This is a genomic window from Pseudomonas sp. LB3P81, assembly GCF_054897965.1.
The window spans coordinates 5,379,540-5,434,876 of sequence record NZ_JBUBVG010000001.1 but is presented as its reverse complement, the minus strand read 5'-3'; the positions used below and the strand labels follow the sequence as shown (position 1 = coordinate 5,434,876).

General features: G+C 59.3%; 52 protein-coding genes, 4 tRNA genes and 2 pseudogenes (2 of these 58 cut by a window edge). 23 read left to right on the top strand and 35 right to left on the bottom strand.

The features are described 5' to 3' along the window. The 4 genes from ACYZTL_RS25225 to ACYZTL_RS25210 form a co-directional block, all read left to right on the top strand. A protein-coding gene (locus ACYZTL_RS25225) for an isovaleryl-CoA dehydrogenase (RefSeq protein WP_461954014.1) crosses the window boundary here: on the top strand, positions 1–1,007 show its 3' portion. 157 nt of this gene lie to the left of the window's left edge; 1,007 of the gene's 1,164 nt are visible here — the last part of the coding sequence; its start codon lies beyond the left edge, outside the window; its stop codon occupies positions 1,005–1,007. Between the two features lie 13 nt (positions 1,008–1,020). Beyond that, positions 1,021–2,628: a carboxyl transferase domain-containing protein gene (locus ACYZTL_RS25220; protein ID WP_461954013.1), complete on the top strand. Its 1,608-nt coding sequence runs from the start codon at positions 1,021–1,023 to the stop codon at positions 2,626–2,628. A 126-nt stretch (positions 2,629–2,754) separates the two neighbouring features. Then, positions 2,755–3,570 (top strand): gamma-carboxygeranoyl-CoA hydratase, encoded by an 816-nt coding sequence (locus tag ACYZTL_RS25215; protein WP_461954012.1) that lies wholly within the window; start codon positions 2,755–2,757, stop codon positions 3,568–3,570. Next, positions 3,570–5,519 (top strand): acetyl/propionyl/methylcrotonyl-CoA carboxylase subunit alpha, encoded by a 1,950-nt coding sequence (locus ACYZTL_RS25210; RefSeq protein ID WP_461954011.1) that lies wholly within the window; start codon positions 3,570–3,572, stop codon positions 5,517–5,519. The genes ACYZTL_RS25215 and ACYZTL_RS25210 overlap by 1 nt, the downstream gene beginning before the upstream one ends. A 39-nt stretch (positions 5,520–5,558) precedes the next feature. Here the strand turns inward: ACYZTL_RS25210 and ACYZTL_RS25205 are convergent, their stop codons facing one another. Further along, complete coding sequence (locus ACYZTL_RS25205; RefSeq protein ID WP_461954010.1) at positions 5,559–6,206, bottom strand: LexA family protein; 648 nt, start codon at positions 6,204–6,206, stop codon at positions 5,559–5,561. Positions 6,207–6,335: 129 nt separating this feature from the next. On the opposite strand from ACYZTL_RS25205, the gene ACYZTL_RS25200 reads away from it, so the two are divergent. Together ACYZTL_RS25200 and ACYZTL_RS25195 are read left to right on the top strand one after the other, a co-directional pair. Continuing rightward, entirely contained in the window at positions 6,336–6,677 is a 342-nt protein-coding gene (locus ACYZTL_RS25200) for a DUF6124 family protein (RefSeq protein ID WP_461954009.1), read from the top strand. A 487-nt stretch (positions 6,678–7,164) separates the two neighbouring features. Beyond that, positions 7,165–8,316: a M14 family metallopeptidase gene (locus ACYZTL_RS25195; RefSeq protein ID WP_461954008.1), complete on the top strand. Its 1,152-nt coding sequence runs from the start codon at positions 7,165–7,167 to the stop codon at positions 8,314–8,316. 72 nt (positions 8,317–8,388) lie between these two features. On the opposite strand, the gene ACYZTL_RS25190 is transcribed toward ACYZTL_RS25195, so the two are convergent. The 3 genes and pseudogenes from ACYZTL_RS25190 to ACYZTL_RS25180 form a co-directional block, all read right to left on the bottom strand. Then, positions 8,389–9,183, bottom strand: a complete 795-nt coding sequence (locus tag ACYZTL_RS25190; protein ID WP_461950135.1) for an IS3 family transposase — start codon at positions 9,181–9,183, stop codon at positions 8,389–8,391. Between the two features lie 35 nt (positions 9,184–9,218). Further along, positions 9,219–9,515 carry a transposase gene (locus tag ACYZTL_RS25185; RefSeq protein WP_461951414.1) on the bottom strand — a complete coding sequence of 99 codons (297 nt, stop codon included), beginning with the start codon at positions 9,513–9,515 and terminating at the stop codon, positions 9,219–9,221. 121 nt (positions 9,516–9,636) lie between these two features. Beyond that, positions 9,637–9,810, bottom strand: a pseudogene (locus tag ACYZTL_RS25180) (winged helix-turn-helix transcriptional regulator); the annotation flags it as partial. On the opposite strand from ACYZTL_RS25180, the pseudogene ACYZTL_RS25175 reads away from it, so the two are divergent. Continuing rightward, positions 9,800–10,163, top strand: a pseudogene (locus tag ACYZTL_RS25175) (MFS transporter); the annotation flags it as partial. The pseudogenes ACYZTL_RS25180 and ACYZTL_RS25175 overlap by 11 nt on opposite strands. Positions 10,164–10,261: 98 nt before the next feature. On the opposite strand, the gene ACYZTL_RS25170 reads toward ACYZTL_RS25175, so the two are convergent. Together ACYZTL_RS25170 and ACYZTL_RS25165 are read right to left on the bottom strand one after the other, a co-directional pair. Then, on the bottom strand, positions 10,262–10,807 hold the full coding sequence (locus ACYZTL_RS25170; RefSeq protein WP_461954007.1) for a cytochrome b: 546 nt from the start codon (positions 10,805–10,807) through the stop codon (positions 10,262–10,264). After that, a complete protein-coding gene (locus tag ACYZTL_RS25165; protein ID WP_461954006.1) occupies positions 10,804–11,889 on the bottom strand; it encodes a catalase family peroxidase in 1,086 nt (361 codons plus the stop codon). The genes ACYZTL_RS25170 and ACYZTL_RS25165 overlap by 4 nt, the downstream gene beginning before the upstream one ends. A gap of 163 nt (positions 11,890–12,052) precedes the next feature. Between ACYZTL_RS25165 and ACYZTL_RS25160 the strand changes: the two genes are divergently transcribed. The 3 genes from ACYZTL_RS25160 to ACYZTL_RS25150 all read left to right on the top strand — a co-directional run bounded on the left by ACYZTL_RS25160 (position 12,053) and on the right by ACYZTL_RS25150 (position 14,884). After that, the gene (locus tag ACYZTL_RS25160) at positions 12,053–12,559 is read left to right on the top strand and encodes an RNA polymerase sigma factor (RefSeq protein WP_461954005.1); all 507 of its coding nucleotides are present in this window, start codon (positions 12,053–12,055) and stop codon (positions 12,557–12,559) included. After that, a complete protein-coding gene (locus ACYZTL_RS25155) occupies positions 12,556–13,308 on the top strand; it encodes an anti-sigma factor family protein (RefSeq protein WP_461954004.1) in 753 nt (250 codons plus the stop codon). Before ACYZTL_RS25160 ends, ACYZTL_RS25155 begins: the two co-directional genes overlap by 4 nt. Positions 13,309–13,579: 271 nt before the next feature. After that, positions 13,580–14,884 (top strand): protein kinase, encoded by a 1,305-nt coding sequence (locus ACYZTL_RS25150; RefSeq protein WP_461954003.1) that lies wholly within the window; start codon positions 13,580–13,582, stop codon positions 14,882–14,884. A 131-nt stretch (positions 14,885–15,015) separates the two neighbouring features. On the opposite strand, the gene ACYZTL_RS25145 is transcribed toward ACYZTL_RS25150, so the two are convergent. Then, positions 15,016–15,720: a YebC/PmpR family DNA-binding transcriptional regulator gene (locus tag ACYZTL_RS25145; protein ID WP_461954002.1), complete on the bottom strand. Its 705-nt coding sequence runs from the start codon at positions 15,718–15,720 to the stop codon at positions 15,016–15,018. 219 nt (positions 15,721–15,939) lie between these two features. On the opposite strand from ACYZTL_RS25145, the gene ACYZTL_RS25140 reads away from it, so the two are divergent. Then, positions 15,940–17,268, top strand: coding sequence for a type VI secretion system Vgr family protein (locus ACYZTL_RS25140; RefSeq protein ID WP_461954001.1), 1,329 nt, complete (start codon positions 15,940–15,942; stop codon positions 17,266–17,268). A 256-nt stretch (positions 17,269–17,524) separates the two neighbouring features. On the opposite strand, the gene ACYZTL_RS25135 is transcribed toward ACYZTL_RS25140, so the two are convergent. Continuing rightward, entirely contained in the window at positions 17,525–18,385 is an 861-nt protein-coding gene (locus ACYZTL_RS25135) for a LysR substrate-binding domain-containing protein (RefSeq protein WP_461954000.1), read from the bottom strand. Positions 18,386–18,494: 109 nt separating this feature from the next. On the opposite strand from ACYZTL_RS25135, the gene ACYZTL_RS25130 reads away from it, so the two are divergent. From ACYZTL_RS25130 to ACYZTL_RS25120, 3 genes are all read left to right on the top strand, one after another. Next, complete coding sequence (locus ACYZTL_RS25130) at positions 18,495–19,604, top strand: 2-aminoethylphosphonate--pyruvate transaminase (RefSeq protein WP_461953999.1); 1,110 nt, start codon at positions 18,495–18,497, stop codon at positions 19,602–19,604. A gap of 170 nt (positions 19,605–19,774) precedes the next feature. Next, the gene (gene phnX / locus ACYZTL_RS25125) at positions 19,775–20,602 is read left to right on the top strand and encodes a phosphonoacetaldehyde hydrolase (RefSeq protein WP_461953998.1); all 828 of its coding nucleotides are present in this window, start codon (positions 19,775–19,777) and stop codon (positions 20,600–20,602) included. A gap of 196 nt (positions 20,603–20,798) precedes the next feature. Further along, positions 20,799–21,359 carry a cytochrome b gene (locus ACYZTL_RS25120; protein WP_461953997.1) on the top strand — a complete coding sequence of 187 codons (561 nt, stop codon included), beginning with the start codon at positions 20,799–20,801 and terminating at the stop codon, positions 21,357–21,359. Between the two features lie 93 nt (positions 21,360–21,452). On the opposite strand, the gene ACYZTL_RS25115 is transcribed toward ACYZTL_RS25120, so the two are convergent. Both ACYZTL_RS25115 and ACYZTL_RS25110 read right to left on the bottom strand, forming a co-directional pair. Next, entirely contained in the window at positions 21,453–22,388 is a 936-nt protein-coding gene (locus ACYZTL_RS25115; protein ID WP_461953996.1) for a 1-aminocyclopropane-1-carboxylate deaminase/D-cysteine desulfhydrase, read from the bottom strand. Positions 22,389–22,577: 189 nt separating this feature from the next. Continuing rightward, entirely contained in the window at positions 22,578–24,617 is a 2,040-nt protein-coding gene (locus ACYZTL_RS25110) for an oxidoreductase (RefSeq protein ID WP_461953995.1), read from the bottom strand. Between the two features lie 209 nt (positions 24,618–24,826). Between ACYZTL_RS25110 and ACYZTL_RS25105 the strand changes: the two genes are divergently transcribed. Next, on the top strand, positions 24,827–25,957 hold the full coding sequence (locus tag ACYZTL_RS25105; protein WP_461953994.1) for a carbon-nitrogen hydrolase family protein: 1,131 nt from the start codon (positions 24,827–24,829) through the stop codon (positions 25,955–25,957). Between the two features lie 3 nt (positions 25,958–25,960). Further along, complete coding sequence (locus ACYZTL_RS25100; RefSeq protein WP_461953993.1) at positions 25,961–27,001, top strand: AraC family transcriptional regulator; 1,041 nt, start codon at positions 25,961–25,963, stop codon at positions 26,999–27,001. Positions 27,002–27,004: 3 nt separating this feature from the next. Here ACYZTL_RS25100 and ACYZTL_RS25095 read toward each other — a convergent pair whose 3' ends face one another. From ACYZTL_RS25095 to ACYZTL_RS25040, 12 genes are all read right to left on the bottom strand, one after another. Then, positions 27,005–27,151, bottom strand: a complete 147-nt coding sequence (locus ACYZTL_RS25095) for a hypothetical protein (protein WP_461953992.1) — start codon at positions 27,149–27,151, stop codon at positions 27,005–27,007. A 200-nt stretch (positions 27,152–27,351) separates the two neighbouring features. After that, the gene (locus ACYZTL_RS25090; RefSeq protein ID WP_461953991.1) at positions 27,352–28,203 is read right to left on the bottom strand and encodes a DUF2242 domain-containing protein; all 852 of its coding nucleotides are present in this window, start codon (positions 28,201–28,203) and stop codon (positions 27,352–27,354) included. Positions 28,204–28,483: 280 nt separating this feature from the next. Continuing rightward, on the bottom strand, positions 28,484–30,355 hold the full coding sequence (locus tag ACYZTL_RS25085; protein WP_461953990.1) for a SurA N-terminal domain-containing protein: 1,872 nt from the start codon (positions 30,353–30,355) through the stop codon (positions 28,484–28,486). A 233-nt stretch (positions 30,356–30,588) separates the two neighbouring features. Continuing rightward, a complete protein-coding gene (locus ACYZTL_RS25080) occupies positions 30,589–30,861 on the bottom strand; it encodes an HU family DNA-binding protein (protein WP_002552737.1) in 273 nt (90 codons plus the stop codon). A gap of 147 nt (positions 30,862–31,008) precedes the next feature. Next, positions 31,009–33,405 carry an endopeptidase La gene (gene lon, locus ACYZTL_RS25075; protein ID WP_461953989.1) on the bottom strand — a complete coding sequence of 799 codons (2,397 nt, stop codon included), beginning with the start codon at positions 33,403–33,405 and terminating at the stop codon, positions 31,009–31,011. Positions 33,406–33,567: 162 nt separating this feature from the next. Further along, positions 33,568–34,851, bottom strand: a complete 1,284-nt coding sequence (gene clpX / locus ACYZTL_RS25070) for an ATP-dependent Clp protease ATP-binding subunit ClpX (RefSeq protein ID WP_007946893.1) — start codon at positions 34,849–34,851, stop codon at positions 33,568–33,570. Positions 34,852–34,963: 112 nt separating this feature from the next. Beyond that, complete coding sequence (gene clpP / locus ACYZTL_RS25065; protein WP_461953988.1) at positions 34,964–35,599, bottom strand: ATP-dependent Clp endopeptidase proteolytic subunit ClpP; 636 nt, start codon at positions 35,597–35,599, stop codon at positions 34,964–34,966. Between the two features lie 93 nt (positions 35,600–35,692). Then, positions 35,693–37,003, bottom strand: coding sequence for a trigger factor (tig, locus tag ACYZTL_RS25060; RefSeq protein WP_214377369.1), 1,311 nt, complete (start codon positions 37,001–37,003; stop codon positions 35,693–35,695). A gap of 401 nt (positions 37,004–37,404) precedes the next feature. Further along, positions 37,405–37,480 (bottom strand) — tRNA-His (locus ACYZTL_RS25055). Between the two features lie 78 nt (positions 37,481–37,558). Beyond that, positions 37,559–37,643: transfer RNA gene (locus ACYZTL_RS25050), tRNA-Leu, on the bottom strand. A 54-nt stretch (positions 37,644–37,697) separates the two neighbouring features. Further along, a tRNA-His gene (locus tag ACYZTL_RS25045) sits at positions 37,698–37,773 on the bottom strand. A 32-nt stretch (positions 37,774–37,805) separates the two neighbouring features. After that, positions 37,806–37,882: transfer RNA gene (locus ACYZTL_RS25040), tRNA-Arg, on the bottom strand. A 275-nt stretch (positions 37,883–38,157) separates the two neighbouring features. On the opposite strand from ACYZTL_RS25040, the gene folD reads away from it, so the two are divergent. Together folD and pbpG are read left to right on the top strand one after the other, a co-directional pair. Next, on the top strand, positions 38,158–39,012 hold the full coding sequence (gene folD, locus ACYZTL_RS25035) for a bifunctional methylenetetrahydrofolate dehydrogenase/methenyltetrahydrofolate cyclohydrolase FolD (protein WP_461953987.1): 855 nt from the start codon (positions 38,158–38,160) through the stop codon (positions 39,010–39,012). Between the two features lie 239 nt (positions 39,013–39,251). After that, on the top strand, positions 39,252–40,190 hold the full coding sequence (gene pbpG / locus ACYZTL_RS25030; protein ID WP_461953986.1) for a D-alanyl-D-alanine endopeptidase: 939 nt from the start codon (positions 39,252–39,254) through the stop codon (positions 40,188–40,190). A 183-nt stretch (positions 40,191–40,373) separates the two neighbouring features. Here pbpG and ACYZTL_RS25025 read toward each other — a convergent pair whose 3' ends face one another. From ACYZTL_RS25025 to ACYZTL_RS25005, 5 genes are all read right to left on the bottom strand, one after another. Beyond that, positions 40,374–40,589, bottom strand: a complete 216-nt coding sequence (locus ACYZTL_RS25025) for a hypothetical protein (RefSeq protein WP_461953985.1) — start codon at positions 40,587–40,589, stop codon at positions 40,374–40,376. A gap of 21 nt (positions 40,590–40,610) precedes the next feature. Further along, on the bottom strand, positions 40,611–40,835 hold the full coding sequence (locus ACYZTL_RS25020) for a DUF6021 family protein (RefSeq protein ID WP_461954372.1): 225 nt from the start codon (positions 40,833–40,835) through the stop codon (positions 40,611–40,613). Between the two features lie 76 nt (positions 40,836–40,911). Beyond that, positions 40,912–41,571, bottom strand: coding sequence for a peptidase C39 family protein (locus tag ACYZTL_RS25015; RefSeq protein ID WP_461953984.1), 660 nt, complete (start codon positions 41,569–41,571; stop codon positions 40,912–40,914). A gap of 484 nt (positions 41,572–42,055) precedes the next feature. Beyond that, positions 42,056–42,805, bottom strand: coding sequence for a TerC family protein (locus ACYZTL_RS25010; RefSeq protein WP_461953983.1), 750 nt, complete (start codon positions 42,803–42,805; stop codon positions 42,056–42,058). 28 nt (positions 42,806–42,833) lie between these two features. Continuing rightward, positions 42,834–43,076: a hypothetical protein gene (locus ACYZTL_RS25005; RefSeq protein ID WP_461953982.1), complete on the bottom strand. Its 243-nt coding sequence runs from the start codon at positions 43,074–43,076 to the stop codon at positions 42,834–42,836. 284 nt (positions 43,077–43,360) lie between these two features. Between ACYZTL_RS25005 and nhaR the strand changes: the two genes are divergently transcribed. Further along, positions 43,361–44,260, top strand: coding sequence for a transcriptional activator NhaR (nhaR, locus tag ACYZTL_RS25000; protein WP_461953981.1), 900 nt, complete (start codon positions 43,361–43,363; stop codon positions 44,258–44,260). 4 nt (positions 44,261–44,264) lie between these two features. Here the strand turns inward: nhaR and ACYZTL_RS24995 are convergent, their stop codons facing one another. Then, on the bottom strand, positions 44,265–45,419 hold the full coding sequence (locus ACYZTL_RS24995) for an MFS transporter (protein ID WP_461953980.1): 1,155 nt from the start codon (positions 45,417–45,419) through the stop codon (positions 44,265–44,267). A gap of 281 nt (positions 45,420–45,700) precedes the next feature. Here ACYZTL_RS24995 and sstT point away from each other — a divergent pair, with 281 nt between their 5' ends. After that, positions 45,701–46,933 carry a serine/threonine transporter SstT gene (sstT, locus tag ACYZTL_RS24990; RefSeq protein ID WP_461953979.1) on the top strand — a complete coding sequence of 411 codons (1,233 nt, stop codon included), beginning with the start codon at positions 45,701–45,703 and terminating at the stop codon, positions 46,931–46,933. Positions 46,934–47,798: 865 nt separating this feature from the next. Here sstT and ACYZTL_RS24985 read toward each other — a convergent pair. From ACYZTL_RS24985 to ACYZTL_RS24965, 5 genes are read right to left on the bottom strand one after another with little or no spacing between them, the layout of a single operon-like run. After that, complete coding sequence (locus tag ACYZTL_RS24985) at positions 47,799–48,308, bottom strand: DUF1993 domain-containing protein (protein ID WP_461953978.1); 510 nt, start codon at positions 48,306–48,308, stop codon at positions 47,799–47,801. A gap of 40 nt (positions 48,309–48,348) precedes the next feature. Then, the gene (locus ACYZTL_RS24980) at positions 48,349–49,869 is read right to left on the bottom strand and encodes an ArnT family glycosyltransferase (protein ID WP_461953977.1); all 1,521 of its coding nucleotides are present in this window, start codon (positions 49,867–49,869) and stop codon (positions 48,349–48,351) included. Positions 49,870–49,872: 3 nt separating this feature from the next. Beyond that, complete coding sequence (locus ACYZTL_RS24975; protein WP_461953976.1) at positions 49,873–50,151, bottom strand: lipid-A-disaccharide synthase N-terminal domain-containing protein; 279 nt, start codon at positions 50,149–50,151, stop codon at positions 49,873–49,875. Next, on the bottom strand, positions 50,148–50,888 hold the full coding sequence (locus tag ACYZTL_RS24970; protein ID WP_461953975.1) for a glycosyltransferase family 2 protein: 741 nt from the start codon (positions 50,886–50,888) through the stop codon (positions 50,148–50,150). The genes ACYZTL_RS24975 and ACYZTL_RS24970 overlap by 4 nt, the downstream gene beginning before the upstream one ends. A gap of 46 nt (positions 50,889–50,934) precedes the next feature. Next, complete coding sequence (locus tag ACYZTL_RS24965; RefSeq protein WP_461953974.1) at positions 50,935–51,912, bottom strand: NAD-dependent epimerase; 978 nt, start codon at positions 51,910–51,912, stop codon at positions 50,935–50,937. A gap of 282 nt (positions 51,913–52,194) precedes the next feature. Here ACYZTL_RS24965 and ACYZTL_RS24960 point away from each other — a divergent pair, with 282 nt between their 5' ends. Next, complete coding sequence (locus tag ACYZTL_RS24960) at positions 52,195–52,842, top strand: YceH family protein (RefSeq protein ID WP_461953973.1); 648 nt, start codon at positions 52,195–52,197, stop codon at positions 52,840–52,842. 61 nt (positions 52,843–52,903) lie between these two features. Here ACYZTL_RS24960 and ACYZTL_RS24955 read toward each other — a convergent pair whose 3' ends face one another. Next, positions 52,904–53,422, bottom strand: coding sequence for a cupin domain-containing protein (locus tag ACYZTL_RS24955; protein ID WP_461953972.1), 519 nt, complete (start codon positions 53,420–53,422; stop codon positions 52,904–52,906). Between the two features lie 86 nt (positions 53,423–53,508). Further along, on the bottom strand, positions 53,509–54,327 hold the full coding sequence (locus ACYZTL_RS24950) for a shikimate 5-dehydrogenase (RefSeq protein WP_461953971.1): 819 nt from the start codon (positions 54,325–54,327) through the stop codon (positions 53,509–53,511). A gap of 244 nt (positions 54,328–54,571) precedes the next feature. Here ACYZTL_RS24950 and ACYZTL_RS24945 point away from each other — a divergent pair, with 244 nt between their 5' ends. Then, positions 54,572–54,940, top strand: coding sequence for a hypothetical protein (locus ACYZTL_RS24945; RefSeq protein ID WP_461953970.1), 369 nt, complete (start codon positions 54,572–54,574; stop codon positions 54,938–54,940). A gap of 385 nt (positions 54,941–55,325) precedes the next feature. Then, positions 55,326–55,337, top strand: partial view of a hypothetical protein gene (locus ACYZTL_RS24940; RefSeq protein WP_461953969.1) — the beginning only. Its footprint extends 183 nt past the window's final position; only the first 12 of its 195 coding nucleotides appear in the window; its start codon is at positions 55,326–55,328; its stop codon lies beyond the right edge, outside the window.

Genomic DNA, 55,337 nt, shown 5'->3' with positions numbered 1-55,337 from the left:
TGGGCCTGCTCGGCGTTACCGTGCCGGAAGAGTACGGTGGCGCTGGCCTGGGTTACCTGGCTCACGTGGTGGTCATGGAAGAAATCAGCCGTGGCTCGGCGTCGGTCGCCTTGTCCTACGGCGCGCACTCCAACCTCTGCGTCAACCAGATCAACCGCAACGGCAATCACGAACAGAAAAGCAAATACCTGCCCAAGCTGATCAGCGGCGAGCACGTCGGCGCCTTGGCCATGAGCGAACCGAATGCCGGTTCCGACGTGGTGTCGATGAAACTGCGCGCGGACAAACGTGGTGATCACTACGTTCTCAACGGCAGCAAAACCTGGATCACCAACGGCCCCGACGCCAACACCTACGTGATCTACGCCAAGACCGACCTGGAAAAAGGCCCCCACGGCATCACCGCGTTCATCGTCGAACGTGACTGGAAAGGCTTCAGCCGCAGCAACAAGTTCGACAAGCTCGGCATGCGCGGTTCCAACACCTGCGAACTGTTCTTCGATGACGTCGAAGTGCCGGAAGAAAACATCCTCGGCGTGCTCAACGGCGGCGTGAAAGTACTGATGAGCGGCCTCGACTACGAGCGCGTAGTGCTCTCGGGCGGCCCGACCGGGATCATGCAGGCGTGCATGGACCTGATCGTGCCGTACATCCACGACCGCAAGCAGTTCGGCCAGAGCATCGGCGAATTCCAGCTGATCCAGGGTAAGGTCGCCGACATGTACACCCAACTCAACGCCAGCCGCGCCTACCTGTATGCGGTCGCTCAAGCCTGCGAACGCGGCGAGACCACCCGCAAGGACGCCGCCGGCGTGATCCTCTACAGCGCCGAACGCGCCACTCAAATGGCCCTCGACGCGATCCAGATCCTCGGCGGCAACGGCTACATCAACGAATTCCCGGCCGGTCGTTTGCTGCGTGACGCCAAGCTGTACGAAATCGGCGCTGGCACCAGTGAGATCCGTCGCATGCTGATCGGTCGCGAACTGTTCAACGAAACCCGCTAAGACGGAGCTGTCCATGGCTATCCTGCATACCCAGCTCAACCCCCGTTCGGTGGAGTTCGCGACCAACAGCGCGGCGATGCTCAAACAGGTCGACGCCCTGCACACCCTGCTCGCACAAGTGCAGCAAGGTGGCGGCCCGAAGGCGCAAGAACGCCACACCTCGCGAGGCAAATTGCTGCCCCGTGAGCGCATCAATCGCCTGCTCGATCCGGGTTCGCCGTTTCTCGAGATCAGCCAATTGGCGGCTTACGAGGTCTATGGCGAAGACGTGCCGGCTGCTGGCGTGATTGCCGGGATCGGCCGCGTAGAAGGCGTCGAGTGCATGATCGTGGCCAACGATGCCACCGTGAAAGGTGGCTCGTATTACCCGCTGACCGTGAAAAAGCACCTGCGCGCCCAGACCATCGCCCAACAGAACCGCTTGCCATGTATCTACCTGGTGGATTCAGGCGGCGCCAACCTGCCGCGTCAGGATGAAGTGTTCCCGGACCGCGAGCACTTCGGGCGGATCTTCTTCAACCAGGCCAACATGAGCGCCATGGGCATTCCGCAGATCGCCGTGGTCATGGGCTCCTGCACCGCCGGTGGCGCTTACGTACCAGCGATGGCGGACGAAGCGATCATGGTCCGCGAACAGGCCACGATTTTCCTCGCCGGCCCTCCTCTGGTGAAAGCGGCGACCGGTGAAGTGGTCAGCGCTGAAGATCTGGGCGGCGCCGATGTGCACTGCAAGATTTCCGGTGTCGCCGACCACTACGCCGAGAGCGATGAACACGCCTTGGCCATTGCGCGACGCAGCATCGCCAACCTCAACTGGCGCAAACTCGGTGAAGTCCAGCAACGCACGCCCATTGCCCCGCTCTACAACAGCCACGAGTTGTACGGCGTCGTGTCGGCGGACGCCAAGCAACCCTTCGACGTGCGCGAAGTGATTGCGCGACTGGTAGACGGTTCGGTGTTCGACGAATTCAAAGCACTGTTCGGGACCACGCTGGTGTGCGGTTTTGCCTACCTGCACGGTTACCCGATCGCCATCCTCGCCAACAACGGCATCCTCTTCGCCGAGGCCGCGCAGAAAGGCGCGCACTTTATCGAACTGGCCTGCCAGCGCGGCGTTCCTTTGCTGTTCCTGCAAAACATCACCGGTTTCATGGTCGGCCAGAAATATGAGGCCGGCGGCATCGCCAAGCACGGTGCGAAACTGGTGACCGCCGTGGCGTGCGCCAAGGTGCCGAAATTCACCGTGATCATCGGCGGCAGTTTCGGCGCCGGTAACTACGGCATGTGCGGGCGGGCTTACGATCCGCGCTTCCTGTGGATGTGGCCTAACGCACGCATTGGCGTGATGGGCGCCGAGCAAGCGGCGGGCGTTCTCGTGCAGGTCAAACGCGAGCAGGCCGAGCGCAGTGGCCAGGGTTTCAGCGCCGAGCAGGAAGCCGAGATCAAGCAACCGATCCTCGATCAATACGAAGAACAGGGCCACCCTTACTACTCCAGTGCGCGGCTGTGGGATGACGGTGTTATTGACCCGGCGCAGACCCGCGATGTGTTGGCCCTGGCCTTGTCCGCGTCACTGAACGCGCCAATCGAACCGAGCCGCTTCGGCGTGTTCCGGATGTGATCCTGTAGGAGCGAGCTTGCTCGCGATGGACGTTAACGATTACGCGTGTTTTCTGAATAAACGCGTCGCTCTCTAGTCCATCGCGAGCGAGCTCGCTCCTACAAAGTGCCGTGGAGACGGACGAATATGAGCGACTTCAACACCCTCGAGCTGCAGACCGACCCCCGGGGTTTCGCCACCCTATGGCTCAGCCGCGAAGAAAAGAACAACGCCTTCAACGCAGAGATGATCCGCGAACTGATCCTCGCACTGGACAAGGTCTCGAGCGATGCCAGCCTGCGATTCTTGCTGGTGCGCGGACGCGGCAAGCATTTCAGCGCTGGCGCCGATCTGGCGTGGATGCAGCAGTCTGCCGAACTCGACTACCACACCAATCTCGACGACGCCCGGGAACTGGCAGAGTTGATGTACAACCTCGCCAAACTGAAAGTCCCGACCCTGGCCGTGGTGCAAGGCGCGGCTTTCGGCGGCGCGTTGGGCCTGATCAGTTGCTGCGACATGGCCATCGGTGCCGATGACGCGCAATTCTGCCTGTCGGAAGTGCGCATCGGCCTGGCACCGGCGGTGATCAGCCCGTTCGTGGTGCAAGCCATCGGTGAGCGCGCGGCGCGTCGTTATGCCCTGACCGCCGAGCGTTTCGGCGGGCAGCGGGCGCGGGAAATCGGCCTGTTGTCGGAGAGCTACCCGATCAATGAGCTGGAGCAGAAAGTCGACCAGTGGATCGACAACCTGCTGCTCAACAGCCCCGCAGCCATGCGCGCCAGCAAGGACTTGCTGCGTGAAGTCGGCCACGGCGCGCTGACGCCGGCGCTGCGCCGCTACACCGAAAATGCCATCGCGCGAATCCGCGTCAGCCCCGAAGGCCAGGAAGGCCTGCGCGCCTTTCTGCAAAAACGTCCGCCGAGCTGGCAGGCCGAAACCACCCCCAAGGAGCCGCGTTGATGAGCGCACCTGTCATTACTTCTCTGCTGGTGGCCAACCGTGGCGAAATCGCTTGCCGGGTGATGCGCACCGCCAAGGCGCTGGGCCTGACCACCGTCGCCGTGCACAGCGCCACCGACCGTGAAGCCCGACACAGCCGCGAAGCGGATATCCGCGTCGACCTCGGTGGCAGCAAAGCAGCCGACAGCTACCTGCAAATCGACAAACTGATCGCTGCCGCCAAGGCCAGCGGCGCTCAGGCCATTCATCCAGGCTATGGCTTTCTGTCCGAGAACGCCGGATTCGCCCGCGCGATCGAAGCCGCGGGCCTGATCTTCCTCGGCCCGCCCGCCTCGGCTATCGATGCGATGGGCAGCAAGTCCGCCGCCAAGGCCTTGATGGAAACCGCTGGCGTGCCACTGGTGCCCGGTTATCACGGCGAAACTCAAGATGTAGACACCTTCCGCGACGCCTGCGAACGCATCGGCTATCCGGTACTGCTCAAGGCGACAGCGGGCGGCGGCGGCAAAGGCATGAAAGTGGTCGAGGACGTCAGCCAACTGGCCGAAGCCCTGGCCTCGGCCCAGCGTGAGGCGCAATCCTCGTTCGGCGATTCGCGGATGCTGGTCGAGAAATACCTGCTGAAACCGCGTCACGTGGAGATTCAGATCTTCGCCGACCAGCATGGCAACTGCCTGTACCTCAACGAGCGGGATTGCTCGATTCAGCGTCGGCACCAGAAAGTGGTCGAGGAAGCACCGGCGCCAGGCCTGAGTCCGGAACTGCGTCGTGCCATGGGCGAAGCCGCCGTGCGTTCGGCGCAGGCCATCGGTTATGTCGGCGCCGGCACCGTGGAATTCTTGCTGGATGCGCGCGGTGAGTTCTTCTTCATGGAGATGAACACGCGCCTGCAAGTTGAACACCCGGTCACAGAAGCCATTACCGGTCTCGATCTGGTGGCCTGGCAGATTCGCGTGGCACGTGGTGAAGCGCTGCCGATGACCCAGGATCAGGTGCCATTGATCGGGCATGCCATCGAAGTGCGGCTTTATGCCGAAGACCCGGGCAATGATTTCCTGCCAGCCACCGGGCGCCTGGAGTTGTATCGCGAATCCGCCGAAGGTCCGGGACGTCGGGTCGACAGCGGCGTTGAAGAAGGTGACGAGATTTCGCCGTTCTACGACCCGATGCTCGGCAAGCTGATTGCCTGGGGTGAGGATCGTGAGCAAGCGCGTCTGCGGTTGTTGAGCATGCTCGATGAGTTCGCGATTGGTGGGCTCAAGACCAACATCAACTTCCTGCGTCGAATCGTTGGTCATCCGGCATTTGCGGCGGCTGAACTGGATACCGGGTTTATTCCGCGTTATCAGGAACAACTGCTGCCGGCACCTTCGCAGCTCAGCGATGAATTCTGGCAAGCCGCAGCGCAGGCGTTTGCCCAGAGTCAGCCGAGCACAACCCGCGCTGATGACCTGAGTTCGCCTTGGGGTATCGGCAATGGGTTCCGTGCCGGATTGCCGAAAGAAATCACCCTTCACTTAAGCTGCGAAGGCCAGGACCGCGCGCTGACGTTGGGTGATACGTATTCGGCGCACCTCAAGGGCGAGCAATTGCTGACCGAACACAACGGCGTGCGCCGCCAGCATCGGGCAATCCGTCGCGACGGCGTTGTGTATCTGCAATGGGAAGGTGAATTGCGCCGCATCGAGTCCTACGACCCGATCAGCGCCGTCGAAGCCAGTCACAGCCATCACGGCGGGCTGACCGCCCCCATGAACGGCAGCATTGTTCGGGTGCTGGTGGAGGCCGGGCAAACGGTCGAAGCCGGGGCGCAACTGGTGGTGCTGGAAGCGATGAAGATGGAGCACAGCATTCGTGCGCCACACGCCGGGGTGATCAAGGCGCTGTATTGCCAGGAAGGCGAAATGGTCAGCGAAGGCAGTGCGTTGGTCGAGTTGGAAGAAGCCTGAAATGGAGATCGGTCCTACGCCTCGCGAGGACCGATCTGATCAAAACCTGGCCGTTGCCTGAACCACCACGCCAATGATTCGGCAGGCGTCGGTGTAAAGGGCTTTCGGATACGTTGGATTGAGCGGGACCAGGTAACGCTGCCCGCCCTCTTCGATCAGCTTGCGAAACGTCGCCTCGGCGCTGTCCGGCCATTGCGCGATCACCAGTTTTCCGGGCTCCGGCACAATGGCCGGGTCCACCAGGATCATCATGCCCTCGGCGATACTGACGCCACTCGGTGCGGTCATTGCATCGCCCACCACCCTCAACCAGAACGCCGCGCCCTGAGCGTGATAATCGGTCAGTTCGAATCGCGCCTTGTCATACACCGTCGGCTCGCCGTCGCGCACCTCGCAGGACTCTCGCCAGTCGCTGACCGGGTAACGGAAGTACGGGTTGTACTTTTTCACCAGATCCTGGCTTTCGTCCTTCGAAGCGTCGGGCTCCCTAATCACCAGCGCCACTTCGAGAAATTCCATGCCGAGTGCGTGTAACACCCGGTTCATGTCATCGATACCCGGCTGCCGACGTTTGTTCAGCCAATGGCCGATGCCGCCCTGGGACATTCCGAGGCGCTCGGCGAGTATCTCTTGAGTGACGTTGAGTTCACTCATCTTGGCCTTGACCAATTCAATCCATTTATCCATGTGCGGCACGATACGTGGGGGCCTCCGGCCGTCAAAACACAAATTGTAGTATTTAAATCCTCGTCACAAATACAGTTCGTACTAGGATTGGATCACGGATCTGAATCTACCACGGAGCTCGCCATCGCCATGACCATCCCCAGCAACGACCTGCCCGACCTGCAAATCGACACCTCCCTCACCTCGCCAAAAGGCTCGGCCGCCGCGCAGCGGGCACTGGATTATTACTTGAAACCAGCTGTGTCCGAAGAGGAGGAAGAAGAGCGCTTTTTTGAGGTGAACCGCAATGTCAGCAGCGAGGAAGCACTGGTGCGTGCATCAGACCTGCTGCGCTGCGCCGCCGCCACGGCGTCCGAATCGGCGAACAATCTGCACGGGGTCCACCGGGATCTGGCGTTTTCGACGGTGCACATGATCGATATGGCCAAGGCATTGCTGGACCGATCCCTGGACGGGATTCATCACGGATAAGACAGGGAGGGATATTTCCGAGGGCGCGGGAAAGAGTTTTCCAATCGCGCAGATAAAATCATTTGACTTGCAAACGAGAATGATTACTATTGCATGCAGCTGGTCGCGAGATCAGTCGATTGTCCAAGTGACCTTAGGTCGGTCTCCTGGACTATCTCCTCATCAGGCTAATCACGGTTTTTGACCCGGCTTTTTGCCGGGTCTTTTTTTTGCCAGTTACTCTGGCTTGACCTTCAGGCTAATGAAGTCTTTACGTGCTGCAAATTCGATGGCGCGGATAATATCAAAAGAATATCTGTTGGCAAGAGAAGCCCGGCAACACTGGCTCAAACTAACTAAAAATAGCGCTTGAGAATCACTTGTACAGTCTCTAAGCTGCGTCGGCGTCAAGGAGGACGCCCCCCGCTATACCTCGTAATTTCCCCCGGTTTTTCCCTTCCCAGCGTGTAAAGTAGCAGCCATAAAAAATCATATTCAGGAATCGACTATGAGCGTGGCTAAATCCTCTTTCGACATCAATGCAAATTTCGACAGCGGCAACATTCAAGTACTGGACATCAGCAATCCGTTGCAAGCGCTGTTGGCCATCAAGCCAGACACCCGCAGCCAGCATTTCCAGTGGTTTCACTTCAAGGCCAGCGGCTTGCACGTCGGTCAGGAGCACTGGTTTCGTCTGAGCAATGCCAGCAAATCCTCGTACAACAAGGCCTGGGACGGTTATCAGGCGGTGGCGTCCTACGATCACGTCAACTGGTTCCGGGTGCCGACCATCTTCGAAGGCGACTGCCTGCGTTTCAGCCTCGAAGCCACCGCCACCCACGCCTGGTTTGCCTACTTCGAACCCTACAGCCGTGGCCGCCATGACTGGTTGATCGAGCAAGCGCTGACCAAGGCCGGCACCGAACTGCTGGCCACCGGCAAGAGTGTTGAAGGCCGTGACATTCAACTGCTACGCAAAGGCACGGGCGCCGAAGGCCAACGCAAGGTCTGGATGATTGCCCAGCAACACCCCGGCGAACACATGGCCGAATGGTTCATGGAGGGCGTGATCGAACGTCTGGAAAGACATGACGATCCGGTCCTGAACAAACTGCTGGCCAGCGCCGATTTGTACCTGGTGCCGAACATGAACCCGGATGGCGCCTTCCACGGTCACCTGCGCACCAACGCCATGGGCCAGGACCTCAATCGCGCCTGGCAGAGCGCCAGCCAGGAAGTCAGTCCGGAAGTCCTGTTCGTTCAGCAGCAGATGGAAAAATATGGTGTCGACCTGTTCCTCGACATCCATGGCGATGAAGAAATCCCTTACGTGTTCACCGCCGGTTGCGAAGGCAACCCTGGCTACACACCGCGGATCGAAAAACTCGAAGAACACTTCCGCAGCCATCTGAAACACCTGACCAAGGATTTCCAGACCAAGCACGGCTACACCCGCGACGAGCCGGGCAAAGCCAACATGTCCCTGGCGTGCAACAGCGTCGGTGAGAAATTCGACTGTCTGTCGTTGACCCTGGAAATGCCGTTCAAGGACAACAATGATGCGCCGAATACGATCACCGGTTGGTCGGGAAAACGTTCGAAGCAGTTGGCCACGGATGTGCTGACGACCGTCGCGGACATGGTCGATACCTTGCGCTAATCGAAATCAGGATCAAAAGATCGCAGGCTGCGGTGTAGTGGTTCAGTTTTTTTGCACCACTCCGTAGGAGCATTAAGCCGCCTGCTGCTCAAACAGCGCAGGCGGCAAGTTGTTCGAGGCTGAGTGGCAACGGCGATGGTTGTAGTGCGAGATGAAATCCATCACATCCTTCTCCGCTTCGAAATGATTCTGGTATCCGTTTTCCGGCATCCAATCGTGCTTCAACGTCCTGAAGTAGCGCTCGACTACTGCGTTATCCCAGCAGTTACCTCGACGACTCATGCTCTGAACGATCCGGTTTTCTGCCAAGCACTCAACAAAGCGATCGGCGGTGTATTGGCAGCCCTGATCAGAGTGAAATAGCAGTTCAGGCATCGGACGGCGTAGTGCTACCGCAAGCTTCAGTGCCTTCATAGACAGCTCGGCATCCGCTGTTCGTGAGCAAGCCCATCCCACAATCCTGCGCGAAAACAGGTCCATCACCACTGCCAGGTACAGCCAGCCATGTCCCACTCTGATGTAGGTGATATCACCTGCCCAAAGCGTGTCTGACCGGGCTGGATTGAAACGACGATCAAGTATGTTCGGTGCAACGACAGCTGGCTTCGTGGCCCGGCGATAGTGCGCATAACGTGGCCTGCGCCGCTGTAGGTCAAAGGTCTTGATCAAGGTACGCATTCGATAACGCCCTATAAAAACTCCCTCTTTCCTCAACTCCTTGGATAGCCCGCGAGTACCCAATGCTTCTCGATGCTGCTTATGCAACGCACGAAGTTTACTCCCCAGATCTCCCAAAACTGGTCGCTGCCGCACGGCTTTACGTTTCACGTAATAGCTGCTGCGGGCCAAGCCGAACAAGACACACATACGCCGAATCGACATTGCCCCTCTGATGCCATCAATCACTTGGTTCGACCGAACAGAACCTTTAGATGAGAGGGCAATTGCTTTTTTAGCACTTGGTTCTCGGCTTCAAGTAGCGCCAGTTTCGCCTGGAGCGACTCAATCAGCTCCTGATCCTGTAGGCGAGGAGCTTGCACAATTCCTTCCTGCTCCCGGCGCCAGCGTGAAACCCAGCGGCGTAACGCTGTTGGCCCCACACCTGTAGCCTCACAGGCTTTAGGTATGGAGTAATTCATCTCCACAACCAAGCGAATGGCTTCCGCTTTTTCCTCAGAGGTAACAACCCGATATCCCATGATGCTTCCTTAAATCGACGCTCCTACATCATGGTCCAAAAACGTTCGACCACCACACGCCAGCTCCTACAGAATCGCATTTCCCCTGTAGGAGCTGGCGTAGCCTGCGATCTTTTGACGTTTATTCGGCCGCGACCCGCACGCAATCTTCCGGCCCCAACAAACGCCCATCCTCAGCGCGCAACTCCAATGCCCGCACCGGTCGACCGTTATCTCGGTCAACCACCCGCGAGTGCGCCTCCCCGTCCTCATAAAAGAACGCCTCACCCCACTGCCGCAAACCAGGTGCTGCCGGTGCATTGGCGGCTGCACGCGCCGGGCATCTGGCCGATCGCGGTTGGGGTCAATGGACCAGCGGGTTGTCACTGTTACTGATGCTGGTTTTCTGGCAGCCTGATCTACAGCGTGCGCCCCGAAGCCCAAAGCCGCCTTACCGCGGGTTACATGCTGTTCTATTCGATTGGCAGCGCGTTGGGTTCGATTGGTTCGACGGCGATGTATGCGTGGGGCGGGTGGCTTGGCGTTTGCCTGCTGGGCGCAGGCATCAACGCCGTGGCATTGGTCTATTGGTGGCGGACGCTGACCTTCAAAACACCGGAACCCTGTGGCGAGGGAGCTAGCTCCCGCTCGGCTGCGCAGCAGTCGTAAATCCATTCACTGCGGTTCTCGGCGAACCGCATTTTGGGGCCGCTTCGCAGCCCAGCGGGAGCTAGCTCCCTCGCCACAATGGTTTACCAACCTTCAAATCACCCGCGATCCTTACCCCGCAACATGCTGTCCAGCACGTCATCACGCCGCACCCAACCGTGAAACAACGCCGCCGCCAGATGCAGCAACACGGTCAGAAACAGCAGATACGCCAGATACCCGTGCGCCTTGCGCAGGAACGCAAACACCTGCGCATTCGCCGGCAGGATCGACGGCAATTGCACCGAACTGCTGAGCATCACCGGGTCGCCCGCCGCCGAAATCATCGCCCACCCGAGCAGCGGCAGGATAAACATCAAGGCGTACAGCAAAACATGCGAAGCCTTGGCCGCCAGCGCCTGCCAACCGGGCAAGTCCGCCGGGAGCGGTGGTTGTCGGGTTGAGAAGCGCACACCGAGGCGCACGATCACCAGCAGCAGAATCGCAATGCCCAGCGGTTTGTGCAGATGGATCAGCCATTCATGACGCTCCGAGACGGAAGCAACCATCCCCGCGCCGATAAACAGCATGGCAATGATCATCAACGCCATCAGCCAGTGCAGCAGTCGCGCCAGCGGTGCGAAGTGGTTCGGTTGGGCGCTCATTGTTGAGCCTCCTGTTTAGCAGCAGGCAATTGGCTGACTTCACTGGTGCGGCGCAAGTAGGAACTGGCGTAACCGGCTGAACGAGCAGCCAGCAACGGATCGTCGGACCCTTCGATACCGGCGGGCAGCACCAGCGGGTCGTAGTTGATGTCCCGGCATTCGCCATTGAGTTGTGGCTGGGTGCTTTCGAGCACCAGCGTGCCGGCGTTCACCACTTTGCGACCGTCGGGCCAGGCCTTGCTGGCGTCATTGACCGGATCACCGGGGTTGGCCAGCGTGATGTTCAACTGCCAGCGCAAAGGACCTGCGGAAATACGCTGAACCAGATCTTTCTCAAGGAAATCGCCACCCTCCGGCGCTGTGGCGCCTGCCGCATCCTGCGCCACCGGCACCATGCTCCAGCGCACCGCTTGCTTTTGCCCGGCAGCGTTGACCAGGTAAAACGCATTGACGCTGTTGTAGGTTTCCGTCACGTAACTGGCGGACGGCTTGGCGGTTTTGATCCAGGCCAGGAACGGCGCGGCTTCCGGGTGCGAACCGAAGAACGCCGGCACCGCTGCCGGATTCGGTTTGCCGGTGGCCGGGTCTGGCGACTGGGCCTGCTGCAATTGGTAGAACGCCTCGGGCGTGCCCACCGGGAACACCGGCATGCTGTTCATGCCGGTACGCCACTGTTGGCCGTTGGCCTGGGTGAAGCGCAGCGCCAGGCTGCGGATCGGTACGGCGCTGTCCGGCGCGTAAGGATTGCCGGCCGGCAATGCGAAGCGCCCGACCACCGGGGTCCGCGCCTGATTGAACACCTGAGCGCTGGAATAGCTGCGTGCTTCGCCACTGCTTTCGAAGTGCCCGATCACGCACACGCCTTTGGAGTGATTACGCCGAAACCCCGGGTGCACGCCGTTGTTGGTTTCCAGCACATTGATCAGCTTTTTCGGGGTCAGACGCTGTGGGTCAAAGGTGCCGTTGACGTAGGCAAATGCCCCGGCCACGACAGCGACCACCACGGCAATGCCGGCCAGGCGCAACGTCAGGCTCGCAGCGCTCAAGGGTGGCCGGGTGGGCGGTGATGAGCGATCTACCATGAAAGACTCCAGGGCCATCGGCCACAAGTGAGAAGGATCAAGCAGACGAACCGCGCGAACGTTTATTCCATCGCATGGTATTTATTTTTTCAGGCGTGGAATAAGTTCGAATGGCGCGCGTCTTCCTGAACACTCACACAGCGTAGTGATTAGTCAGAACTTCATGAACGATATCGACGAACAACTGAGTGAAATCATTCCCGGATTGCGCCGGTTTGCCGTGTCGTTGACGCGTAACCCCAGCAACGCCGACGATCTGGTGCAGTCGTGTCTTGAGCGGGCGCTGTCGAGTTGGAGCAAAAAACGCCCCGAAGGCGATCTGCGTGCCTGGCTGTTTTCGATTCTTTATCGGCAATTTCTCGACGCTCACCGGCGCTCCCGGCGTTATGCGCGGATGCTCGAATTCTTTACCGGACGTGACGACACCCAACCGTCGGTGGAACGCACCGTGATCGCCCATTCGACCTTGCAAGCCTTCGATCAGCTCAGCACCGAACAGCGCGCATTGTTGCTCTGGGTATCGGTCGAAGGCCTGAGTTACAAGGAGGTTGCCGAAATCCTCGACGTCCCCACCGGCACCGTGATGTCGCGCCTGTCCCGCGCCCGCCAGGCCTTGCGCCAACTCAGCGACGGCGAAATCACCCGCCCTTCTCTGCGGAGACTCAAATGATCAGCATGCCTCCGAGCGAGCGTGACCTGCACGCTTATGTGGACCACCAACTCAACGAAGACGACCGACATCTGGTGGAGACTTTTCTGGCCGGCAACGTGGAAATGTCTGCACAGGTCCGCGCCTGGCAGCAGGACGCCCAGCAACTGCGCGCAGCCCTCAGCGGCGCGTTGCAGCAACCGGCCAACCCGAACCTCGACCCGGCGCTGATTCGCCAGCGCCTCAAGCGACAATCGCGTCGCCGTCTGGCCAGCGCTGCCGTGTTGCTGATCGCCGTGAGTATCGGCGGGTTCAGCGGCTGGCAGGCGCGGGAGATGACTTTCATCAGCGCCCAGCTACCGATGACGGATGCCATGCAGGCGTATCGACTGTTTGCCCAGCAAGGCATGCTGCCGGCCGATTACAAAGTCAGCGACGATGGCGATATGCAGGGCTGGCTCGACCGTTATTTCACCCAGGCCCATCGCTTGCCGGACCTTTCCGGCGCAGGGTTCAAACCGGTCAGCGGGCGCTTGCTCAGCACCGAACAGGGGCCGGCGGCGATGGTGGTTTATGAGGACCGGAGCGGGCATAAAGTCAGCTTCTACGTGCGCCCGCCGGGTCCGAAAAACTTCCTGCTGCCCAGGGGCAGTCGAAATGACGGTGAATTGCAGGCCGAGTATTGGTCGGGGGGTGGTTACAACTACGCGATGGTCAGCCCGAGCGATACACCGGCGGCGCAGATGCTCAAGCAAACCGCGCAATTCTGACCACACCACTAATCCCCCTGTGGGAGCGGCGGTGCGACGATCCTACTTGCTCGCGAAGGCGGTGGGTCAGTCGACATCGATGTGGCTGGAACACCGCTTTCGCGAGCAAGCCCGCTCCCACATGAGACCGCGTTCGTCCAGGCGACTCGGTCAACTGTGGGAGCGGGCTTGCTCGCGAAGAGGCCCTGACAGTCACCCCATCTTTACCGCTATCATGGCGCCCTTTTTCAGGCCCCCGCGCCCTACCCCTCGATCAATAGCGAATCTGATCATGGATACCCTTGCCCAACTGCGCGCCGGCCTGCTGGCTGGCACCACTCGCCTTGACCTGACCGCCGACCTGACGGAGTTCCCCCGGGAAATCCTCGACCTCGCGGACTCGCTCGAGGTGCTCAACCTCGGTGGCAACGCCTTGAGCAGCCTGCCGGACGACTTTCACCGCCTGACCCGTTTGCGCGTGTTGTTCTGCGACCGCAATCACTTCAGCGAACTGCCCGCCTGCCTTGGCCAGTGCGCCGCGCTGACCATGGTCGGGTTCAAGTCCAACCGCATCGAAACAGTATCGGGTGCCGCGCTGCCACCGCTGTTGCGCTGGCTGATCCTGACCGACAACCGCATCAGCGAATTGCCGACCGAGCTGGGTGAACGCCCGCACCTGCAAAAACTGATGCTGGCCGGTAACCGGCTGCAGCGCTTGCCGGAAAGCCTGAGCAATTGCCATCGACTCGAGCTGACCCGCATCGCCGCCAACCAGTTGACCGAATTGCCGGAATGGCTGCTAACCCTGCCGAGCCTGACCTGGCTGGCCTACGCCGGTAATCCGTTGGAAACAGAAGCCGATGCGGCCGCCCTCGATGCCACGCCGACTATTCCCTGGTCGCAGCTGAGCCTGGAGAAACAGTTGGGCGAAGGCGCTTCCGGGATCATTCATCAAGCGTTGTGGAAGCAGACAACGCCGGTCGCGGTCAAACTCTACAAGGGCGAAATGACCAGCGATGGCTCGCCGCTGCACGAAATGAACGCCTGCATTACCGCCGGCCTTCACCCTAACCTGATCCGGGTCGAAGGACGGATCGTCGAGCACCCGCACGCGCAGGCCGGGCTGGTCATGGAACTGATCGAACCGAGTTATCGCAACCTCGCCGGGTTGCCGAGCCTGGCGTCCTGCAGCCGAGATGTCTACGCCAGCCACACCCGGTTCAGCGCCGGCGTGGCCTTGCGGATCGCCTGCGGCATCGCGTCGGTGGCCGAACATTTGCACCACCAGGGCATCACCCACGGCGACCTCTATGGCCACAATATTCTGTGGAACGAGGACGGTGATTGCCTGTTGGGGGACTTTGGCGCAGCGTCTTTCCACTCGACGGAGGACAGCTTTGAAAGCCGTGCATTGCAACGGATCGAGGTGCGCGCGTTTGGCGTTTTAATGGGGGAATTGCTGGAGCGGATCGACTCGGGGTTGAGCGATGAAGGGCGTGAGCGGCTGGAGGATTTGCAGCAGCGTTGCTGCCAGCCGGACGTGCTGGCGCGGCCGGGGTTCAGCGAAATAGTTCGGGAGCTGGCTGCGCTCAACTGAAGGCAATACACAACCTGTGGCGAGGGAGCTTGCTCCCGCTGGACGGCGAAGCCGTCCCAAAAGCGGCGGCTGCTGCGCAACCGAGCGGGAGCAAGCTCCCTCGCCACAAGTCAGATCTCAAACAATCCGGCTTAACCCGCCAACCCGACAAACATGTCCTGCACATCATCGTGGTTATCGAGGCCTTCCAGGAACGCTTCGACTTCAGCCATCTGCTCGTCGCTCAGGCCGCTGACCGGGTTCTTCGGCTTGTAACCCAGCTTCGCCGACAACACGGTGAAACCCTGCTCAGGCAAGGCTTTCTGTACCGAATCCAGGTCGCTCGCTTCGGTGATGAACAAGGTTGCGCCTTCATCGGCAGGCTCGAAATCCTGCGCACCGGCTTCGATGGCGGCCATTTCCGGATCGGCATCCGGGCTGTCCGGGGACGCCTCGATCATGCCCACATGGTCAAAGTCCCAGGCCACGGAGCCGGACGCACCCAATTGCCCCTTACGGAACGCGACGCGGATTTCCGCGACGGTGCGGTTGATGTTGTCAGTCACGCATTCAACGATCAGCGGCACCTGGTGCGGCGCGAACCCTTCATAGGTCACGCGATGGTATTGCACAGTTTCGCCGAGCTGGCCGGAGCCTTTCTTGATCGCACGTTCCAGGGTTTCGCGGGGCATCGAAGCCTTTTTCGCCTGTTCGACCACCAGACGCAGATGTGCGTTGGTGGCGGTATCGGCACCGTTGCGCGCAGCGATGGTGATTTCCTTCACCAGTTTGCCGAAGATCTTGCCCTTGGCATTGGCTGCCGCTTCTTTGTGTTTAACCTTCCACTGTGCGCCCATTACTCACTCTCTTATCTGTGGCGCCGAGACATCTATTGGCCGACGCTTTGCGCAAGTTTATACGGCCTAAAGTTGGCAATCGACCAAAAAATCCATCCTGTCGAATCGACATCTTCACCACGAGTTGTAGGCCGATTCTGAAACATTGTTTTGCGGTGACCATAATGAGTCACGTTTTCGTACCCTCTGCGCCCGTACTCCCTGGCAGAAGCGCGTTCGATGCATAACGACAAGGAAAGTCCCTTCACCCTGACACTGCTGAACGGCAATTTGAGTTTGCAGGTGTTGCAGTTCAATGGCCTTGAAGCCCTCAACCAGCCTTACCGATTCGACATCGAAGTGATCGGCCTGGCGCCGGCCATGAGCCTGGATCGCCTGCTGCAACAACCGGTGTTCTTCAGCCTGACGGAGGGCCGGGGCATTCACGGCATCGTCCACTGCGCCACCCGCGAACATCTCGACCTGCACCGGGTCGGCTACAGGCTGGCGCTGGTGCCCTGGCTGCAAAACCTCGACCGACAGCGTTCCCGCCGGGTGTTTCATCAACTCGATGTGCCCGCCATCCTGCGCCAGCTGCTCGAAGAAAACGGGCTGCCTGAAGACAGCTACCGCTTTGAGCTGCCAAACGGGCGCTATCCCGCCAGGCCGTTCTGCATCCAGTTTGATGAGACGGACCTGGCCTTCCTGCAACGGCTCTGCGAAGAAGAAGGCATTCACTATCACTTCGAACATCAGCGCGACGGCCATGTGCTGGTGCTGGCGGACGACAGCCTGAGTTTCCCTCAAGAACCGCTGCTCATGCCTTTTCACGGCGATGCACCTCCTGCCGTAAACGTGCCGGTGATCAGTGAATTATTCCAGCGCCACACCTCGCCCCCACTCACCGTGCTCCGTGCCCCGCAACCGCTCGAGCGCGACCAGCTCAGCCGTCGAACACTGGAGCGCCTGCGCTGCCGGCATGGGCAGATGCAGGGTCGAAGCAACCAGAGCGCATTGCGCAGCGGACGAATCGTACAAGTGTCGGAACATCCGCTGCCGAACTTCAACGATCAATGGCTGCTGACCGAGATCCGGCATCAGGGCCGGCAGCCGTCGATTCTTGAGCGGAACGCGACCGACAGGGTCCGGCGTTACAGCAATCAGTTCACTGCCATTCCATGGTCAACGGTGTTCCGGCCCGCGCTCACACAGGCCAGACCCAACATTCCGGGTTTTCAGACGGCCCGGGTACTGGGCCCTGTCGGCCAGTCTGCGGAGCCGGATGATCAAGGACGGATAAAAGTCAGGTTATGGCCGACTCCGGAAACCGAAGACGATGAGACCACCGGTTTCTGGCTGCCCGTGGTCCTCGCCACGCCGGATGGCCGTATTGATCCGTCGAGGCTGCCTGTCGCCGGAACTGAAGTGCTCATCAGTTTTCTCGACAGTGATCCGGACCGCCCCGTGTTGTACGCCACCGCGAAAAAACCGCCAGCGCCTCGACCGCCCCTGCAACCTCAGGGCGATGACCGTCTGCTGTTTGACTGGCTGGTGAACCGCAAGGTCTGATCAGCCCTTGTCAGCCTTACCGGCCGCCGCCGCGAATTTCGCCAGGCGCGAGCAGAGTTCGCAGCGGGTGGTGGCGACACTTCTGGAGAGGGTTCGCGAGAGTCTGTCTTAAACCTGTGGCGAGGGAGCTTGCTCCCGCTCGGCTGCGCAGCAGTCGTAAACCCAAGCGATGCGATCTTACTGAAAGACCAAGATGCCTGATATTGGGGCCGCTTCGCGCCCCAACGGGAGCAAGCTCCCTCGCCACAGATCCACATCAGACCGGCGCCAAATCGAAAAACGCCTGAATCAAACGCAAATCCCGCCGCCGCTCCACGCACCCGATCATGTGCCGATTCACCAACCCTTCACCCATAATCGGCACCGCCGCCACCCGCGGGTCATGACTGACTTCCACTGAAGAAACCACGCCAACCCCCAAATCCGCCGCAACGGCTTCGGTCACCGCCTCACGACTGTCCAGTTCCAGCAATACCCTCGGGTTGACCTTCGCCTGGGCGCAAGCCTCATCGAACGTGCGCCGGGTGATCGAACTCGGTTCGCGCAACACCATGATCACCTGATCCAGCTCCTTGAGCTGCACGCCTTTCGATTTTTGCGCCCACGGATGCCCCTCGGGCACCAGCGCGCAAATCCGTGACTCGCTCAACGCCTGCAAATGCAAACCCTTGCGCGGCTCGACCTCGGTCAGCACCGCCACGTCAGCATGTTCCGACAACAGCGCCGCGAGGGTTTCCTGGGCATTGCCCAGGCGCAGGTTCACGGTGATCCCCGGATAACGCGCCCGCAGGCTTGCCAACATCGGCATGACCATGTGCGGTCCATCCGCCGCCACTTCCAGACGGCCGGTGAGCAACTGCCGATTGGCCTCGAGCATCACCTGCGCTTCTTCCGCCAGACCAAACATCGCCCGGGTGATCGCCGCGAGTTTGGTGCCCTCTTCCGTCAGCTCGACCCGACGGGCGGAGCGTCGCAACAGGGTGATCTGGTAGTGCTCTTCCAACGCCTTGATGTGCCCGGTGACCGCCGGCTGGCTGATGAACAGCCGCGCGGCGGCGCGAGTGAAGCTGCCCTCGCGGGCCACCGCATCGAACGCGCGGAGCTGGAACAGGTTCATGAATAACCTTCACTGATGGTTTGCATAACAACAAACAATTTGATTGATAGCACGGCAAATTGCAATTTATGCCCCGTAGCTTCATCCCATCGATTGCGAGGACACGAGAATGAGTACTGCCGAACCCATCCTGCTCACCCCCGGCCCGTTGACCACTTCGGCCCGCACCCGCCAGGCGATGATGGTTGACTGGGGTTCATGGGATGACCGCTTCAACCAACTGACCGCCAGCCTCTGCGAGCAATTGCTGACAATCATCAACGGCGGCGACAGCCACCACTGCGTGCCTCTGCAAGGCAGCGGCACCTTCGCGGTCGAAGCGGCGCTTGGCACCTTGGTGCCGCGTGACGGCAAAGTCCTGGTGCTGATCAACGGCGCCTACGGCAAACGCCTGGCGAAAATCTGCGAAGTGCTGGGCCGCTCCTTCAGCACGTTTGAAACGGCGGAAGACGAACCGACCACCGCCGCCGACGTCGACCGCATGCTGCGGGCCGACGCCAGCATCACTCACGTCGCGCTGATTCACTGCGAAACCAGCACCGGCATCCTCAACCCGCTGCCGGAAATCGCCCAGGTCGTTGCGCAACACGGCAAACGCCTGATCATCGACGCCATGAGTTCTTTCGGTGCACTGCCGGTGGATGCGCAACAGGTGCCGTTCGACGCGCTGATCGCTGCCTCGGGCAAATGCCTGGAAGGCGTACCGGGGATGGGTTTCGTCTTCGCTCGCAAAGAATCGCTGGCGAATGCCGCCGGCAACTCGCACTCGCTGGCGATGGACCTTTTCGACCAGCACACCTACATGGCCAAGACTGGCCAGTGGCGCTTCACCCCGCCGACCCACGTGGTCGCGGCACTGCACGAAGCCCTGCTGCAATACAACGAAGAAGGCGGCTTGCCGGCCCGGCATCAGCGCTACGCCGACAACTGCAAAGTGTTGCTCGATGACATGGCCAAACTGGGTTTGCGCAGCTTCCTGCCCACCGCGATTCAGGCGCCGATCATCGTCACCTTCCACGCGCCGAAAGACCCGCGCTACCAGTTCAAGGAATTCTACGAACGCGTCAAGGCCAAGGGTTTCATCCTCTACCCCGGCAAATTGACCCAGGTCGAAACCTTCCGCGTCGGCTGCATCGGCCACGTCAACCAGGCCGAGATGCACGCGGCCGTGGCGGCGGTGGCTGAAGTGCTGCGCGAGATGGAAGTACTAGAGATCTAAACCCCACCGCATTCCCCCTGTGGGAGCGGGCTTGCTCGCGAATGCTGACTGACATTCAACATTGATGTCGACTGACACACCGCCTTCGCGAGCAAGTCGAATCGTCGCACCGCCGCTCCCACAAAGAGCCGCCTTCCGACATAGCCAGTTAGTACAGGATTCCAATCACCATGAACTACGCAAACCCAACCAAACTCCAAGCCGCCATCCTCGACTGGGCCGGCACCGTGGTCGACTTCGGCTCGTTCGCCCCCACGCAGATTTTTGTCGAAGCCTTCGCCGAATTCGACGTCCAGGTGTCCATCGAAGAAGCCCGTGGCCCGATGGGCATGGGCAAGTGGGATCACATCCGCACCCTGTGCGATCAGCCGGCAGTCGCCGAACGTTATCGCAAGGCGTTCGGCCGCACGCCGACCGACGATGACGTGACCGCCATCTACAAACGCTTCATGCCACTGCAGATCGAGAAAATCGCCGAACACTCGGCGCTGATTCCGGGGGCGCTGGACACCATTGCCAACTTGCGTGCCCAAGGCATCAAGATCGGCTCCTGCTCCGGCTACCCGAAACAGGTCATGGACAAAGTCGTCGAACTGGCCGCCAGCAACGGTTACGTCGCCGATCACGTGGTCGCCACCGACGAAGTGCCCAACGGCCGTCCATGGCCAGCCCAGGCGTTGGCCAACGTCATCGCCCTGGGCATCGACGATGTTGCTGCTTGCGTGAAGATCGACGACACCGTGCCGGGCATTCTCGAAGGTCGTCGTGCCGGCATGTGGACCGTCGCGCTGATCTGCTCGGGCAATGCGCTGGGCCTGGACTACGAAGGTTATCGCGCCCTCGGCAGCGACCAACTGGCCAGCGAGCGCAAGCGTATTCACGCAATGTTCGAAGGTTCGCGCCCGCACTATATGATCGACACCATTACCGATTTGCCGGAAGTGATCGCCGACATCAACAAGCGTCTGGCCAAGGGTGAGATGCCGCAAACCAATTGATCCACCGCCTATCCCTGTAGGAGCGAGCTTGCTCGCGATGGAGTACCAGTCGACACGCGTGTGGTTGACACACCATCGCGAGCAAGCTCGCTCCTACAGAGAAAAGCGGTGCGGCAAATCCGGCGAAACAGGCTTACAGTTAAAGCACACCGTCGACCAAGAACGGTGGCCTGACCCGACCCGTGAGGAACGCCGTATGCCCTGGAAGAATTCCGATTCACGCTACAGCACCGTGTCGATCACGCTGCACTGGTTGATGCTGGTCCTGTTGGCGCTGGTGTACGCCTGCATCGAATTTCGCGGGATCTTTCCAAAAGGCAGTGGCGGCCGGACGCTGATCACCGAATCGCACTTCATGCTGGGGCTGACGGTATTCGTGCTGGTCTGGCTCAGATTATTCGCCCGCAGCCTCGGCCCGGCACCGCAGATCTTCCCCGCCTCCCCGCACTGGCAAACCACGCTCGCCAGGTTGATGCACTGGGCGCTGTACATTTTCATGATCGCGATGCCGATCCTCGGTTGGCTGGTCACCAGCGCCAAGGGTCATCAGGTGATGTTCTATGGCTTTGATTTGCCGCTGCTGGTGTCGGAGGACAAGGCGCTGGCCAGGCAAATCGAAGGCTGGCATGTGCTCGGCGGCACTATCGGTTACTGGCTGATCGGGCTGCACGCCGTGGCGGGGATCTATCATCACTATGTGGTAGGTGATAACACCTTGTTGCGGATGATGCCCAAGCAAGTTAGCCGTAATACCTGAAGTCAACAAAACCTTTGTAGGAGCGAGCTTGCTCGCGATGGTGTGTCAGTCGACGCCTTTGTAACTGAACTACCATCGCGAGCAAGCTCGCTCCTACATGGGTACAAGGCGCGACAAAACCCCGCGGCGGCCCTGCAAGCCGCCGGTGTGGATGAAGATCAGGCGCGTGCCCTTCTCGAATCTGCCGGCTTCAATGTACTGCTTGAGCGCCAGCAGCGCTTTGCCGGTGTACAACGGCTCGAGAGGAATGCGGCTGGCCTGTTCGGTTTGCTCGATGAATTCCAGCAGCAATGGATCGACTTTGGCGAAGCCGCCACGACTGGCGTCGAACAGTTCATAGACCGGACCCTGCAAGCCCGCCTCCTGCACAATCGTTTCGACCTGCCGCGCCACACCATGGTCGTCGGGCACCGCCAACGCGCCGTAAACCGGATGATCCCCCGCTTCGGCCAGCACCAGGCCGGCCAGGGTCGTGCCGGTTCCGCAGGCCAGCCACCAACCGTCGTAACCGCTCCAGGACAGACCGTTCAGTTGCTCATTGACCATTGTTTTCAACTGCATGCAGCCCTTTGCGCCCGGCAAACCGCCGCCACCTTCAGGCACCGGAAGCAGATCGGGATGCTGCGCCTGCCAGGGTTCCCAAAAATCCGCTTCGTGCCGCGCGCGATAACCGCCATAACCCAGCCAGTGCAACTGCATGCCGAAGGCCTGCAAGTCGTTCACTGTCGGCGTGTCTTGCGGATGACCGCGCAGCAAACCCACCGTTTTGAACCCGAAGCGTTTGCCAGCAGCGGCCAGTGCGTGGAGATGATTGGAGTGAGCACCGCCCAGGCTGATGATGCCTTCGGCACCGGCGAGGTTGGCGGCTTTGAGGTGTTCGATGAGCTTGAACCACTTGTTGCCGCTGATTAGCGGGTCAATTTGGTCGAGGCGCAGGATGGCGACTTCGATGCCGGATCGGGTTAGCCAATCAAGATGAAGGGGATCGAGGGGGGCTTGGGGTAGCCAGTCGTTGGGCGGGAGAAGCATTCATGCCGGCTCTGGGTGAAGAACCGGCATCTTAACAGCCAATTTGTGGCGAGGGAGCTTGCTCCCGCTCGGCTGCGAAGCAGCCGCAGATCAGCAATGGTGATTAACCTGACACAACACCATCGCTGATAGAAGGAGTCCTTCGGCCTCCAGCGGGAGCAAGCTCCCTCGCCACAGGGATTGTGGTGATTACAGCTCCGCAGCCAACCGCGATCCCTGATTGATCGCCCGCTTCGCATCCAGCTCCGCCGCCACGTCCGCGCCGCCAATCAGATGCACGTTCTGCCCGGCCGCGACCAACCCGTCCTGCAATTCACGCAACGGATCCTGCCCGGCGCAAATCACGATGTTGTCCACCGCCAGCACTTGCGGCTCGCCGGTTTCACCAATGCGGATGTGCAGGCCTTCGTCATCGATCTTCAGGTATTCAACGCTGTTGAGCATCTGCACCTGCTTGTTCTTCAAACCGGTGCGGTGAATCCAGCCGGTGGTCTTGCCCAGGCCGTCGCCGACCTTGGATGTCTTGCGTTGCAGCAGGAACACTTCACGGGCCGGAGCATGCAGTTCGGCCTTAATGCCCGCCACACCGCCGCGCGCCTCCAGATGCGTGTCGATGCCCCACTCTTTCCAGAAGGCTTCGCGGTCGAGGCTGGTGGCCACGCCCTGGTGCACCAGAAACTCCGACACGTCAAAACCGATACCGCCCGCGCCGATGACCGCGACACGTTTGCCCACCGGTTTGCGTTGCAGAATCACGTCGAGGTAGCTCAGCACCTTGGCGTTCTCGACGCCCGGAATCGCCGGCGTGCGAGGCGCAATGCCCGTGGCGAGGATGATTTCGTCGAAACCGCCTTCCACCAGTTTCGCCACGTCGACGCGGGTGTTCAGGCACAGCTCGACGTTGGTGGTTTGCAGTTTGCGGTTGAAGTAACGCAGGGTTTCAAAGAACTCTTCCTTGCCCGGAACGCGCTTGGCGATGTTGAACTGACCGCCGATTTCGCTGGCCGAATCGAACAGCGTTACCTGATGTCCACGCTCGGCGGCCACGGTGGCGGCCGACAGACCCGCAGGGCCGGCACCGACGACAGCGACTTTCTTGATCTGCTGCACCGGCAGGTAATTGAGTTCGGTCTCATGACAGGCCCGCGGGTTCACCAGGCACGTGGTCAACTTGCCGCCAAACGTGTGATCGAGGCAAGCCTGGTTGCAACCGATGCAGGTGTTGATTTCATCGGCACGGCCAGCAGCGGCCTTGTTGACGAAGTCCGGGTCGGCGAGGAAAGGCCGCGCCATCGACACCATGTCGGCATCGCCTTCGGCCAGAATCTGCTCGGCGACTTCCGGGGTGTTGATGCGGTTGGTGGTGATCAGCGGAATGCTCACCGAACCGCGCAGCTTGGCGGTGACTTTGCTGAACGCGCCACGCGGCACCTTGGTGGCGATGGTCGGAATCCGCGCTTCGTGCCAGCCGATACCGGTGTTGATGATCGTCGCACCGGCCTGCTCGATGGCCTTGGCCAGCGTCACGATTTCTTCCCAGGTGCTGCCGCCCTCCACCAGGTCGAGCATCGACAGGCGGAAGATAATGATGAAGTTCGGGCCTACGGCTTCGCGTACGCGGCGGACAATTTCCACCGGCAGGCGCATGCGGTTTTCATAGCTGCCGCCCCAGCGGTCGGTGCGCTGGTTGGTGTGGGCCGCGAGGAACTGGTTAATGAAATAGCCCTCGGAGCCCATGATCTCGACGCCGTCGTACTCGGCTTTTTGCGCCAGGACCGAGCAGGTGACGAAATCGCTGATCTGCTTCTCGATGCCTTCCTCGTCCAGCTCCTTGGGCTTGAACGGGTTGATCGGCGCCTGAATGGCACTCGGTGCAACCTGTTTCGGGCTGTAGGCATAACGACCGGCATGAAGAATCTGCATGCAGATCTTGCCGCCCGCCTCGTGCACCGCACGGGTCACGATCTGGTGCTTGAGCGCTTCTTCCTCGGTGGTCAGCTTGGCCGCGCCGGAATACACGCCGCCTTCGTCGTTCGGACCGATACCGCCAGTGACCATCAGGCCAACGCCGCCACGGGCACGCTCGGCGAAGTAGGCAGCCATGCGCTCGAAACCGCCGGGTTTCTCCTCGAGACCGGTGTGCATCGACCCCATCAGGGTGCGGTTGCGCAGCGTGGTAAAACCCAGGTCCAGCGGGGCCAACAAGTGCGGGTAATGAGCGGCGGTCATCGGTAACTCCACAACGAGCGATCACGGAAAAGTGTGGGCGCTCTTTGGCGCCCCTCTGTCATGTGTAACAGACTATGAGCACTGCCCCAGCCGCTCAATGACCGAAACTGACAACTTATTGATCCAAATGCGCAGCAGCCCTTGGCAAGCGCCGGCATGGGCCCTACCCTAGTCGGCGAACCCTGCACACGGCCGTTGACTGTTTCCACATGCGCAAACTTCTGTACCTGACCTTCTCCATGGCATTAGTTGCCGCCCTGACGACCTACGCCATGTGGGCCGCGGATCGTCCGGTGGGCCATTACCTGTCGGACCTGCGTATCGATCTCGTCATCGATCAAGGCACGCCTGCCGATCGCGGCAACCTGCTGGGCATCCAGCCGGAACTGTTTCCCACCGACTATCAAAGCGCTGAACGCCTGCACCGCAAACTCGCGGCCTATCTGCAGAAAGCCCAGGAACAGGGCCTGTTGAATGAAAAAACCATCGTCGTGCTGCCCGAACACGTCGGCACCTGGTTGATGGTCAGTGGTGAAAAGGACGAGCTGTACCAGGCCGACACCATCAAGGAAGCCATGAACTGGCTGGCGGTGAGCAATCCCTTGCAGTTCGTCCGCGCCCTGATCAGCGCCAAGGGCGACAACCGCCTGGACGATGCGCACCTGCGCATGAAAGCCAAAGGCATGGCCAAGGATTACCAGGCGCTGTTCGGTGGTCTGGCGAAAGAATTTCACGTGACGCTGGTGGCGGGCTCCATCGTGCTGCCCGAACCGAGCATCATCGACGGCACCCTGAAAATAGGTCGTGGGGCGCTGTACAACAGCAGCGTGGTGTTCGGTCGCGACGGTATGCCGATTGGCCAGCCCCAGCGTCAGATGCATCCGATCTTCGCCGAACATGATGTGATCGAGGCCAATGGCGAACACACGCTCAACGTCGTCGATACCCCGGCCGGTCGCTTGGGCGTGCTGATCGGCAGCGACAGCTGGTACCCGGACAACTACCGCAAACTCGACGATCAGGGTGCTCAGCTGGTCGCGGTCCCGGCGTTCGTCAGCGGTCGCGGTACGTGGGACAAGCCATGGCGCGGTTACAAAGGTTTGTCGACGCCCGGCTCCGTCAGCCTCAAGGCCGGCGAGCTCAGCGAAGGCCAGGCCTGGCATCGCCTGACACTGACCGCTCAACCGCCCAGCAGCCAGGCCATCGCCGGCATGAGTGTGTTCCTGCGCGGCCAGTTCTGGGACCAGGGCAGCGCCGGGCAAAGTTTTCTCAGCAGCAACGGGCAGCATTTCGCCGGCGGCAATGTCCGCGGCGCTCGCTTGCTGAACCTGTGGTTGTAAGCCATGAAACCGTTGCCGGTGCGTCTGGGTGATCTGTCGGTGGGCTTTGTTCACAGCCTGGCCGATGCGGTGCGCAGCCACGGCCTGGACCCTCAGCCCCTGCTCGATCAATATGGCCTCGACCCTGCTCGCCTGAACGAAGCCTGCGCCCGGCTCTCGATCCCGCGCTACATGCGCCTGGGCCACGGCGCGATTCAACTGACCGACAACCCGGCGCTGGGTTTGCGCATGGGCCAGCTCAGCCGTCTGAGCCAGGCCGGTCTGGCCGGGGTCACCGCCGCGCAGGCGCCAACGGTACGGGAAGCGGCGCGCTGCCTGATTCGCTTCGAAGCCTTGTACGGTTCCAACTACCGCGGTCAATCGAGCTTCCACGAAGACGCGCAAGGCGCCTGGCTGCGGTTCTATTCCATCAGCCCTTACAACGCCTACAACCGCTTCGTGGTGGATTCGATCATTGCCGGATGGTTGCAGCAATTGTCCAGCATCAGCCCTGTTCCCTTGAGCGCCGAACGCATCGAAATCGAGTTCGACGAACCGGCTTACCGTGACGCTTATGCCGTACTGGGCGATTGCCCGATCCAGTTTGGCGCCGAACAGAACCAGCTGCGCCTGAGTCTGGCCAGCCTCGCTCAGCGCAACCCGGTGCACTGCCCCAGTACCTGGCGACACTTGCTGCAACTGTGTGAACGGGAACTGGAACAACTGACACGCACCCGCAGCCTGCGTGAACGCATCACTCAGTTGCTGGGGCCGTTGCTCAATGGTGGCCGGGAGCCCGACCTGGAAGAAGTGGCGGCACGCCTGAAGCTGCCAACCTGGACCTTGCGCCGCAAACTCGCCGAGGAAGGCACGCAATTTCGCGCAATTCTCAACGACACCCGTCGCGATCTGGCCATGACCTACATTCGCGATACCGAACTGGCGTTCGGTGAAATCGCCTACCTGCTGGGTTTTGCCTCAGCCGAAGCGTTCCAACGCGCCTTCAAACGCTGGAGCGGTCAGACACCCGGCGAATTTCGCCGCAGTCACCGCCAATCAGCCTGACGCTTACAGCTCGGTAGCGTCTTCGGCGGGTTCCAGCGGGTCCAGTTCAAACGCCTGAAACTCGAGCAGTTCTTCTTGATAATCATCCATTTTGAATCCCCCATCGCTCATTGAGAAAAAGCTTGAATAAATGACCTGCGCCTTGAGCATAAAGTGCCCGAGTGAAAGAAAAATGACGCAGGCACAACGCTTCGCCGCTACTCAATAAAACGTAGCAGGTGGTCAGGAATTTATCACAGGATTTTTTCGATACAAGCTGTAGGAATACGGCCTGGGTTGACACGGGTCAATCTTGAAAGCTGTTCCGGGATCGATGGGCCGTCAACCGATCCCGGAACGCCACTGACCGATTAGTGGCTGGTGACAGGCATGGCGGAAATCGGTTCGCTCGGTGGCGGCAAATCCGACTGCGGCGGTGGCGTGACGTTTTCCGTCGACGGCGCCGATTCGGCGTTTTCGGTCGGAGTCACCGGTGCTGGCTCAGGGGGTGGTGCAACCGGTTCCGAGGCCGGTGCCGGTGCCGGTGCCGGTGCCGGTACAGGCTCCGCTGCCGGGGCTGGCACAGGTTCGGCGGCAGGTGCCGGCTCCGGCGCCAATGCAGCCGGTGCGGCCTTGGTCTCAGGCACGCCGAGGTCGGTTTTCGGCTTCTCGACGATGTGCGCGGCTTTTTTCGCTTCTGGCGGCAAGAACAATTCGACCAACGTGAAGAAGCGCTCGTAGAACTTCGCCGAAGATACGGTCTCGCTGGCCACCTTGACCATCGAGTCATCGGACGAACCGATCGGCATCGATACCGAACCCAGCACGCCCACGCCAAGGCTGGCGGAATTGTTGGTCTTCTTCAGCGCATAGCGATCCTGCAGTGCGTTGGCAAACATGGTGGCGTGGTGCCCTTCGCTGCCATCATCGGCACAGACCACACTGAAACTGATCTCCATGTGGGTGTCGCCCGTCTGCTGGAAGCTCTTGTGACCACTGATCAGTTTCGGATCGCTGCTGGTAATGATATAGCCCTGACTGAGCAGCGCCCGACGAGCGGCTTCGCAGGTTTGCGCATCGGTCACCGGATAGTTGCGCGAAAACGTTCCGGAGTCGTCGAAGTTCTCATGCTCATAGATGGGGGCTTTCTTCGACGAGCAACCAGCCGCGACGGCCAGCGCCAACGCCAGCCCGACAACCCGCACGGGAAATGATTTAAACATTGAACATCCTGAGAAAAACGGTCCGGGACGTATTGTGCAACAGATCGATGCTTAGCGTCGCACCGATTAGTGTCTTGAAACAGTTACAAGTGTAATGACTGCCATTTACAGGGAAAAGTCCCACCCGAGGAAAGATCAAAAGATCGCAGCCTGCGGCAGCTCCTACAGAGGTACCCGATCCTTGTAGGAGCTGCCGCAGGCTGCGATCTTTTGATTCTGCCCACAAAAAACCCCGGCCTTTCGGCCGGGGTTTTTATGTCGCGGGAAACTCAGTCAGGCATCAGAAACGCTTGATGTCGGCTTCGGCTTCCAGCTGCTTGCGGTACGCTGCAAAGTCTTGCTGGCCAATGCGCGAGGCGAGGAAGCGACGGTATTGAACCTTCTCTTCTTCGGTCGGTGCAGCGGCTTCGTTGACGCCGTTCAGACGCACGATCACCAGGCTACCATCGGCCAGGGTCACGCTGCTGAAGGTCGGCTTGCCTTTCGCAGCCGGTTTCGGCATGCGGAACAGCGCCTGCAGCACAGTAGGATCAATCCCTTCCTGAGCGCGAGTCGCTGCAGCGGTGACTTTCCAGTTCTGACCGTCAATCGCCTTGTCCAGTGGCGTCTTGCCTTCGCGCAGGCTGGCGATCAGCTCGTCAGCCTTGGTCTTGGCCGCAGCACTGGCGTGCTCCTTGGCCAACTGACCGCGGATGGCGGCAGACACGCTTTCCAGCGGCAACTGCGCAGGCTTCAGATGCTCCTTGGCGCGCAGCACGATCACGGTTTCCGGATCGAGCTCGATGGCGGTGCTGTTGGCACCCTCATCCAGCACTTCAGGACTGAACGCGGCAGTCAGCACGGCACGGTTGGCTGCAACACCCTCGCCACCTTCGCGGCCGAACGGCTTGGAGGTGTGAACGGTCAGTTTCAGGTCCTGCGCCGGCTGGGCCAGATCGGAAGCTTCGAACGACGAGTCTTCCAACTGCTTGGTCGCCTCGACGAAACGCTGTTCGACCTGCTGGGCTTTCAGCTCTTTGGTCAGCTTGTCTTTCAGGCTGGCCAGGGTTGGGACTTCCGGCGCTTCAACACCCAACAGCTTGATCAGGTGGAAGCCGAAGTCAGTGCGAACAGGTGCCGAAACCTGATCCTTGTTCAAGGCATACAACGCTGTTTCGAACGCTGGATCGTAAACGCCAGGACCTGCGTAGCCGAGGTCACCGCCGTTGTTCGCCGAACCCGGGTCCTGGGAGAACTCCTTGGCCAGGGCCTCGAACTTCTCGCCTTTGGACAGACGGGCCTGAACTTCTTCGATTTTGGCTTTGGCTTGCGCCTCGGTCACCTTGTCGTTCACTTCGATCAGAATGTGCGCCGCCCGGCGTTGCTCGGACAGGTTCGCGATTTCTTTCTGATACGCCGCTTGCAGGTCTTCGTCCTTGACGGCGACCTGGTCAAAGAAGGAAGACTTCTTCAACTCGAGGTAATCAATGATTACCTGATCCTGCGTCATGAATTCCTTGGCGTGTTCGTCGTAGTAGGCTTTGACCTCATCGTCGGTCAGCTTCACAGCCGCCGGGTCAGCCTTGACATTCAGGGTAGCGAGATCGCGGGTCTGTTTTTCCAGACGGGCGAAGGCCAGAACCTGTGCGTCAGTGACGAAACCACTGCCTGCCAGGCCAGCGCGCAGCTGACCGATCAGCATTTCCTGAGCCAGCATCTGGCGGAATTGCATGCGGCTGTAGCCGAGTTGACGAATCACCTGATCGAAGCGCTCGGAGCTGAACTTGCCGTCCACCTGAAATTCAGGAGTTTGCAGGATCACCTGATCCAAAGCCGCTTCGGAAAAAGCGAATTTCGAGTTTTCCGCGCCTTGCAGCAGCAGCTTGCGATCGATCAGGCCTTTGAGGGCCGATTCGCGCAGCATTTTTTCGTCGAGCAAGGAGGCATCGAAATCCTTGCCCAGCTGTTGCATGAGCTGACGGCGTTGCATATCAACCGCCTGGCTCAGCTCGTTCTGGCTGATTTCTTCGCCGTTGACCTTGGCCGCATCATTACGATGGGTAGTGGCCTGAAAAATGGCGTCGAAACCGGTCAAAGCCATCAGTGCAACGATGACCCCGATAATCGTCTTGGCAATCCAGCCTTGTGAATTGTCCCTGATATTCTGCAGCATGCGTCCCCCAGAAACGGTTGAACTTCAAAATTAGGCAACCGTGGAGCGTGGGTAGAATCCGGATAGAAGAAAGGCGCATCCGAGGATGCGCCTTCTCGTAACTGGCGGAGCGGACCAAGGGTTCGAACTCGCGACCCTCGGCGTCTCGGACCGGCGATTTGCCGACTGGACTACCGCTCCGCTGCCAGGTCAGGCATGACCCCGACCCGGATAGGCAAAAACCTGAATCGAACTTAGTTGACAGCTTCTTTCAGTGCTTTACCGGCTTTGAAACCTGGTTTTTTGGCTGCTGCGATTTCCAGCGTCTTACCGGTCTGTGGGTTACGACCAATGCGAGCTGGACGATCGGTCACGGAGAAAGTACCGAAACCAACCAGAACAACAGAGTCGCCAGCCTTGAGAGCGCCAGTGACGGATTCGATTACAGCGTCCAGCGCACGGCCAGCAGCAGCTTTCGGGATATCAGCGGATGCAGCGATAGCATCAATCAGTTCCGACTTGTTCACTCTAAGTCCCCTTATATCTATTTGAGTATGATTCTAAGTTTTTTGGTGAAAGCAAAAACGAGTGCTGAATGGCCTACAGACACTTAAGAGCCGCTTTATAACAAGGGCTCTAAAAAGCTGTCAACAAGCCACCCAGGCAAATGCGTACTAATGCGTGCTAATTCTTTCCTTAGAGTCAGACTCGCGTTTTTCATCCTTTGCAACTATCTCGGGAGCTACATCGGGCAAGGGCTCCGGCGCGTATTGCAGCGCAATTTGCAGGACCTCGTCAATCCATTTAACTGGTTTAATCTGCAGATCCTGCTTGATATTGTCCGGAATTTCCTTCAGATCGCGTACGTTCTCTTCAGGAATGATCACAGTCTTAATTCCGCCGCGGTGAGCCGCGAGCAGCTTTTCTTTCAGACCACCAATCGCCAGTACCTGACCACGTAGGGTAATTTCGCCGGTCATGGCGACATCCGCGCGCACCGGGATCCCGGTCAATGCCGACACCAGGGCCGTGCACATGCCTACACCCGCACTCGGGCCATCCTTCGGAGTCGCCCCTTCCGGCATGTGGATGTGCGTGTCGCGCTTCTCGTGGAAGTCCAGGGGAATCCCCAGGCTCTTCGCACGGCTGCGGACAACGGTCAAGGCTGCGGTAATGGATTCGACCATCACATCACCCAGAGAACCGGTCTTGATCAGCTGACCTTTACCCGGCACGACAGCGGCCTCGATAGTCAGCAATTCGCCGCCGACCTGAGTCCAGGCCAGACCAGTCACCTGACCAATCTGATCCTGCGATTCAGCCAGGCCGTAGCGGAATTTGCGCACGCCCAGGAAATGCTCAAGCGTGTCGGCAGTGACCTTCACCGAGAAGCGTTTTTCCAATGCATGCTCTTTGACCGCCTTGCGGCAAACCTTGGCAATCTGGCGCTCCAGCCCACGTACACCGGCTTCGCGGGTGTAGTAGCGGATGATGTCGCGGATCGCTTCAGCGTCAAATTCCAGCTCGCCTTTCTTCAAGCCGTTGGCGGTAATCTGCTTCGGCGAAAGGTATTTGACGGCAATGTTGATCTTCTCGTCTTCGGTGTAGCCCGGCAGACGAATCACTTCCATCCGGTCGAGCAGCGCCGGCGGAATATTCATGGAGTTCGAGGTGCAAAGGAACATCACATCGGACAGGTCGTAGTCGACTTCCAGATAGTGATCGTTGAAGTTGTGGTTCTGCTCCGGATCGAGCACTTCCAGCAACGCCGACGCCGGATCGCCACGCATGTCGCTGCCCATTTTATCGATTTCATCGAGCAGGAACAGCGGGTTGCGGACACCCACTTTTGTCATCTTTTGAATCAATCTTCCTGGCATCGAACCGATATAAGTCCGGCGATGACCACGAATTTCCGCTTCATCACGCACACCGCCGAGGGCCATGCGTACGAACTTGCGGTTGGTAGCGTGAGCAATCGACTCCGCCAGCGAGGTTTTGCCCACACCAGGAGGACCGACCAGGCACAACACCGGACCACGAATCTTCTTCACGCGCTTTTGCACGGCGAGGTATTCGAGAATCCGCTCTTTGACTTCTTCCAGACCGTAGTGGTCTGCGTCGAGGATGTCTTCTGCACGGGCCAGGTCCAGACGCACTTTGCTCTGAGCCTTCCACGGCACCTGAACCAGCCAGTCGATGTACGAACGCACCACGGTGGCTTCCGCGGACATTGGCGACATTTGTTTCAGCTTGTTCAGTTCGCCCTGGGCCTTGGCCAAGGCATCTTTCGGCAGGCCAGCGGCATCGATGCGCTTTTTCAGCTCTTCGATTTCGTTGTGACCTTCGTCGCTGTCGCCGAGCTCTTTCTGAATGGCCTTCATCTGCTCATTCAGGTAGTACTCGCGCTGGCTGCGCTCCATTTGTTTTTTGACACGACCGCGAATGCGTTTTTCGACTTGCAGCAGATCGATCTCGGCATCCAGCAACGCCAGGACGTGTTCGACCCGGGCCGACAAATCGATGATTTCGAGGATTTCCTGCTTCTGCTCGATCTTCAGCGCCATGTGCGCGGCCATGGTATCGACCAGGCGGCCTGGCTCGTCGATGCTGTTGAGCGACGACAGGACTTCAGCGGGGACTTTCTTGCCCAACTGCACATATTGTTCGAACTGAGCCAGCAGACTGCGGACAAACACTTCCGACTCGCGCTCGGGCGCGTCGACTTCGTCAATCAATGAGACTTCGGCACGGCAATGGCCGTCCACTTCGCTGAAGCGCTCCACGGCGCCCCGCTGCTCACCTTCGACCAGAACCTTGACCGTGCCATCCGGCAGCTTCAGCAGCTGGAGAACGGTAGCGATTGTACCTACGCGATAGAGTGCATCTTCACCGGGATCGTCGTCAGCAGGGTTTCTCTGAGCCAGCAGAAGAATCTGCTTGTCGCCCGTCATCGCGGCCTCGAGGGCTTCGATAGATTTCTCGCGCCCCACGAACAGCGGGATAACCATGTGCGGATAAACCACAACATCACGCAATGGCAGGAGAGGCAATTCGATGGTTGTCTTCATGATTTCGCCTCTACGGCGGCCATAAGGCCGTAAACAGATGGAAGTAAGCTTGAAACCAAGATGGGGGCTGCTTTCAAAAAAAACAAGCGCAAAGAGGGCGTTAAAAACGGTTTAAAAGAAAAGGGGCCCGAAGGCCCCTTCTTTATTCCAGCTGCGTGACGCTTAAGCGTCTGGCGCAGCCTTGGCAGCCGGCTCACTGTTTTCGTAGATATACAGTGGCTTGGACTTGCCTTCTATAACACTTTCATCGATCACTACTTTACTCACCTCGGACTGCGAGGGGATTTCATACATAGTGTCGAGCAATACACCTTCGAGAATCGAACGCAGTCCACGGGCACCGGTCTTGCGTTCCAGGGCACGTTTTGCGACCGATTTCAGCGCGTCAGCCCGGAATTCCAGGTCCACGCCTTCCATCTCGAACAGCTTGGCATACTGTTTGGTCAGAGCATTTTTCGGCTCGGTGAGGATCTGCATCAATGCAGCTTCATCAAGCTCGTCCAGCGTGGCAAGGACCGGCAGACGACCGACGAATTCCGGGATCAGACCGAACTTGACCAGATCGTCAGGCTCGACTTCACGCAGGGATTCACCGACTTTCTTGCCTTCTTCCTTGCTGCGCACTTCTGCGTTGAAACCGATGCCGCCCTTGGTGGAACGGTTTTGAATAACCTTTTCCAGACCGGAGAACGCACCGCCGCAGATGAACAGGATGTTACGGGTGTCAACTTGAAGGAATTCCTGCTGCGGATGCTTGCGACCACCTTGAGGCGGAACGGAAGCGACCGTGCCTTCGATCAACTTGAGCAGGGCCTGCTGCACGCCTTCACCGGAAACGTCCCGGGTAATCGACGGGTTGTCAGACTTGCGCGAGATCTTGTCGATCTCATCGATATAGACAATGCCCATCTGGGCTTTTTCTACGTCGTAATCGCACTTCTGCAGCAGCTTCTGAATGATGTTCTCAACATCTTCACCCACGTAACCCGCCTCGGTGAGGGTGGTTGCGTCGGCGATGGTGAACGGAACGTTCAGCAAACGGGCCAGTGTTTCGGCAAGCAGGGTTTTACCCGAGCCTGTCGGGCCGATCAGCAAGATGTTGCTTTTGCCGAGTTCGACGTCGTCATTCTTTTTGTCACGCTGGTTCAGACGCTTGTAGTGGTTGTACACCGCTACGGCCAGAACCTTTTTCGCACGTTCCTGACCAATCACGTACTGATCAAGGATGCCGCTGATTTCTTTAGGCGAAGGCAATTTATGCGCGCTGCTTTCGGCCTGGGCTTCCTGCACCTCCTCACGGATGATGTCATTGCACAGGTCGACGCACTCGTCGCAGATAAAGACCGAGGGGCCGGCAATCAATTTGCGCACTTCATGCTGGCTTTTGCCACAGAAGGAGCAATAGAGCAGCTTGCCGTTGTCCTCGCCGTTGCGGGTGTCAGTCATTCGTTCGATCCAAATCCGATAGGCTTGCAACACAAGATGAAGGCTATTGCGGGCTTTTTCAAGCCCGCAGGTGATCAGACCAGCCGACCAACCTTATTTTGAGCTGCTTATTTTAAGCGGGGCGCTGGGTGATCACTTCATCAATCAACCCGTATTCACGCGCGGCTTCTGCACTCATGAAATTATCGCGGTTGGTATCACGCTCGATCTCTTCAAGAGTGTGCCCGCTATGCATGGCCATCAGCGTGTTGAGACGCTCACGAATGAAGAGGATTTCCTTGGCATGGATTTCGATATCCGACGCCTGCCCCTGGAAACCGCCCAGTGGCTGGTGAATCATCACGCGTGAGTTCGGCAGGCAGTAACGCTTGCCAGGGGCACCGGCTGTCAGCAGGAATGCGCCCATGCTGCACGCCTGACCGATACAGGTGGTCGACACGTTTGGCTTGATGAACTGCATGGTGTCGTAGATCGACATGCCCGCCGTCACCGAACCGCCTGGGGAGTTGATATAGAGATGGATGTCCTTGTCCGGGTTTTCCGCTTCAAGGAACAGCAGTTGCGCACAAATCAGGTTGGCCATGTAGTCCTCTACCGGGCCAACCAGAAAGATCACTCGCTCCTTGAGAAGACGCGAGTAGATGTCGTAGGCGCGCTCGCCACGAGCGGACTGCTCGACAACCATCGGGACCAGGCCGCCTGCGGCCTGGATATCAGAGTTCTGCTGAATATACGAATTTCGGAACATGCTCTGCAGTCACTCCCAAATAGTTATGTCTTGAATACGCATAAGCCAGCACGAAGGCTGGCTTATGGTGTGTACTTCTTACCGCAAAAACGATCAGTCGGCTTGTGGAGCTTCTACCGGCTTGACTGCTTCTTCGTAAGAGACCGATTTGTCGGTCACGCTAGCTTTCTGCAGAACAGTATCCACAACTTGTTCTTCCAGCACAACCGAACGGACTTCGTTCAGTTGCTGGTCGTTCTTGTAGTACCAAGACACAACCTGCTCAGGCTCTTGGTAAGCCGAAGCCATTTCCTGAATCATTTCGCGAACGCGGGCTTCGTCAGGCTTGAGGTCGAATTGCTTGACCACTTCTGCCACGATCAGACCCAGAACAACACGGCGCTTGGCTTGTTCTTCGAACAGCTCGGCCGGCAGTTGGTCAGGCTTGATGTTGCCGCCGAACTGTTGAACAGCCTGCACGCGCAGACGGTCAACTTCGTTGGACAGCAGAGCCTTTGGCACTTCGATCGGGTTGGTGGCCAGCAGACCGTCCATGACCTGATTCTTGACCTTGGATTTGATCGCCTGACGCAGTTCACGCTCCATGTTCTTGCGAACTTCGGCGCGGAAGCCTTCCAGACCGGTTTCCTTGATGCCGAATTGAGCGAAGAACTCTTCGTTCAGCTCTGGCAGTTTTGGCTCGGAAACAGTGTTCACGGTCACGGTGAACTCAGCGGTTTTGCCCGCCAGGTCGAGGTTCTGATAGTCCTCTGGGAACGTCAGGTTCAGAACGCGTTCTTCGCCGGCTTTAGCGCCAACCAGACCGTCTTCGAAACCAGGGATCATGCGGCCGGAACCCAGAACCAGCTGAGTACCCTTGGCGGAACCGCCAGCGAACACTTCACCGTCGACCTTGCCGACGAAATCGATGTTCAGTTGGTCGTCGTTCTGGGCAGCGCGATCGGCCACTTCGAAACGGGTGTTCTGCTTGCGCAGGACGTCCAGCATTTTGTCCAGGTCAGCGTCAGCCACGTCAGCGCTCAGGCGCTCTACAGTGATGCCTTCGAAACCGGCAACGGTGAACTCAGGGAACACTTCGAAAATCGCGACGTATTCCAGGTCTTTGCCAGCTTCCAGGGATTTCGGCTCGATCGAAGGAGCGCCAGCCGGGTTCAGCTTCTGCTCAACTACTGCTTCGTAGAAAGAGGATTGGATGACGTCGCCGACAGCTTCCTGACGTGCATCAGCACCAAAACGGCGCTTGATTTCGCTCATCGGCACTTTGCCTGGACGGAAACCAGCGATCTTGGCCTTTTGGGCTGTCTGCTGCAGACGCTTGTTGACCTGAGTCTCGATGCGCTCAGCCGGCACGGTGATGCTCATGCGGCGCTCAAGAGCAGAAGTATTTTCAACAGAAACTTGCATGGATATTCCTCGTTGCACAGACGTTGGCCGGCCGTTTCCGACCCCAGAATCAAGGGCATGCATTCTAGTAGGTCAAACTCAAGAAGTCACCCTACTGAAAACGGGTAAAAACGCAGCAGGCAATTTATAGGGGTGAATGCACGATTGCGTCTCGCCCCGGTGGCAAATACAACCAATCACGCCAAGGCTCTGCGCCAACCCTTCTATATATAGAAGAGGTTGCCAATCATCTCCCTGACAGCCGACCTTGCACGCAAGGCCGGCGGGCAGCGCGGCATCATCGAGAAGCATAAATACGACGAAACGCCCTGCCCCTGCGACCCAGAACCTGCAGCCGCCGACACTCAAAACACTGAAACAAAAAAGGCGCCAGACTGTTAAATCTGGCGCCTTTCGGAATATGGGGTGGACGATGGGGATCGAACCCACGACAACGGGAGTCACAATCCCGTGCTCTACCAACTGAGCTACGCCCACCATATTGCGTTACAAAGAAGCCAAACAACTTCTTTGTTGAACCCCAACCAGGCCAACCGGCATGAGTGAAGCTTTATTTGGTGCGGATGAAGAGACTCGAACTCTTACGCCTCGCGGCGCTGGAACCTAAATCCAGTGTGTCTACCAATTCCACCACATCCGCGTGAAGCCGTTAAAGCAAAGGCGCCAGACTGTTAATCTGGCGCCTTTCGAAATATGGGGTGGACGATGGGGATCGAACCCACGACAACGGGAGTCACAATCCCGTGCTCTACCAACTGAGCTACGCCCACCATATCGCGCTACTTGTGCCTAAGCTGCCTAATGGCGCACCCGGCAGGACTCGAACCTGCGACCATCCGCTTAGAAGGCGGATGCTCTATCCAGCTGAGCTACGGGCGCCTTATTAATCTGTACTCTTGGAGGACTACAAACTAAGTGCTTTCCAGCGTTGCAGAACCGTAATTCCGCGCAACCTTCTTAACCAGTGCTAGGCTGTGCCCGACAAGTGCGACGAATAGTATAGAGCCCCCCGGGGGTCGTCAAATCCTTTTTATAAAAAATTCATTTAATTAAAGGAGTTAGGGGAATTTGCAGACCAAGCGCCTTTGCCCTCACCTCATGACATGCGAGAATGCGTTCTCTTTTTTTCCCCTCTCGATGGTTAATCACGCGCAATGACTGCACAACTAATCGACGGCAAATCGATCGCCGCCAGCCTGCGCCAGCAGATCGCCAAACGAGTGACCGAGCGTCGCGAGCAAGGCCTGCGCACGCCGGGCCTCGCGGTGATTCTGGTCGGCAGCGATCCTGCCTCTCAGGTTTATGTCTCGCACAAGCGTAAAGACTGTGAAGAGGTCGGCTTCATTTCCCAAGCCTACGACCTGCCTTCCGAAACTACTCAGGAAGCGCTGACCGATCTGATCGATCGCCTGAACGACGACCCGGCAATCGACGGCGTTCTGCTTCAGTTGCCTTTGCCTGAACACCTGGATGCGTCCATGTTGCTGGAGCGCATCCGTCCGGACAAAGACGTCGACGGCTTCCATCCTTATAACGTCGGCCGCCTGGCCCAGCGTATTCCGCTGCTGCGCCCTTGCACGCCCAAAGGGATCATGACGCTGCTGGAAAGCACCGGTGCCGATCTTTACGGGATGGACGCAGTGGTCATCGGCGCCTCCAACATTGTTGGCCGTCCGATGGCGATGGAGTTGCTGCTGGCCGGCTGCACCGTGACCGTCACCCACCGCTTCACCAAGGATCTGGCAGGCCACGTCGGTCGCGCCGACCTGGTGGTGGTCGCCGCCGGCAAGCCGGGTCTGGTCAAGGGTGAGTGGATCAAGGAAGGCGCGATCGTGATCGACGTCGGCATCAATCGTCAGGAAGACGGCAAACTGGTCGGTGACGTGATCTACGAAACCGCCCTGACCCGCGCCGGCTGGATCACGCCGGTGCCGGGTGGCGTGGGCCCGATGACCCGCGCCTGCCTGCTGGAAAACACGCTGTACGCGGCGGAAACGCTGCACAGCTGAGTTCACGCTTGAACATAAGCGACGAACAAAAGAACCCCGCCACTGGCGGGGTTCTTTTTTTCCGGAGAAATAACACGACCACTCGCCGGAATCCTGCTGTTTTGTAGGGGCTTTCAAGGACTTTCATCTGTTGATTGAACAACTATCGACAGTTCTTCAGCCATACTCCTAGAATGCGTCGGTTTTCAAGAAACAGCCCGTTACATAACGGCTAATCCACACCTCATGAGTCTGCCAGCGTGAAAATCCGTCTTTCCATCCTGAGCCTATTTTTTGCATTTACAGGGACGTTCATCACGCCAACGGTCAATGCTGCCGACACCACTGCGGCACCACGTGACACCACCCAACTGAAGATCGCCTCCGGCAGCGCATTGCTGATGGATCTGCAGACCAACAAAGTCATCTACGCCAGCAACCCGGACGTGGTTGTGCCGATCGCCTCTGTCAGCAAACTGATGACGGCGCTGGTCGTGGTTGAAGCGAAGCAGAACATGGACGAGTACATCTCCATCAACATCAGCGATACACCGGAAATGAAAGGTGTGTTTTCCCGGGTCAAACTCAACAGCGAAATGCCACGCCGGGAAATGCTGCTGATTGCGCTGATGTCGTCGGAAAACCGTGCCGCCGCTAGCCTGGCCCACCACTATCCGGGCGGTTACGTCGCCTTTATTGCGGCCATGAACGCCAAGGCGAAGGCGCTCGGCATGACCAGCACCCACTATGTCGAACCGACTGGCCTTTCGCCGCGCAACGTGTCGACTGCACGCGACCTGAGCAAATTGCTGATCGCCGCGCACAAGTACCCGATTTTGACCGAGCTGAGCACCACCAAGGAAAAAACCGTCTCGTTCCGCAAACCCAATTACAGCCTGGCGTTCCGCAACACCGACCATTTGGTCCGCAAGCCGAACTGGAACATCACGCTGACGAAAACCGGTTTCACCAACGAGGCCGGCCATTGCCTCGTGCTGGTGACCAGCATGGGCAATCGCCCGGTGGCGCTGGTGATTCTCGACGCCTTCGGCAAGTACACGCACTTCGCCGATGCCAGCCGTATTCGCAACTGGGTCGAGACCGGCAAGGGCACCAACGTTCCGTCCGAAGCCCTGCAATACAAATCGGAAAAGAACCTCAAGCACCGTCAAAGCGGTGTGGTTGAAGCCTCGAAGTAACGTGTGGCGAGCGAGCTTGCTCCGGGCGGCGTTCCGACGCTGGGTTGCGTAGCGGCCCCAAAAATCTGACAACCATTGCCGATTTTTGTGAGTGCTACGCACTCAAGCGGGAGCAAGCTCCCTCGCCACAGGTTTCCCTGATTCAAGACTCTCTTAACTGAACAGCATTCCGATCAGTCAGTGTCAATCATTCGGCAGCGGCATCTGGTCATCATCCGGAATGCCATCGCCGGCACTCGGATCTTTCCTGCCTTGCGGATGCCCGGTCGGCACCACCGCAGGCCTGGCCAAAGGGTCGCGCATCGGGCTGTCCGGATCCATCACCGGATCAATGTCGTCTTCGGGGGTAGTTGGAACACTGTCCGGACGCTTGTCGTCAAAACTCGAATCGGTAGACATACACACCTCTCACACTGAACGTCAGGGTTTCAGATTTGCCAGCGGATCGTAAGGCTTCGCGGGGGCCTTGTTATCCTCGCCCGGCTTTACGTCTTTGGGCGCCTTGGCAGGTCCGATCGGGTCGACCTGAGGATCGGCGAGGTCCGGCGAATCGGGGTCAAAACCCAACTCGTCGCCTGATGAATGTTCAGACGAGTGCGGGCCGGAAGGAGTGGTGGAATGTGCCGTGGGCGCCTCCTTGGTCAGGCCCGGAGAAATCCGGGCGCTTATCCCTTAGAGGCCAATCGCGCGAGACCGTGCGATGCAGATGACGAACGGAAACCTACTGAGCGCCCAGCGCCTTCTTCGCACGGGCCGCCGCTTGTTCCTGGCCGGCCTGAGCCAGATCGCTCGCCGCTTTCAACCAGCGTTGCTGATCGACATTGGCCGGAATCTGGTTCGGCTTCTGGATCAACACCGCCCAACCGCCGGCGTCCTTGAATGCCGACTCAAACGAGCTGAAGCTCATCAACTCGCGACGATTCATCCCGGCGCGCAGCAACACCGTCTGCTTCTGACGGTTGTACCCGGCGAGAATGGCGTAACGCGGTTCCGCCCAGAATGCCGAGCCTTCGGTGAAGCGCACCATCACCGGATAACCGGCGGCGACCTGGGTCAGCAGTGCAGGCAGATTGCTGTCGAGGGGATAAACGACCATGCCGTACTCGCGAGCCAGGTTCTGCATGTTCTGCTGCAATTGCGCTTCGGCGCCAGGCACGTGCAAGGGTTTTTCGAGCAAACCCGGGGTAATCACGACGCCCTGTTGCGACAGCATGCTCGCCAGGATCTGCGGCCCGCTTTGATAGTCTTGGCCTCGGTAGAATGTGCCGCTGAGTTCTACCCGCTCCGGCAGACGCTTGACCTCCGGCGCAACGCTTCCCGCGCAGCCGGCCAGACCCGCAACGCAACCGGCAATCAGTGCTGCCATTCGAATTCGAGACATTACCCGCACCCTCATCACTCGCTTGTTCAGACGCCGTCATTGTGCTCCCGGCTTGGCCGTCGATCATAGGACGCCACGCGGCATCGGTATAGCCTTAACCGGCAGTTGATTGCTTTCGATAGAGCGAACTCGTTGGTGTCAGACGACCTTTGGTCAATTGCCTGAAACATGGCAGCGACTAGACTGTCACTTGCAGAGTGTGTGTGCCCGCAGCAGGGCAAAGAGGAGGCACTGATGAGCCTGACAATGACCATAGTGATGTTGATTTCCGGCTGGCTGGCCGTGGCCGCCGCCATGTTGTGGGGCGTCCTGCGGATTGCGCGCCGGCACCACCACCCTGCCCGGCTCATTCGGGAAACGAAGACCGATAAACCGGCGCCACGCCACGCCACGCCACGGCACATTGACCGGCTCATTCAAACACCCGAACAAAAAAGGCCGCCTGGGCTCTTTCGAGCGCAGGCGGCCTTTTGTTTAACGCAGGTTACGCTTCAGCGGCCATGCGCTTCTGCTTCGCCCGCCGGGACATCATGTTCAAGCCCTCGATCGTGGCCGAGAACGCCATCGCCGCGTAGACGTAGCCTTTCGGTACGTGGGCGCCAAAACCTTCGGCGATCAGCGTCATGCCGATCATGATCAGGAAGCCCAGCGCCAGCATCACCACTGTCGGGTTGTCGTTGATGAACTTCGCCAACGGGTCAGCCGCGAGCAACATCACCAGCACCGACACCACCACCGCGATGATCATGATCGGCAAATGCTCGGTCATGCCGACAGCGGTAATGATGCTGTCGATGGAGAACACCATGTCCAGCATCAGGATCTGCCCGATCGCAGCGGCAAAGCCCAGGGTCACGGTCGAGGTCGCAGACTTCGGATCTTCCGGCGCCGGGTCCATGCTGTGATGGATCTCGGTGGTCGCCTTCCACAACAGGAACAGGCCGCCGGCGATCAGGATCATGTCTTTCCAGGAGAACGCGTGGCCGAGGATCTCGATCACTGGCTCAGTCAGCTGGACGATGAACGCGATGGTGCTCAACAGTGCCAGTCGCAGGATCAGCGCCATGCCGATACCGATGCGCCGCGCTTTCTGCCGATGCTGCTCGGGCAGTTTGTTGGTCAGGATCGAGATGAAGATCAGGTTGTCGATGCCCAGCACGATTTCCATCACCACCAGCGTGGCCAGGGCAACCCAGGCGGTGGGGCTTGCAGCAAGTTCTAAAAGGTATTCCATGGGTCAGTCCTGACTCGTTTAAGACGGTTTAGATTTCCTGGGACGAAGATTCGGTTTTCTCTTTGTCTTCACCCGATGATTCTTTCTTGCTGATCAACCCGCCGGTGGCATCGCTGATCGCTTGCTCGGCAGCTTTGTGGGTATCGTCGATCGCTTGTTTGGCGGTTTCGGCAGCCTTGCCCATCAGTTGCTGAGCGCTTTTTTCGGCCTGTTCGCAACCGGCCAATACCAGTAAAGACGCGATCAGCAGTGCCGTGGTTTTAAGCTTCATGATGCTTTCCTCGATAGAACAGAACGGGGCGAAACGATGGCCCGTTGATAGCGAGGCATTCTAGGGAGACGAACACTTCAGGAAAATTCGTATTTTCAGCGGTTATACTTCGGTTTTAACGAACTACCGTCTGAAAATCATGCGTGCGCTTGTAGGCGCTTGTAGGAGCTGTCGAGTGAAACGAGGCTGCGATCTTTTGATCTTTTAAAAACAACATCAAAAGATCGCAGCCTCGTTTCACTCGACAGCTCCTACAGAAGATACGAATCGGGGATATCCAATCAATGCTCAACTATCGACAACTGCACTACTTCTGGGTGGTGGCCAAGACCGGCAGCATCGTGCGCGCTTGCGAGCAACTGAACCTGACGCCGCAGACCATCAGCGGGCAGATATCCCTGCTCGAACACACCTACGGTATCGAGTTGTTTCGCCGGGTCGGCCGACAGTTGGAACTCACCGAAGCCGGGCGTCAGGCCCTGCCCTACGCCGAACAGATGTTTCAGCTCGGCGGTGAACTGGAGTTGATGTTGCGGGCGCAACCCAATGAGCAGCAGATTCTGTTTCGGGTCGGTGTGGCCGACGTGGTGCCCAAATCCATCGTCTATCGACTGATTGCGCCGACGATGGAGTTGAGCGAGCCGCTGCGTATCACCTGTCGCGAAGACAAACTGGAACGCTTGCTCGCCGACCTGGCAATTCAACGCCTCGATCTGGTGATCTCCGACAGCCCGATGCCGTCGCACCTGGACATCAAGGGCTACAGCCAGAAACTCGGGGAATGCGGGATCAGCTTCTTCGCCACCGCTGAACTGGCGGCGCAGTACGGTCAGGATTTCCCGCGCAGCCTGCACGGCGCGCCGTTGCTGATTCCGGGGCCGGAAACCGTGGTGCGCAGCCGCTTGCAACGCTGGTTCGCCGAACAGCAGATCCAGCCTCGCATCGTCGGCGAGTTCGATGACAGCGCCCTGATGCAGGCGTTTGGTCAATCCGGCAGCGGAATTTTCATCGGCCCGAGCGTGATTGCCGAGGAAGTGAAACGCCAGTACGGCGTGGAGTTGATCGGCCAGACCGACGCGGTGACCGAGTCGTTCTACGCCATTTCGGTGGAACGCAAGGTCAAGCACCCCGGCATCGTTGCGATTACCGAAGGTGCCCGACGCGAACTGTTCACCGCGATGTAAGGCGTCAGGCGCAGATTTCGCGTGGCTTGAAGGTCATCAGCGCGATCGCCAACAGGATCGAGGCCAGGATAAACGCGGCCGCCGCGAAACCAAGACCTTGCAGGCCGACACCGTCGATGACCCGGCCGCCGATCATGGCGCCCAGGCCGATCCCGAGGTTGGCCCCGGCAATGTTCAGCGACGCCGCGAACGCCGGCGCTTCGGGCGCAGCCTTCATCAAACGCACATGGCTGACCAGAAACAGCGCCGCCTGCGTCACGCCCCAGATGCCCATCGCCGCCGCAAGGCCGAGAGGTGAATGAATATTCGGCACCAACGCCACCAGGCCAGCAATCATGAACGCGCAGAACATCATTGAGGCGATCAGCGGATGACGATCCACCGCGCGCCCGCCCAACGAGTTGCCGATCAGGCCCACCGCGCCAAAACCCATCAGGCACCAGCCGACCACCGTGCCGTTGAAACCGGCCAGCCGTTCAAGGATGTCGGCCAGATAGGTGTAAGCGGTAAACATCCCGCTGAACACCAGAATCGACAGCAGCACATGCCCAATCATCAGCGGGCTGCGCAGGATCTTGAACTGCGAACGGAAACTCACCTGATGCTGGTGCAGGTTGGTTTTCGGCAGGTAGATAAACAGCAACAACGCCTTGGCAAACGCGATCACCGCCAGAATGCCGAAGGCACTGCGCCAACCGAATGCATCGGAAATCAGCGTGCCGACCGGGATGCCGAACACCGTGGCGCAGACAATGCCGAAACCGATCTTGGCGATGGCGCGTCCGGCGTAATCCGGTCCGACGATGTCCACCGCCGTCTCACTCGCCAAGGCCCAGTACACCGGCAGCCCGAGCGCGGGAATCAACCGCGCAACGGCCATCACCCAGATGTTCGGCGCAAATGCCGCGAGGGTGTTGGCCAGACCAAACATAATCAACACCGAGATGAACAGCTTGCGCCGTTCGAACCGGGCGAAATACGCAGTCAGGAATGGCCCGAAGGCGGCGACGGTGAAGGCGAACAAGGTCACCAGTAAACCCGCCTGGGGGATGCTGACGTCCAGATCCCGGGCGATCGCCGGCAACAGGCCGACGATGATGAATTCCGTGGTCAGCACCGTGAAACCGGCGGCGGACAACAGAAGGATGGGCAACAGCATGCAGAACTCCAGAAAACGACGACACCAGCGATAGCCCGAAGGCCCACTGGCAGAGATGAAAATGAGGATGCGCAATCTTAACAGAGTGTTTCCAAACGCGGTTGCACGAACCTGCCAATCGCGTTTAACAGGCGGGCGGCAGATCCTCACAGGTCTGAAGGATGAAGACGACGCTGTGATAAAGTCCGCGCCCTGCGATTCGTACACCCTGTTCATCCGCCCTTTAATGGCCGCGATGTCGCGACACCCCCCGCACCTAATAAAATCAGAGATGCCGTTTTATGACCGCTTCATCCCCTTCGCTATTGCAACGCTTGAAACGCTTGAGCCTGGTTACGCAAATCATCATCGGACTGATCGCCGGGATTGCCCTGGCGCTGTTGGCGCCTGAGGTGGCGAAGTCCACCGCGTTCATCGGCAAAGTGTTCGTCTCGGCGCTGAAAGCCGTCGCGCCGATTCTGGTGTTCGTGCTGGTCATGGCGTCGATCGCCAACCACAAACACGGCCAGGAAACCCACATCCAGCCGATTCTGTTTCTGTACCTGCTCGGCACGTTTGCCGCCGCAGTGGTCGCGGTCGTGGCCAGCATGATGTTCCCGTCAAGTCTGGTGCTGTCCACCCACGACGTCGCGGTGACGGCGCCGGGCGGTATCAGTGAAGTGCTGCAAAGTCTGCTGCTGAGCGTGGTGGACAACCCGGTCAGCGCGCTGATGAACGCCAATTTCATCGGCATTCTGGCGTGGGCCATCGGCATGGGCGTCGCCATTCGCCATGCCGGCGATACCACGCGCGAGGTGCTCGGCGACGTGTCCAACGGCGTGACCCTGATCGTGCGCCTGGTGATCCGTTTTGCGCCGCTGGGGATTTTCGGTCTGGTGGCATCGACCCTCGCCACCTCCGGTTTCGGTGCCTTGATCGGCTACGCGCATCTGCTGGTGGTGTTGCTGGGCTGCATGCTGTTTGTGGCGCTGGTGATGAACCCGGTGATCGTGTTCTGGAAGCTGCGTCGCAACCCGTATCCACTGGTGATCATGTGCTTGCGTGAAAGCGGCATCACAGCGTTCTTTACCCGCAGCTCGGCGGCGAACATTCCGGTCAACCTGGAATTGAGCAAGCGTCTGGGTTTGCATGAAGACACCTACTCGGTCTCGATTCCGCTGGGTGCGACCATCAACATGGCAGGTGCCGCGATCACCATCACCGTGCTGACCCTGGCGGCCGTGCATACGCTGGGTATCGCCGTAGACATTCCGACCGCCATCCTGTTGAGCGTCGTCGCGGCGATCTGCGCGTGTGGCGCTTCGGGTGTGGCGGGCGGGTCGTTGTTGCTGATTCCGCTGGCGTGCAGTCTGTTTGGGATTCCGAGCGAAATCGCGATGCAGGTGGTGGCGGTTGGTTTCATTATTGGTGTGTTGCAGGATTCGGCGGAGACTGCGCTGAATTCTTCGACTGATGTGCTGTTTACGGCGGCGGCTTGTTTGGGTGAGGACGAGAAGGCTCAGCGTATGGCGTGACTGGTGGTTGTTTGGGTTTGGGGCATATCCGTTTCTGCGGTAACGGCGGCTATTGGTTCCGCCCTTATGGCGGGTCACTTGGAAAAGCGCCAAGTAACCAAGCGCTTTTGCCCCTTTCGTTCGGTGCCTCGCTGAGGCTCGCCATGCCCTCGCTCCGGTCCTGCTCCGTGGGCCCGCCGCCATCGGCCATCCATGGCCAGGGGCGGCTAACCCGGCATCCATGCCGGGTTGCCCACTACGCAGAACCTCCACTCGGCCTCTCGACGGGGCGAGTACCGCAAAAGCCAGATCAAAAACTGAAGGCGAGCTAACGCTCGGCCTGACGAGTGGTGAAAAGCGAAAGCGTACGCGGATCTCCTGTAGGAGCGAGCCTGCTCGCGAAAATCGCTTGTACACCGCGTTCACTCAGACAGCACGCGTCATCGTTAACGTCCATCGCGAGCAGGCTCGCTCCCACAGGAGGTACGTGCTCGCTCTGGCTCTGGCTGTTGATCTTGCTTTGGCTTTTGATTTTGATCTGCCCCGTCGGAAGGCCGAGCGCAGGTTCTGTGCAGTGGGCAACCCGGCATGGATGCCGGGTTAGCCGCGCACGGCCAGGGATGGCCGATCGCGGCGGGCCCACGGAGCAGGACCGGAGCGAGGCACCGCACGTCAGGGGCGAAAGCGTTTGGTTACTTTGCGCTTTTCAAAGTAACCCGCCGTCAGGGCGGAACCCTAAGCCGCCGTTACCGAAGCAACGGATATGTACACCATCAAAAACCCAGCCGCCGGACACACAGCTTTCGCGCGCTGGCCCGCTCCCATAAGGACAATAAAAAGCCCGCCAAGGCGCAAACCTTGGCGGGCTTTTTTGTACCCGGGCGGTTTAGAACGCGCCCATGTAATCGCGCTTGCCCACTTCCACACCGTTGTGACGCAGCAGTGCGTAAGCGGTGGTGACGTGGAAGAAGAACTGCGGCAGGCCGTAGCTCAGCAAGTAAGCCTGGCCGCTGAAGCGCTTCTCTTTCGGCGTGCCCTGACGGGTGATGATCTCGATGCCTTCCTTGCCGTTGATCTGCTCAGGCTTGATCTCGCCGATGTAAGCCAGAACCTTGGTCAGCAGCGCTTGCAACTCGGCGAAGGTGGTTTCAGTGTCGTCGTACTTCGGCAGTTCAACCTCGGCCAGACGCGAAGAAACACCCTTGGCGAAATCCACGGCGATCTGCACCTGACGCACCAGCGGGAACATGTCCGGGTACAGGCGGGCTTGCAGGAAAGCATTCGGATCGATGTTCTTGGCAGTGGCGTGGGCTTCGGCCTTGTTCAGAACGTCGCTCAGGGCGGTGAGCATTTGTTTGAAAACCGGAACGGAAGCGTCATACAGGGAAATGGTCATGGCAGTCTCGTGTGGTAACAGGAGTGAAACGTGGGGTCGATTATAGCGATGCACGGTCCCAGGTGAAGCGATAGATATGGGCCGGCGGTCCGGGGTGACATTGGCCGTTATCGGCATCGGCACCGACGATCGACCACTGCGCCCGCGAGGTTTCGCCCAGCTCCCGGGCGGCCTGAGGATTGAAACACTGGCCGAGCTGTTCATCCGGCACCAACGCGTACGCCTGCGGATGTTCGCGCAACCACTGCGCCGCCTGTTCGACCGTTGAACCGGCCATTCCAAAATGCACGATCGGTTGCCTTGCGAACAACCAATGGCCTTCGCGCCAATTGACCAACACCAGATCCGCGCCCTGAGTCATCGCCGCCGCCTGCGCCATCAACGCCTCGTGGGGATTGGCACCGTCCTTGACCGGTTCGATGAAACCGCGGGCGAACCACAGCGCAAACCAGGTCACGGCCACCCCCTGAAAGATCCGCCAGCCGAGCAGACGCCGACGGAACCAGCGCTTGAACAGCCACGGCATCAGCGGCGCGGCGACCAGCACCAGCCCCGGCAACGCCGGATAGATGTACAACTTGCGCTTGCCACTGCTCAGGCAGAAGAAAAGCACGACCAGCACCACCCACCCCAGCAGAACCAGCACTCGACCGTCGCGCTTGCGCAATTGCCTGCGCCAGGCGGGAATCAGCCACGGCAAGGCGAGCACCAACGGCAGCCAATACTGCGGAATGACGCTGACGAAGAAATACCAGAACGGCTCGCGGTGGTCCCAGGCGGCCGCATAGCGCCCCGCCGTCTGGCGCAGCAGGATTTCCCTCGCATAAGCAATTTCGTCAGCGCTGCCATTGAGCACGATGGACAGCGCCAAGGGCAGCAGCCAGATAGCCACGGCGCCCAGCACCACCACAAAACCCATCAACCATTTGCGCGCCTCGCCCGGCATCGCCACCACACCGGGCCAGCCTTTGCGCACCGCGTAGGCATACGGAATCAGCATCAACGCCGGCACGAAGCCGACCCCTTTGGTGATCACGCCGATCCCCATGGCGGCGCATCCGGCGTAAAACCAGCGCCAGGCAGGTCCGAGCAGCAGGTGTCGGGCCAGGCCATACAGGCCCAGCGAGGTGAACAGAATCAGAAAACTGTCGATCTGGCCGGTCCGCAGAATGCTGTAGGTCTGATACGTCGCTAGGTACAACAGCGCCGCCGTTCGACCGGCACGCCGGTTCCAGAGTCGGCGGCCCAGGTCGTAGAGCATGGCCGTGACCGAAGTGGCAGACAGCAGACCCGGAATATAGAGGGCAATGGCGGGCATCCCGGTGATCCAGGTGAAAAACGCCACGGTCCACATGAAGATCGGTGGTTTATCGCCGTAAATCTCCGCAGCGCGGTGAGGAATCAGCCACGAACCGTTGTGCAGCATCTCCAGCGCCACGCCGAGGAATCGCTCCTCGTCCACATTCTGCGGCTGGCGCAGCCCGAGCCCCGCGCCGACCAACAACAGAGCAAGCAACATCAGCCCCAGGCATTCGACGCTGGGTGACAGGGTTCGGCGCATGGGTCAGTCCTTCAAGGTTTTGCTGCGGGCAATCAATTGCAGGTTGCGCAAATAAACGATGGAGCCGAACGCCTGACCGGCGATGAACACCGGGTCCTCTCGGTAAATCGCGTAGGCGAACAACAGCGCGCTGCCGATGATGCTCAGGTACCAGAAGCTCACCGGAATCACGCTGCGTTTTTTGTATTCGCTGTACAGCCACTGCAGGACAAAGCGGCCGGTGAAGGCGATCTGGCCACTGAAACCGACCACCAGCCACAAGGTTTCGCGGGACAGGTTCATCCTTCGATCTCCTGCGCGTGGGTGCTCAGACGCGTGCGCCGGATCAGCCACCAGACGCCGATCAGGTCGAGAACGCCCACCAGCGCACGGTCGATGTTGCCGTACTTGGAGACCCCGGCCGTGCGCGATCGATGGTTGACCGGATGGGTAATCATGCGGCCGTTATGGCGCTGGATCAGCGCAGGAATGAAGCGGTGCATGTGGTCGAAGTACGGCAAACGCAGAAACGCGGCGCGCTGGATCAGTTTCAGCCCGCAACCGGTGTCCGGCGTCTGGTCCTTGAGCATGCGGCTGCGCAGTCCGTTGGCAAACCGCGAGGCCCAGCGCTTGCTCGCGGTGTCACGGCGATTCACCCGATGCCCGGCCACCAAATGCAAGTCGGCGCCTGCGCGCTCATTGCGCACCAGCGCCAGCATGCCGGGGATGTCCGCGGGGTCGTTTTGACCGTCGCCATCGAGGGTGGCCAGCCATCGGCCTCGGGCGGCAAGCGCGGCATGGTAAAGCGACGTGCTCTGCCCCAGCGAGCGGTCATGCCGCAGGATGCGCAGGGTGTTCAGGCCGCTGTGTCGAGTCTGTCGCAATTCCTGCAAGGTGGCGTCGGTGCTGCCGTCATCCACGACGATGACTTCATACGCTTCATCCGCCAGTGCGACGCGGATTTCTTCCAGCAGCGAAGTGAGATTGCTCGCTTCGTTCTTTGCCGGAATCAGCACGGATACAAATAGGTCTTGGCTCATAGAGGCCCCTGTTTCCCTGGATTTTTTATGATCGAGGGCCAATGTTTCAAATCTGATAAAAGTGGCGATACCACTTCACGAATTGCGCAACGCCGGTCTCGAGTGTCACTTGCGGACGAAAATCGACCCACTGCGCCAATGCCGACACGTCCGCCCAGGTCTTGAGCACATCGCCCGCCTGCATCGGCATCAAGTTGCGCCGGGCTTGCCGGTCCAGGACCGACTCCAGGCAATCGACGAAATCCAGCAACGCCACCGGCGTGCCGCGCCCGATATTGAAAATCCGGTTGACGCCCTCGCCAGCGACATCCGGCAACGGCGGACGTGGACGCAGGCGCGCGATGCTTTCGACGATGTCGTCGATGTAGGTGAAATCCCGCGACATCAGGCCCTGGTTGTAGAGGTCGATCGGTTTGTCGTTGAGGATCGCTTCGGTGAACTTGAACAGCGCCATGTCAGGGCGGCCCCAAGGTCCGTACACGGTAAAAAACCGCAGACCGCTGGCCTTGATTCCATACAGATGGCAGTAGCTGTGGGCCATCAGCTCATTGGCACGCTTGCTCGCGGCGTACAGCGAAACCGGATGATCCACGGCGTCTTCGACGCTGAACGGCATTTTGCTGTTGGTGCCGTACACAGAGCTGCTCGAGGCATAAATCAGATGCTCGGGGCGATGGTGTCGGCAGGCTTCCAGCACATTCAGGAACCCTGTCAGGTTCGATTGCGCGTACACGTCCGGATTGTCCAGCGAGTAGCGAACGCCGGCCTGGGCCGCCAGGTGGATCACCTCGGTAAAGCGGTGTTCCTTGAACAACTCGATCAGAGCAGGTTTGTCGACGATATCCAGTGTCTGGAAATGAAAGCCCGACAAGGCACGCAGCTCATTGAGCCGAGCGTGTTTGAGTTCCACGCTGTAGTAGTCGTTGAGATTGTCGATGCCGACCACTTCAAGACCTTGCTCACACAGGCGCTTGACCGTGTGAAAACCGATGAAACCGGCGGCGCCGGTGACCAGCACGGTCATGGCAGGTGCGCGCCGATCAGCGCATTATTGCGGGTCGTACCCAACGTCAGCGTCATGCCTTGCTCCAGGTTGCAGTCAGTAAGGCCAGTGACGTCGTCGATATGCTTATGCCACGGCCCTGCATACGGTGCCCGCCAGAATGTAAAAATTGCGTTATGGATTGATGTAGCTTTTATGACCATTGCCGGGTCGGTGCGACGAATTCAGTTGCCATTGGCGCACGCCAATCTAAAGTGCATGCCAGCAGGAGAAGAATATGAACCGGGGTAAGGACGCAGCATCATGAGCACTGAGCAAGAAACGACCTTCGACGAGCCGCGCCTGAACAGCACGGAAACCCGCATTCTCGGTTCGTTGATCGAGAAACAGGCCACCAGCCCGGAAACCTACCCGCTGACCCTCAACGCCCTAGTGATTGCCTGCAACCAGAAAACCAGCCGCGAACCGGTGATGAACCTCACTCAGGGCCAGGTCGGCCAGAGCCTGCGTGCCCTCGAAGGGCGCGGGTTTGCCAAACTGGTAATGGGCAGCCGCGCCGACCGCTGGGAGCACAAGGTCGACAAGGCACTGGAACTGGTGCCGGCGCAGGTGATTCTGACGGGACTTCTGTTTCTGCGCGGCCCGCAGACAATCAACGAACTGCTGACCCGCAGCGGCCGCATGCATGAGTTCGAAGATGCCGAGCAGGTTGTACATCAACTGGAGCGCTTGATTGCTCGCGGTCTGGCGTTGCTGATTCCACGTCAGGCGGGGCAGCGGGAAGACCGCTATATGCATGCGCTGGGTGATCCGGCGGATATCGAAGCGATTCTCGCGGCGCGGCAGAATCCGGTTGAACGTGGTGCCGGCAGCGGTGTGTCAGTAGAACGCATCGAAGAGCTCGAAGCGCGAATCGCCGCGCTGGAAGAGCGATTGGCTCGCCTCGAATAACCTGACACCAAAGACTCAAATGTGGGAACGTCGCCCGGCCCTTCCCACATTAGATCTGTGTCTACTCGCCGTCCCAGTAATCCACACAGTCGGCCTGTCTGGCGATGGCGACGAATCCCGAGGCATTGCCCTCGGCATCGACTTTGAAATCATCCATCACCGCGTATTTGCCAGAATCCGGGTACTCGCAAATCTCCGGCGATTGCTGGGTGCTGACCGCCAGATAGCGCAATTCACCGCTGCTGGTGTTGATGATCTGGTGCGCCGCTTCCGGACCGCCCGGCGGGCAGGCGATCACGTCACCCGCCCGAATGGGAAAACGCTCGGCCCCGAGACGGATCTCCCCTTCCCCCGCGACCACGTAAAACATTTCCTCGTTGACCCGATGGCTGTGAAACGGACTGCCACGCATGCCCGGTTCCAGCACGTACAAGCGATAACCGAGCTTTTGCGCACCCAGTTGCTGACCGACACGGGCCATCCGCTGTTGATAGCGGCCGGCCGTTTCACCGGTCGGCGCCAGGGCTTCGGGCAGCGGTTCGAGTTCGACCTGATTCAGGTTGAGGATGGCGGGGTGCATGGGAAACCTCGGGCACGGTGTTGTTATTGGTGGGCAAGTCTTTGCTCGCGAAGGGGCCGGCACAGCCAACCAAAATTTAAGGACAGTCAGCTACGCGCAAACTCCACCGCTTTCTGAAACTGCTCCTCCGTCGGACGCACCCCGGTGTACAACACAAACTGCTCCAGCGCCTGGATCGCAATCACTTCCAGCCCGGTGATCACTCGCTTGCCTTCGGCACGACCGCGCACGATCAGCGGCGTTTCCGAGGGGATCGCCACCACATCGAAGACAGTCTGCGCAGCAGCAATGACATCGGCGTCAAAGGCCAGTTGATCGGCCTCAGGCCCGCCGGTCATACCGATCGGCGTAACGTTGATCAGCATTTGCGGGCGCCGGGTGCCCAGCTCGGCTTGCCACTCATAGCCCAGGGATTCCGCCAGGGCACGCCCGGCGCGCTCGTTACGGGCCACGATCAAGCCGTTTTTGTAACCGCCATCGCGCAAGGCGCTGGCCACCGCCTTGGCCATGCCGCCGCTGCCGCGCAGGGCAAAGGTCGAGTCCTTGGGCACCTGGTGGGTTTCCAGTAATTGAGCGATGGCGATGTAGTCGGTGTTGTAAGCCTTTAAGTGACCATCGGTGTTGACGATGGTGTTGATCGATTGAATGGCGGCGGCGGACGCGTCCAACTCATCGACCAGCGCAATGCAGGCTTCCTTGAACGGCATCGACACGCCACAGCCGCGAATGCCCAGGGCGCGAATACCCGCGACCGCGCCGGTCAGGTCCTGGCTGCGGAATGCCTTGTAGTAGAAATTAAGGTCCAGCTGTTCGTACAGGTGATTGTGAAATCGCAGGCCAAAGTTCCCCGGACGCCCCGACAGGGACATGCACAGTTGAGTGTCTTTGTTGGGGTTCATCTGCATGTAAATCTCCTTCGACAGCACTTTCAGATGGACGGGATTAGCCAGGCCATCGCGATCTGATCGATCATAAGGGTGTGCCTGCTATGGCAGCGCACGAGGGTAAGGAAGCGGGTACAGACCTTACACAAAATTTACCCAACGGCCGTGCTGATTTTCAAAAAAACGCTGTCTTAGAGGTATCCCCGCGACAATCCTTGGGTCTATTGCAGACGCAAGCGCCGGGGTGAAGAACCGAGGAATGATCATGATCCGTAAAATCCCCACAGTTGCCTTGCTGATCGGTGCTCTTGCTATCGCAGGGCAGGCAGAGGCTGGCGGCGGTCACGGTTGGCAAGGTCCAGCGGTATTTGGCGCGATCGTTGGCTCGGCCATCGTCGGTTCGGCCATCATCAACAGCAACCGGCCCGTCTATGTCCAGCAACCGGTTTACTACCAGCCGCAACCGGTGTACGTGCAGCAACCGCCACCGGTTTACTACCAGCCGGCCCCGGTCTACGTGCAACAACCGGTCTATTACGCCCCGCCACCGGTCTACTACGGTCCACCCCGCGGCTATTACGGCCCGCCACGCGGTTATTATTATGGCCATCCCCACGGTTACGGCCGCTGGTAACAGGCTCTCAAGGCCCCGTTTTTGTAGGGTAATGCTGTTCACTTAAGAGAGTCTTGAATCAGAGAAACCTGTGGCGAGGGAGCTTGCTCCCGCTTGAGTGCGTAGCACTCACAAAAATCGGCATTGGTTGTCAGATTTTTGGGGCCGCTACGCAGCCCAACGCGAGCAAGCTCGCTCGCCACAAAGGTATTGCCCGTTCGTCGGTGAAGGTCTGAATAAATCTCGCCAAGGTCGCTATCGGGACAGTCCCGCCGGTTCAAGTGGGCAAGATTGATTCAAACGCCCTTCCCCCGCGCTGGGGGAAACGGTCATGTTTATGTCATGACAGGTCCGCAAGCCTGGATCTGTCCGTCAACAACAGGTTGATAACAACAAGGACGACCTGATGCCCACGCAA

What these genes read in the sequence shown, in the direction of transcription:
- ACYZTL_RS25220 (WP_461954013.1), top strand. Translation starts at nt 1,021, where the DNA reads ATGGCTATCCTGCATACCCAGCTCAACCCCCGTTCGGTGGAGTTCGCG.
- ACYZTL_RS25215 (WP_461954012.1), top strand. Translation starts at nt 2,755, where the DNA reads ATGAGCGACTTCAACACCCTCGAGCTGCAGACCGACCCCCGGGGTTTC.
- ACYZTL_RS25210 (WP_461954011.1), top strand. Translation starts at nt 3,570, where the DNA reads ATGAGCGCACCTGTCATTACTTCTCTGCTGGTGGCCAACCGTGGCGAA.
- ACYZTL_RS25205 (WP_461954010.1), bottom strand. Translation starts at nt 6,206, where the DNA reads ATGGATAAATGGATTGAATTGGTCAAGGCCAAGATGAGTGAACTCAAC.
- ACYZTL_RS25200 (WP_461954009.1), top strand. Translation starts at nt 6,336, where the DNA reads ATGACCATCCCCAGCAACGACCTGCCCGACCTGCAAATCGACACCTCC.
- ACYZTL_RS25195 (WP_461954008.1), top strand. Translation starts at nt 7,165, where the DNA reads ATGAGCGTGGCTAAATCCTCTTTCGACATCAATGCAAATTTCGACAGC.
- ACYZTL_RS25190 (WP_461950135.1), bottom strand. Translation starts at nt 9,183, where the DNA reads ATGTGTGTCTTGTTCGGCTTGGCCCGCAGCAGCTATTACGTGAAACGT.
- ACYZTL_RS25185 (WP_461951414.1), bottom strand. Translation starts at nt 9,515, where the DNA reads ATGGGATATCGGGTTGTTACCTCTGAGGAAAAAGCGGAAGCCATTCGC.
- ACYZTL_RS25170 (WP_461954007.1), bottom strand. Translation starts at nt 10,807, where the DNA reads ATGAGCGCCCAACCGAACCACTTCGCACCGCTGGCGCGACTGCTGCAC.
- ACYZTL_RS25165 (WP_461954006.1), bottom strand. Translation starts at nt 11,889, where the DNA reads ATGGTAGATCGCTCATCACCGCCCACCCGGCCACCCTTGAGCGCTGCG.
- ACYZTL_RS25160 (WP_461954005.1), top strand. Translation starts at nt 12,053, where the DNA reads ATGAACGATATCGACGAACAACTGAGTGAAATCATTCCCGGATTGCGC.
- ACYZTL_RS25155 (WP_461954004.1), top strand. Translation starts at nt 12,556, where the DNA reads ATGATCAGCATGCCTCCGAGCGAGCGTGACCTGCACGCTTATGTGGAC.
- ACYZTL_RS25150 (WP_461954003.1), top strand. Translation starts at nt 13,580, where the DNA reads ATGGATACCCTTGCCCAACTGCGCGCCGGCCTGCTGGCTGGCACCACT.
- ACYZTL_RS25145 (WP_461954002.1), bottom strand. Translation starts at nt 15,720, where the DNA reads ATGGGCGCACAGTGGAAGGTTAAACACAAAGAAGCGGCAGCCAATGCC.
- ACYZTL_RS25140 (WP_461954001.1), top strand. Translation starts at nt 15,940, where the DNA reads ATGCATAACGACAAGGAAAGTCCCTTCACCCTGACACTGCTGAACGGC.
- ACYZTL_RS25135 (WP_461954000.1), bottom strand. Translation starts at nt 18,385, where the DNA reads ATGAACCTGTTCCAGCTCCGCGCGTTCGATGCGGTGGCCCGCGAGGGC.
- ACYZTL_RS25130 (WP_461953999.1), top strand. Translation starts at nt 18,495, where the DNA reads ATGAGTACTGCCGAACCCATCCTGCTCACCCCCGGCCCGTTGACCACT.
- phnX (WP_461953998.1), top strand. Translation starts at nt 19,775, where the DNA reads ATGAACTACGCAAACCCAACCAAACTCCAAGCCGCCATCCTCGACTGG.
- ACYZTL_RS25120 (WP_461953997.1), top strand. Translation starts at nt 20,799, where the DNA reads ATGCCCTGGAAGAATTCCGATTCACGCTACAGCACCGTGTCGATCACG.
- ACYZTL_RS25115 (WP_461953996.1), bottom strand. Translation starts at nt 22,388, where the DNA reads ATGCTTCTCCCGCCCAACGACTGGCTACCCCAAGCCCCCCTCGATCCC.
- ACYZTL_RS25110 (WP_461953995.1), bottom strand. Translation starts at nt 24,617, where the DNA reads ATGACCGCCGCTCATTACCCGCACTTGTTGGCCCCGCTGGACCTGGGT.
- ACYZTL_RS25105 (WP_461953994.1), top strand. Translation starts at nt 24,827, where the DNA reads ATGCGCAAACTTCTGTACCTGACCTTCTCCATGGCATTAGTTGCCGCC.
- ACYZTL_RS25100 (WP_461953993.1), top strand. Translation starts at nt 25,961, where the DNA reads ATGAAACCGTTGCCGGTGCGTCTGGGTGATCTGTCGGTGGGCTTTGTT.
- ACYZTL_RS25095 (WP_461953992.1), bottom strand. Translation starts at nt 27,151, where the DNA reads ATGCTCAAGGCGCAGGTCATTTATTCAAGCTTTTTCTCAATGAGCGAT.
- ACYZTL_RS25090 (WP_461953991.1), bottom strand. Translation starts at nt 28,203, where the DNA reads ATGTTTAAATCATTTCCCGTGCGGGTTGTCGGGCTGGCGTTGGCGCTG.
- ACYZTL_RS25085 (WP_461953990.1), bottom strand. Translation starts at nt 30,355, where the DNA reads ATGCTGCAGAATATCAGGGACAATTCACAAGGCTGGATTGCCAAGACG.
- lon (WP_461953989.1), bottom strand. Translation starts at nt 33,405, where the DNA reads ATGAAGACAACCATCGAATTGCCTCTCCTGCCATTGCGTGATGTTGTG.
- clpX (WP_007946893.1), bottom strand. Translation starts at nt 34,851, where the DNA reads ATGACTGACACCCGCAACGGCGAGGACAACGGCAAGCTGCTCTATTGC.
- clpP (WP_461953988.1), bottom strand. Translation starts at nt 35,599, where the DNA reads ATGTTCCGAAATTCGTATATTCAGCAGAACTCTGATATCCAGGCCGCA.
- tig (WP_214377369.1), bottom strand. Translation starts at nt 37,003, where the DNA reads ATGCAAGTTTCTGTTGAAAATACTTCTGCTCTTGAGCGCCGCATGAGC.
- folD (WP_461953987.1), top strand. Translation starts at nt 38,158, where the DNA reads ATGACTGCACAACTAATCGACGGCAAATCGATCGCCGCCAGCCTGCGC.
- ACYZTL_RS25025 (WP_461953985.1), bottom strand. Translation starts at nt 40,589, where the DNA reads ATGTCTACCGATTCGAGTTTTGACGACAAGCGTCCGGACAGTGTTCCA.
- ACYZTL_RS25015 (WP_461953984.1), bottom strand. Translation starts at nt 41,571, where the DNA reads ATGTCTCGAATTCGAATGGCAGCACTGATTGCCGGTTGCGTTGCGGGT.
- ACYZTL_RS25010 (WP_461953983.1), bottom strand. Translation starts at nt 42,805, where the DNA reads ATGGAATACCTTTTAGAACTTGCTGCAAGCCCCACCGCCTGGGTTGCC.
- ACYZTL_RS25005 (WP_461953982.1), bottom strand. Translation starts at nt 43,076, where the DNA reads ATGAAGCTTAAAACCACGGCACTGCTGATCGCGTCTTTACTGGTATTG.
- nhaR (WP_461953981.1), top strand. Translation starts at nt 43,361, where the DNA reads ATGCTCAACTATCGACAACTGCACTACTTCTGGGTGGTGGCCAAGACC.
- ACYZTL_RS24995 (WP_461953980.1), bottom strand. Translation starts at nt 45,419, where the DNA reads ATGCTGTTGCCCATCCTTCTGTTGTCCGCCGCCGGTTTCACGGTGCTG.
- sstT (WP_461953979.1), top strand. Translation starts at nt 45,701, where the DNA reads ATGACCGCTTCATCCCCTTCGCTATTGCAACGCTTGAAACGCTTGAGC.
- ACYZTL_RS24985 (WP_461953978.1), bottom strand. Translation starts at nt 48,308, where the DNA reads ATGACCATTTCCCTGTATGACGCTTCCGTTCCGGTTTTCAAACAAATG.
- ACYZTL_RS24980 (WP_461953977.1), bottom strand. Translation starts at nt 49,869, where the DNA reads ATGCGCCGAACCCTGTCACCCAGCGTCGAATGCCTGGGGCTGATGTTG.
- ACYZTL_RS24975 (WP_461953976.1), bottom strand. Translation starts at nt 50,151, where the DNA reads ATGAACCTGTCCCGCGAAACCTTGTGGCTGGTGGTCGGTTTCAGTGGC.
- ACYZTL_RS24970 (WP_461953975.1), bottom strand. Translation starts at nt 50,888, where the DNA reads ATGAGCCAAGACCTATTTGTATCCGTGCTGATTCCGGCAAAGAACGAA.
- ACYZTL_RS24965 (WP_461953974.1), bottom strand. Translation starts at nt 51,912, where the DNA reads ATGACCGTGCTGGTCACCGGCGCCGCCGGTTTCATCGGTTTTCACACG.
- ACYZTL_RS24960 (WP_461953973.1), top strand. Translation starts at nt 52,195, where the DNA reads ATGAGCACTGAGCAAGAAACGACCTTCGACGAGCCGCGCCTGAACAGC.
- ACYZTL_RS24955 (WP_461953972.1), bottom strand. Translation starts at nt 53,422, where the DNA reads ATGCACCCCGCCATCCTCAACCTGAATCAGGTCGAACTCGAACCGCTG.
- ACYZTL_RS24950 (WP_461953971.1), bottom strand. Translation starts at nt 54,327, where the DNA reads ATGCAGATGAACCCCAACAAAGACACTCAACTGTGCATGTCCCTGTCG.
- ACYZTL_RS24945 (WP_461953970.1), top strand. Translation starts at nt 54,572, where the DNA reads ATGATCCGTAAAATCCCCACAGTTGCCTTGCTGATCGGTGCTCTTGCT.